Raw genomic sequence first — 57,671 nt, 5'->3', positions numbered from 1 at the left:
TTATTCCTCCTCATTTGACATCATCATTTCCAGACTGATGTCCGTTCCGGGTGGGACCACCAGAACATCCCGGTTCGTCTGGCGTTCAATCATTTCTTTGATCAGGTCTGAGGTTCCCTCGATTTCGACATAATCAAGGTCAAACGTCTCGGCCATGTTGCGTGCATAGATGCGGTCTTTATCGATATCCGGCGCCGAAGGCATGATGATGTGGCAGATGCGATCATAGTGACCAAGCATCTTTTTCATCACAGCCTTCGCTTTTTCCTCGCCACGGCGCGCCTTGAGCCTCAGATAGTCGTCGAACAGGGACCCGGTGCCGTCTCCGATCCAGCCCCGACTGAGGAAATAGGCTCCCGGTTCAGTCATGGCGCGCCTGCGCTGATCTTCTTTGGAGCCAAGGAAAATTCCGATGCAGTCATCCGTCTTGAACAGGATGAGATGGGATTTCTCCGCACGAAGCCCCACGGTGGCCTGAGAGCAGAGCCCGTAACCGAGATAAATGGGGTCATATATACCGTCTGCTCGACTAACCGCTTCCTGAAGGGCGCTCCCAAGCTTTCTGGGATAGGTGTGCAGGCTGATCTCGTAGACCTCGACATCTGCATCCGGAGGCAGAAATTCCCGTATCTCTGCTTCCATGACCCGACATGTAATAGCTTTGGCGACCATGGCGCTCCTCTAGAGTTTGCTGCGAAGGATAAAAGCCCGCTGGAAACGAGGATCGGATGCAAGTTCCAGATAGAGGACCGATCTGGCGAGATCGTGAGCCTCGCTCCGGGCCTTGTTGCAGACAGAGAGCCGCCGGATACCAGCTGCCGCCGCGTTGCCAACCTGCAAGATCCGGTCACGTGGCAAATCCGGAAACAGCCCAATCTGCACCGCCTCGTCAATATCGATATAGCGTCCGAAGGCACCCGCGATGACGAGGCACTGAATATCCTCGTCCGCAAGGTCTCTGTGGCTCAGGAGACAATCAAGACCGGCCCTGATTGCTGCCTTTGCCACCTGCACATTGCGGACATCATCCTGGGTGAAGAGAACCGGAAGCGCCTTTTGGGTCGGATCACGCCACAGCACCAGTTCGCGTTGCCTGCCCTCGCACTCGACCGGCTTTCTGGGTTGAAGGCGACCGCGATGATTGACCAGTCCGGCCCTCATCAGATTGGCCATGACCGACACAACACCAGAGCCGCAAATGCCCACAGGGTCTTTGTCGCGGATGACCTTGAGAGACACTGTCTGGTCAACGATCTTAACGGCTTCCACCGCGCCGGGCGCAGCACGCATGCCGCAGCTGAGCTTGCCGCCCTCAAAGGCAGGTCCCGAGGCACAGGAAACGCTGGTCAGCTTGCCATCCTTGAAAAGACCAATTTCCGTGTTCGTGCCGATATCAAGCATCGCCCAGCAGGTGGCTCTGGTGGAGAGCATGGTTTCATAGAGAGAGGTGACATGGTCGCCACCCACAAATCCGGCAATGCTCGGGGCGACATAAAGCAGCGCCCCCTTTGCAAAGGTAAGGCCCATGTCCGCCGCGCGCCCATCAAAAGGCGCGGTTATGGCTGGCTCATATGGGGCACTGAGAAGACTGTCGATTGGCCAGTCCATGGCCAGATGCTGCATGGCGGTGTTGCCTGCAAGGGCGACAAGAGCGATGCTTTCGGTCTTGCCGCCTGTCATCTTCTGCGCAAGGCGCGCAATCGCATCCATCACGGCATCTCTGAGAGTGGATTTATTGTCTTCAGTGGCATGGGCCGCGCCCAATCGGCTGATGACATCTGCTCCGAAAGCGCTCTGCGGATTGGTCGCTGCACCTGTCTTGAGCAGGACACCGCTCGTCATGTCGATGAGGGCTGCGGCGATATTGGTCGTTCCAAGGTCGACGGCCATTGCCAGTGGTGGACCGTCAAGGGGTCCCAGAACTTCACTGCCGATTTGCCAGAAGCCGGGTTCGTCTGTGGCACGCGCAATCGGGTCTTCGATCACGATCTGTGCATCGCCACCGTCCTGCCCCAGTGCGATATTGGCCGCATAGCTCTTGGCAGGGACATGAACCGTCAGGGGGCCTTCAATCCTTGTCTGACAAGCGCGGCGCCATCCGGCACCAAGCTCATCGTCGTTGAAGCGCTCAAGATCAGCGGCCGAGGGGGGCGGAACAACGCCTTCGAGTCTGATGATGCAGGATTTGCAGATACCCCGGCCCGCGCAAGCGGATTCAACGCGCACACCGGCACGTCTTGCGACATCCAGAAGAAGTGCACCTTTCTCCGCTTCGCATGTTATGCCAGAAGGTTGAAAAGAGAGCGGAATCATTGGGTTATCCTGAAAGTGGGTCGAAAAGGCGGCTTTGAAACGGACAGGAGCAGGCGCGGAATTGACATCCGCGCCCACCAGGAGTCTTGACTGTGGGGGCGTTTTTTACAGCTCGTCAAAGAGCCTTGTTATAGCCAGACAAGACTTCAAAGAAGGCATCGATATTGGCGATTGGCGTTCCCGGAGGGATGTCGCAGCCGGAAGAAAGCACGAAATTCTTGTAGGGTTTCATGTCTTCGAGCAACTGACGCGTGGCATCAGCCACCATCTCGGGTGTTCCGATGCGGAAGATCGCAGCCGGATCGACATTGCCCGAGAAGAGGACATCGTCTGGCATCTGTACCGCAATATCGGTCATCTTGACGCTGTTCCCAAGGTGCAGCATGGCCGAACCCGTCTCCAGCATGGACGGAATTTGCTTGGTCGCGTTGCCGCAATTGTGCAACAGAACTGCAAATGTGTCGTCCTGGACCAGATCGACCAGTTCCTTGACATAGTCCATGGCAAAACTTTTTGCCGCTTTGGGTGAAATCAGACCGGCAAGAGGCTCGGCTATCACAACACCATCAACGCCGGTTTTCTTGATCGCCTGAAGATAGTCCTTGAGGAACATGTTCGCCTTTTTCAGGGTCGCATGCACCATCTCGGGATCTTTGCGGGTTGCCAGAAGAGTCTTGTTGATGTCGAGCAGACGGCCCGCCAGAGAGAATGGGCCGATCACGCCGCCAAAAACCGGACGATCAGTGATGGCTTTTGCCGTTTCTTCCATGCCAAGGAGATATTCACCAAGCCGTTTTGCATCGACGGCAGGAACAGCCAGGGCCTCTGCGGACTGAATGTCGGTGACCAGTGATCCGATTGCATTGGGAACTTCTTCCTCAGAGAATACGATCTCCGCGCCGAAGGCTTCCGCTTCCACGGACAGGTCCATCATGGTGACCGCTGCCGCTGTCTGATAGCGATCAGCCAGCGTCTTGATAACCCTGGCCTGCGTTTTGCCGCTTGTGACAACCTCCATGAGAGTGGCACCGGTCAGCTCCATGCCTGGATAGGTCATGACTGGAATAGCCGAAACACCCGGAGCATCAATGAGCGAGGTCTTCCATTCGGTAATGTTCATTCTTTTTCTCTTTGAATCGCGATTGAGGATCAAGGATGCCTCGACGAGGTGTGCTGATTCCTTCGCCGAGGCATCCAAAAGCGCCCCTGGGGTTTAGGCGCAGCCGAATTCATGGGTGGCAAGAACCAAAGCTTCCACATTGGCCAAAGGCGTGTTGTAAGGCATGTCGCAACCGGTATTCATGATCAATCCGGTTTTGCCGAGATCCTTGATGAGATCTCTCACATAGGCGCGCACTTCCTCTGGCGTTCCGGCGGCCAGAATGGAGGATGGCACATCACCGAGCACCGGCATGTGATCGCCCAGAATGTCACGAGCCCGTCTCAGGTCCGTTGAACCGTCCGTTGAAAGCACGCAGCCTTTGCCGGGCAATTCGAGGAAACGCTCGACATCACGATCCCAGTTGGAGTCGAAGTGAAGGATGCAGCGTACATCTGCTGCAACCAGTTTCTCTATCAGCTCCACATAATAGGGCCAGACAAACCGATTCCAGATTTTCGGCGATACCATGTTGCTGGCAGCGCGCCAGCCGCCGACCCAGACCCCCTTGATGCCGCAAGCCTGACTTGCGCCGATGGCCAGATTGGTCCAGAAATCCATGCCAAGCTTGAGAACTTCGTCAACCTTGTCCGGCATTTTGTAGCAGTCGCGGAAGAATTTACCCATCGAACGACCACCGCAAACCGTTTCAAACGGAATTTCGGTTACCGCTCCACAAAGTGGCTCGAACCCTCTTGAGCGGTACCGTTCGCCAAGGGTCGGGACATTCTTCTCCATCCATTCGGCATGAATGGCGATAAGCTCAGGATTGTGAATCTTCGGGCGAATGACTTCGACATAGGCATCCCAGCCATTTTCGATGATGAAGTCATAGTCTTCCGGCTTCATGACTTCTTCTTCATGCACCTGCCAAAGCTCATTCTCGGGCAATTCGAACCCCGGAACGTCAACCCTGGCCCACCACTGCTCGGTCAGAAGACATGGAAAACAACCCGCCTGAGACGTGTTGATACCGTCAATCTCGGCAATTGCGTTAAGATCGTCCAGCGTATCGAGCGAAGCATTGAGCGCGTCATCAGGCTTGCTACAGAAATCTGCCAGCGTCAAGCCTTTGGACACCGGAGCATATCCCGGGCCCGAAAAGAGGAAGGGAACCCGATCCACTTTTTCGAAGGCGAGGGCTTTCTCGATGCGGTCCTGGCGTTCTTTCAGAAGCTCTTCATTTGTCTTTGTCATTTTATGCTACCCATTCTTGTGCAAGGCGGACGGCTTTCTGTGCGTCCGGTGAGTAGGCGTCTGCCCCTACGATGCGTCTTACATTCTCATCGACAGGCCCGCCTCCGATCATGACTTTCACGCTCTCTCTCATTCCGTTCTGAGCGAGCAGATCGATCGTTTCCTTCATGGAATCAAAGGCCAGTGTCAAAAGGCCAGACATGCCAATGATGTGAGCGCCGGTTTCCCTGATGCTGTCGATGAAGGATTGGGGAGGGACATCAACGCCAAGATCGACAACCGTGAAGTTGGACGCCTTGAGCATGTTGACGACGATATCCTTGCCGATATTGTGCACGTCGCCCTTGACGGTGCCCATGATGACGGTGCCTTTGGTTTCGCCACCACCGGCCGCGAGCAGAGGAGTGAGAATTTCCGCGATGGCGGTGAAAACTTCGCCAGACATCATGAGGTCGGAAACGAAATATTCTTCTTCCTCGAACAGTTCGCCCACCCGTTCCATGGCTGCCTGGCACACGCCCAGCAGATCACTTGGGGGGACATCTTCGTCAAGGCATTGTTTTACAAGCTCAACCGCTTCATCTTCATCTAGCTCGACAATGGCGTCCTTGAGCTGGTCAAGTTTGTCCATCTTTCTACTCCTTGATTGCCGCCCATTGATAAGGGTCAGGCTTGTCACTCGGTTTTGGGGAAATGGCAGGCCCTGATTGCCGGGCCTGCACACGTGATTCAGCTTTTCTTTCGGTCAGGATAGCCGGCGCCTCGACAAGCTGCTTGCGGACTTTGCGCGGTGCGGTTTCCTTGACCAGAAGTGACATGACAAGGCCGACGGCCAGACCGCAGATCGAGACATAGAACATGTATTGAATGCCGTAAGTGTGCGCGATCATGCCGGCCATGATTGGAACGAGACCGCCACCAATGAACTCGCCGATGCCAACGGTCACGCCGGTAGAAGCACCCATCAACGAGGCGGGCACCGACTCGTTGGCGATTGGGCCGGTTGAAAGCCCGATCAGTCCCTGACTGAAGAAGAAATTCAGGAACAGAATGCAAAACAGGAAGAGGGCATTTGCAGGCGCGTTGATCAGAACAAAAACGGTAATGAGGCAGCAAACCCCACCCAGCAGCGCGGTTGTCTTGCGCCCCAGATAGTCCGAAATTGCAGGCACTGCGAAGGCACCGGCTGCCGCGCCCAGTCCCAGACCTGACAGAGCGAAGCCCATTTCGACCATTTCAAGATGCAAATAGTCGGTCAGGTAGTTTGCGATCAGGGCAGAAATCGTGATTTCGCAGGCGAGCCAACCCAGAACCATGAAAAGGTTGATCCAGACATTGCGATATTTGAAAACGTCGCTGGATTTGTGGTCGCTGGTATCGGACGAGGTTGTGTGTTCAGCTGCCTTTTTCGCCGGAATTTCCCGGATGACCTTGAGCATGAAAAGCGCAATCAGCAGGCCTGGAATGGTGACGATGGCAAAGACCCAGCGCCAGCTAACGCCATTGCTCATCAGCCAAACCACGAAGATCGGCCCGAGAGCCATACCGAACAGAGGCATCATGGCTTGCTGCAAGCCGAAATTTCGACCTTGCCGTTCGGGCTTGGTGGCGAAAATCGTTGCGACGATCGATGAAGGCGTATAGGCGCCTTCGGTCACCCCGATCAATGCGCGGATCAGGACAAGTCCCAGAAGGCCGGTTGCGACACCGCTGAAACCGGCGGCAATCGAAAAGGCAATCAAGGAAGGGATAAGAACTTTTCTCAGGCCGAACTTGTCGACCAGACCACCTGAGAAGAAGGACGAAGCCCCCCATGCAAGGCTCAATGTACCGGTGATGATCCCGATATCACCGTAGCTGAGCCCCAATTCTTTCTGCATGGCAGGAAAGATGGCCATGATCATGAACCGGTCGATACCAACCAGCCCGAAGCCAAGAGACAGAAGCAACACCGCTTTCCACTCATAGCTTACATCCCATTTCTGATTTGAATCAGTCACTTTTTCACTCCCTGAATAAGCGGGTACCTCCGGCACTGTTGCCATTCCTCCGAGGACACGCCCTTGCCGCACTTGACGTTGTTGAAAAGGTTGAGCCGTGCGACAGGAGCTTCCCCGATGAGGAGATGCTAAAGTTGAGTATGAAACACAATTGATCTCCATTCAAAAGTGATTAAACACCAAAAATGATGAGCTATCATCTTTGACAAATTGTCGCAGTCTGGACATCGAGCTGGAAAACGCGAAATGTGAGAGCGTGAAAAAACGAGCGTTCAATAATCAGAAGGAGTTGGAGGGATCTGAAAAACATAAGAAATTCATGATGATACAAGTGTATCGCAATATGAACGCGGGGAATCGGGACGTTTGATTGACGAACGAATCTGATGAAATATCGATATTGACAAGGCGGGGGAAAATTCTAATATTAGAAAAAGTGAAGTGCCAATGGACGATTAGCATTGGCTAAGAGGGAATCCGGGTTCAACCCATCAGGGGTGAGTAGCCGGAACTGCCCCCGCAACTGTACGTGTGAAGTTCGAAGACATTAAAACCACGAGTGCTACTCAGATAAAGCATTGGGAAGGTCGTCTTGGGATGAGGAAGCACCAGTCAGGAAACCTGCTTCACTGGAATAGCTGATCGAGAGCGGGAGGCTCGCATGATTGTGCTTCACACTGTGTTTCGCCTAAATTTGTGGCGCATGCATGATGGTGGTATTTTCAGTGTCTGCAACCCTTTGCATGCGTCATGCAACAAGGGCTTTCGATATCAAGCTGACTATCTGATTGGGAAGGGCGTGGCTCTTGTTGCTCTGCCCCGTAACGTCATACAATTCGAGAGAGGCAATGAAAAAACGCAATTCAGCCCTTGCAAGAGTGCCCACAGTCGAGATTGATAGCAAGATGGAAGCAGGCGAGCCCACAGCTGTTGGCCGGGTCCAGCGTCGTCAGAAAAAGACCCGTATACGATTGCTCAAGGCCGGATATGGTCTGATCACAGAGAAGGGCATCGACGAAACCACCATCATGGAGATAACCGACGCTGCTGACGTCGGGTTCGGCACCTTCTACAATTATTTCTCGTCCAAAGACGATATCGCAATGCAGATTCTCGATTGCGTTGTCCACGCTCTGGGGGTCCGGTCTGATGCGGTGAACGAGGCCAATGATGTTGACGATCCGGTCCTGACCATTGCCAACTCGGTGCGCTTGACTGCTCATGCCATGATGGATGATCCGATGTGGAAATCGTGGCTCAAGAGAACCGATCTGATGGTTCAGCGAATGCGCGATGTCTTCAAACCCTTTGGTATCCGCGATATGCAGCGCGCAGTTGATGCGGGCATGTATCATATTCCGAACGACAATCTGGAATCGGCTTGGAGTCTCCATATCTGGTTGCTGACGGGCAAGATAACGGACATTGCCCATGGCTATTGCTTGCCTGAATCGGAAATGCAGATGTGTGAGTCGATCATGCGCATGATGGGCGTTGACAAGGCGAAGGCGCGCGCTGTTTCGATCGTTCCGCTGCCGGATGCCCCGCCGCTTAGAATCGATTTCTCCTATGTGCATGAAACTGAAAAGGGTGATGAATAATCACCCTGTGGCCGAATTTGCATCGGTCGGTGATGTCGGAGCAAGCCTTGCCGGGGTCTCCAGCATGAGGGTGCTTCCAGGCCCCGGCGGTTGTCGCGACGGCCTGATTACGCAATGCGCGTCATTTCCCGCGCTTGTAGGCGAACGCCTTGGTTGCACCACCCATGTCGGGTAGTAAAGTGCCAACACTGCCGCGAGATATTACTGGATCAGTCCGCTACCGTTGTTGCTGGGAAGGGCTTATGCAAAGAGCGCTTTCGATCAGAGTGCGATTTCGGCTCGGAAACGGTTGCTTCTGAAATGGACGACCTATTCGACGCTTCAAGTCTGGATCGCCCATGGCGGTCCTTTTTTCTTTGAGCCCATTGCATTGGGCTTTCTGCAAATCCTGCTTCTTGCCGTTTGTGGATATCCAATATCTTCAAACGCTCCCAGTCTGGCTATGGTTTTAAAGATCCGGTCTCTTCCTTGATCCTGTTTCCACACATTGGATCTCTTTCGGACGTGCCGGTCGCCGAGCCGGTTTCTTTCCCTCATGTGCTTCGATCGGGGTCTCACGCTTCGGCAAATGCTCACTCAGACGAGATGGTATTTCTTACAAAACCTAGACTGAATTGATAAAAACCTATCCTCATTTGATCTTGAGAGGGCTTTTTATTTCAGCTTGACTAAACAGCATAACCAAAATCGGCTGATGCAACGGCCGCTCCTTCCATAACAAACCGGCGTCTCCCTGGTGTTGTATCCGCTCAGGGAGGCAAGGGTGACACTTGAGGAATGCTGCTTATGTCCGGAAGCTTTCTGGAAGCTTTCTTGAAGCGAGTCTTCGGCTTCATTCTCGTGCTTCTCGTGCTCTCGGTGGTGATCTTTATCCTTGCGCGCGTTGTGCCGGGAGATCCGGCGCGTATTGCGCTTGGTCCCAGCGCCAGCCAGGCCCAGGTCGATGCAATGCGCCAGTCGATGGGGCTTGATGACCCGCTGATTGTCCAGTATCTGAGCTATATGGGAAAAGCCGTGACAGGAGACCTCGGCAAATCGCTGCTCTCTGGCAAACAGGTCTCGGAAGATGTTCTGACATTCCTGCCGGCAACGGTCGAGCTGGTCATCGTCACGGTTCTGTTCATGTTCGGGGTGGCGGTGCCCCTGGGCGTCATGACCGCCAAGCACCGCAATAGCTGGATCGACAATGTCGGGCGCATCGTCTCGCTTGCCGGGGTCACGGTCCCCAGCTTCGTTGTCGCAATCCTGCTTCAGATTTTCGTTGCCAATTTCGTCGACAACTGGCCCATCCTCGGGCGCGTCGATTTCCAGTTGGGTAGCCTTGATGGTCCCACGGGGTTTTTGCTGATTGATTCAATTCTTGCGGGCAGGGGTGACATTTTTCTCAGCGCCTGCCAGCATCTGGTTCTGCCCGCCTTCTCTCTGGCGCTCGCCAGCATCGGGCAGATCACCCGTATCACCCGCTCGACCATGATTGAAAATCAGCGCCGCGACCATGTCCTGACCCTGCGCTCCTTTGGTGTGCCCAGTAATGTGATCGTGTTCCGTTATCTCTTCAAACTGTCATCCATCGCGCCACTGACCATCATGGGGCTCGAATTTGCCTCGCTGATCGGCAATGCCTTCGTGATCGAAATGCTCTTTTCCTGGGGTGGTTTCGCTTCCTATGGCCTCAACGCCATCATGCAGAAAGATATCAATGCGGTCATGGCGGTCGTGCTTATCTCCGGCATCTTTTTCATCGTGGCCAACCTTGTCATCGATATTTTGCTTGCCCTCATCGATCCACGCGTCAGTGCCAAGGAGGCTCGATAATGTCTGTCATCGGATCTGACGAAAAAGTCCTCTCTTCGCGCTACATGCAGTGGTATCGCTTTTCTCGAAACCCGGCGGCTCTGATTGGTGCGGTGATTGTCCTCTCGGTTCTTCTGGCCGCCCTGTTCGCCCCCTACATCGTGCCGCATCCGGATCATGCAGGTGCCGTGGTCGATTTCCGCAGTCGTCATGCAGCACCCGATATGGCTCACTGGTTCGGGGCTGACAAGGTTGGGCGAGATATCTTCTCGCGTACAATCTTCGGCTTCCGCATCTCGCTTCTGCTGGTCTTCGGCGTGCTTGGCATCTCTGTGCCGCTGGGTGCGACCCTTGGCATGCTTGCCGGTTATTTCGGTGGCTGGACCGAGCGCATTGTCTCGGGGCTCACCAACGTCATGCTGGCCATTCCGCCATTGGTGATGGCACTGGCGATCGGCAACGTTCTTGAGCCAAACCTTGTCAACGCCATGTTCGCCATCACACTGATCTGGTGGACATGGCACGCCCGGCTTGTCTATCGCGTCAGCAAATCCATCTCTGCCGAGGACTATATTGAAGCGGCCCGCATGGCCGGGGCCAGCAATTTCCATGTGCTGACGCGGGAAATCCTGCCCAACTGCATCGCGGTCATTTCCGTCAAGACAACGCTCGACGCTGCCTTTGTCATTCTGTTCGGTGCCACATTGTCCTTCCTTGGTCTGGGCGTAAAGCCCCCCATTCCGGATCTTGGCTCGATGGTCGCGGACGGGCGTCAGTTCCTGCCGGAAAAATGGTGGGAGGTGCTCGCTCCGGGCTTTGCGATCTTCTATGCCACGCTCGGTTTCAACCTGCTTGGCGATGGCCTGCGCGACATGTTCGATGTGGAGGCCTGACCGATGACACATCCCTTATTGCAAATCTTCGATCTGAACGTGTCTTTCTCAAGCTACGGTCGCAGCACCCACGTTCTCAAGGATGTCTCGCTCAAGATCGAAAAGGGCGAGCGAGTGGCTCTAATCGGAGAAACCGGGTCGGGCAAGTCCGTCACCTCCAAGAGCATTCTTGGAACCCTGCCGGACAATGCCAGAATTGACAGTGGCAGCATTCGGTTCGACGGGCAGGAACTGTTCGCCATGAATGACAAGGAAAGAGAGGCGCTCAAGGGCACCGCCTTTTCCATCATCATGCAGGATCCTCTCAGCTCCTTCAATCCGGTGTTCAGGATCGGCAGGCATCTTGATGACGTGATGTATTTTGCCGACAAGCGAAGTGGCGTCAAATCCTCCGCCAAACAGCGCATGGCCCGCATTTCAGATGTCCTCAGACAAGTTCAGCTCGAGAATCCGGAGCGGATTTGCGCCGCTTATCCGTTCCAGCTTTCCGGTGGCATGCGCCAAAGGGTATTGATTGCCCTGGCGCTGTTGCATCGGCCAACCCTGCTGATCGCGGATGAGCCGGGCACGGCGCTTGATGTGACGACACAAAGCGAGATTCTCAAGCTCATCAATCAACTGGTTGATGAGGAGGGGCTTTCCCTCTTGATGATCACCCATAATCTGGGTGTCGTCAGACAGACCGCCGACCGTGTCTATGTCATGCGTCACGGCGAGATCGTGGAACACGGGCCGTTCAGGGAGATATTCGAAAACCCCCGGAAGGATTATACCAAGGGACTGATCGAAGCGATCCCGCCTCTTTACGGTGACGGCGTTGTTGATCAGCCGGTCGCCGAAACGAGGCCGATCATCAAGCTCGAGAAGGTCTCAAAGAGTTTCGAGGTGAAATCCGGATTCTTCGGCAAAAAAGCCGGGTATCCTGCGGTCAAGGAAACAACCCTGAATATTGCCGAGGGTGAAATCTTCGGGCTTGCGGGAGAAAGCGGATCTGGCAAGACAACGCTTGCCCGCACGATCATGGGGCTTCTGGGGCCGACCACGGGCCGGATCACGGTTGCCACCCATCAACATGGGGAAGGCGAGAAAGTCACTCCGCTGAGGGAATTGACACAGATCGTCTACCAGAATCCGGGTACCTCGCTCAATCCGAAAAGAACGGTTTCAGAGACATTGTCTGTTCCGCTCCATTTCGTGAAACTGCCCAAGAGCGAGCATCGGACGCGCATGGTTTCCCTGCTTGATCAGGTCAATCTGCCAGAAAGCTACCTCTCCAAATATCCTCATGAATTGTCGGGCGGGCAGAAGCAACGCGTTGCCATTGCCCGCGCCCTTGCTGCCAATCCGCGCATTCTGGTGCTGGATGAGCCAACATCGGCGCTTGATGTTTCGGTCCAGAAGGATGTCGTGGCTCTGCTGCAACGGCTTCGCGAAGAACTGGGCCTGACCTATCTGTTCATCTCGCACGATTTGTCCCTGATGCGCAATTTCTGCTCGCATATCGCGATCATGCTCAAGGGAGAAATTGTCGAGCAAGGCACCCCTGCGGAAGTGTTTTCCAATCCGCAACACCCCTATACCCGCGCACTGATCGCCGCCATTCCGGTGATGAGCGACGCCGAGGAAGAACAAAAACCTAAAGTCAGCGAAGAAGAGCGCCAACAATTTCTTGTTCAGGCCAGGAGCTGATGAAACTGAATGGAGCACGACGTGTATCGTTTGGGCATTGATGTAGGCGGCACGAATACCGATGCCGTAATCATGGAAGAGAACAAGGTTCTTTCCGGTATCAAGGCGGCCACCACCGAAGATGTGACTTCCGGTGTGATCGAGGCCATGGAAGGGGCAATTGCCAAGGCGGGAATTGACCGCGAGAAAATTGCCAATGTGATGATCGGGACCACCCATTTCACGAATGCGGTCATTGAGCGCAAGCATATCAACCATGTTGCGGCGATCCGCCTGGGCCTGCCGGCAACCGAATGCCTGCCACCCATGGTCGACTGGCCAACAGATTTGCGCGATGCTGTCGGGCACAACAGCTATCTCGTCCGAGGCGGCTATGAGTTTGATGGCCGTCCGATTGCCCCGCTGGACGAAGACGAACTGGTTCGCATCGCCTCGGACATCAAGACCAAAGGTGTCAAGGCTGTTGCGATCACCTCGGTCTTTTCCCCGATCAACCAGGAAATGGAGCTGAAAGCGCGCGATATCATCGCGGAACAATGCGGTGATATTCCCGTGGTTCTTTCCAGTGATATCGGCCGTATCGGCATTCTGGAGCGCGAGAGCGCGGCCATCATGAATGCCAGCCTTCTGGAGCTTAGCGCCAGAACGGTCAAGGCCTTCGGTGATGCCCTCAAGCAGGCTGGCATCACCTGTCCGTTTTATATCACCCAGAATGACGGCACCCTGATGAGCGCCGATATGGTCAGCAAATTCCCTGTTCTGACCTTTGCCTCTGGCCCGACCAACTCGATGCGCGGTGCTGCATTCCTGACCGGCTGCAAGGAAGCCATCGTGGTCGATATCGGCGGGACAACAACCGATGTCGGTGCGCTGCATCTGGGCTTTCCGCGTCAGGCAGCCACCATCGTCGATGTGGGCGGTGTGCGCACCAACTTCCGCATGCCCGATGTTTTCTCCATCGGTCTTGGCGGCGGCTCGCTGATCAAGCAGGCACGGGATGGCAAGGTCACCGTCGGTCCCCAGTCAGTCGGCTATCGCATAACCAGGGAAGCCAAGGTCTTTGGCGGTGAAACCTTGACCACGACGGATATCGCGGTTTCGCTTGGCAAGGCGGACATCGGTGACGCGGCCAAAGTGACCGGTGTTGACGCCGATCTCGCCAAGGCTGCTGACGAAGAAATCTATCTCATGCTCGAACGGGCCGTGGAGCGTAGCCGTATTTCGCCAGAGCCTATTCCGGTGATTGCTGTGGGGGGCGGATCGATCCTGATGCCCGATGCGCTTGGCGAGTTGGACGTCATTCGTCCTGAGAATTTCGCTGTCGCCAACGCCGTCGGGGCGGCTATCGCCCAGATTTCCGGTGAAGTGGACCGGGTCTTCTCTCTCGAAGGTGGTCTGACCCGAGAAGCCTGTCTTGCACAAGCCGAGGAAGAAGCCACTCAGAATGCCATCAAGGCCGGAGCCAAGGCCGATACCATCGAGGTGATCGAGCGCGAAGATGTGCCGCTCGCTTATCTGCCGGGCAACGCTACCCGCATCCATGTCAAGGTCGTGGGCGAAATGGGAGGTTCCCATGGCGAATGAAGCCCGTCAATATGATGAGAACGGCTTCTGGTTGCTCACCGAAGAAGATCTCGACGCGCTTGAAGTTGGCGCAGCAATCTATGGAACGGGCGGCGGCGGAAACGCCTATCTTGGCAAGTTGCGTGCGCGGGAAGTCCTGCGCGCCGGCTATCCTTTGAAGATTCAGGCGCTGGACACGCTCAAGGATGATGACCGCGTGATCTCGATTGGCGGGATCGGGGCGCCTGTTGTCGCCTATGAGCGCATCCGGGAAGGCCGTGAAGGCGTGCGCACAATCCGTGCGCTTGAAGAGCGCCTCGGTGTCACCATGGACGCGGTTGCCTGCGAGGAAATAGGCGGGTCGAACTCCATGGAACCGCTTATCGACGCCGCCTTGATCGGGTTGCCCGTGGTGGATGGTGATGGCATGGGCCGTGCCTTTCCCGAAATGCAAATGACCACATGGGCCATCTATGGCCATCGCTCGACGCCGAGTGCAATGTGCGACCCCCACGGCAATATCGTCATTTTCGAACATGCGATCAGCGAGCTCTGGCATGAAAGAATGGCGCGGGCCTGTGTGGTTGCACAAGGTGGAGCCTCAACCCTGGCATCGGCTCCGATGTCCGGTGCATTCGTGAAAAAGGTCGCCATTCCAAACAGCTACACAAGGGCGATTGCGCTAGGGCATGCGGTTTTGGATGCGCAAAGAAACCATGACGATCCGATTGCGAAAATTCTGCAAATGGAAGGGGGCAAGCGCCTCTTCACCGGCAAGATCAACGATCTCAAACGTCACCTGATGGGCGGTTTTGTGCGCGGTGAAGCCCTTCTGTCCGGCCTGGACAGTCATCGGGGTGAAGAGGCTTCCATCCTCATTCAGAACGAAAATCTCATTTTCAAACGCAATGGTGAAATCGAGGCCGTGGTGCCCGATCTCATTATTGTCCTCGACATAGATACTGGCACGGCCATTTCAACCGAAATGCTCCGTTACGGACAACGCGTCGCAATTCTGGCGCTTCCGTGCCATCCGTTGCTGCGCACGCCCGAAGCGCTCGAGGTGATCGGCCCCAAAGCCTTTGGCTTTGACGATGTCACTTATCGTCCGCTCGCACATACTCAAGGAGAGGCACAATGACAGAGCGCATCATAACCGCACAGGACATGGACACGATTGCGCTTGGTGGTGCCTTTCTTGGAACCGGCGGCGGCGGTGATCCCTATATCGGCAAACTGATGGCCAAGGCGGCCATCGAGAAATATGGCCCCGTGAAGGTCATCTCGGCGGACAGCGTTGCCGACGATGCCCTGTGCACGCCGGTCTTCATGATGGGCGCTCCGACCGTCATGCTGGAAAAGCTGCCGCAGGGAGAGGAAGCCATCGCAGCCCTGCGCAGCCTTGAAGCCTATATGGGCCGCAGTGTCGATGCCGTCATGTGCGTCGAGGCTGGGGGCTTGAACTCGACCATTCCGTTTGCCGTTGCAGCTGCAACGGGGTTGCCTCTGATTGATGGCGACGGTATGGGCCGCGCCTTCCCGGAACTGCAAATGGTCTGCTTCACCATCGCAGGTGTACAGGCCACGCCAATGGTTTTGGCCGATGACAAGGCGAATTCGGTTGTTCTGAATGCGATCTCGAACCGCTGGACCGAACGGCTGGCCCGCGCCTCGACCATCGAAATGGGCGGTGCGGCACTGGGTGCGGGCTATCCCATGACCGGCGAGCAGATGAAACGCGGAACCTTGCACGACACGCTCGGCCTCATTCAGCAGATCGGCCGGACGATTGAAAGCGAACGCGTAGCCAATCGCAACCCCAGCCCGGTTCTGGTCGAGCAGTTTGGCGGTCGCAAGCTTTTCACCGGTCGCGTGATGGATATCGAACGGGCAACCGTTGGCGGCTTTGCGCGTGGCAAGGCCGTCATCAAGGGGCTCGACAAGGATGCTGGCAGCAGCTTCACGGTGGAGTTCCAGAACGAGTTTCTCGTTGCCAAGACGGGCGAGGGCAAAGTGCTGGCCACAACACCGGACCTGATATGCGCTCTTGATGCCGATGGTGGCCTGCCTGTGACGACAGAGCAGATCCGTTATGGCCTCGCCATCGATTTTCTCGGGCTGCCCTGCAATCCGAAATGGAGAACACCTGCCGGTCTCGAACTCGTCGGGCCGGGCTACTTTGGCTACGACCACGACTATGTGCCGGTCGAAGCAATTTCCTGAATATAAAAAAAGCCAAACAAACCAAGTCACCAATGGAGAATTTCTAATGAAAAAGTCAATCCTTGCCGCAGGTCTTGCGGTTTTGGCGCTGTCCTCCGCAATGACCTCGTCTGCCGTTGCCGAAGACAAAGTTTCGATTGTTGCCAATGCGACGCAGATTTTCGGTACCATCGATCCTGCGAAAATCAACGACTATACCGAATATATGGCTGCGGTGAACTATTATGATGGCCTCACCACCGTGACGCCGGAAGGCACCATCGCGCCTCAGCTTGCCGAAAGCTGGACCGTCTCTGACGACAACAAGACCTATACCTTCAAGCTCAAGGCTGGCGCGACCTTCCAGGATGGCTCGCCGGTTGAGGCAAAAGACGTCGTCTATTCGTTGAAACGCCTGCTGGCGCTCAACAATGGTCCGGCCTATCTCTTCAAGGATCTGGTCTCCCCCGAAGGCATCACCGCAGTGGATGCGGCAACCGTGGAAGTCAAGCTCAACAAGGTCTATAGCCCGTTTTTGACCATTACCCCGCTTGTTCTCGTCGTCAACGAGGATCTGGTTGAGGACGAAGACAAAAGCGAATGGGCCGAGGATTATCTTGGTCAGAAACCGGCAGGTGCAGGCCCATACGCCATGAAAAGCTGGTCGCGCGGATCCGAAATGATCATGGAACGCTATGAAGGCTATCATGGCGGCTGGACCAAAGGCACGCCGATTGACGAGGTTCGCTTTGTCATCACCAGCGATGAGGCAACCGTCAAGGCGCTCGCTCAGAAAGGCGAGCTGGGCATGTCTGCCTACGGGCACAGCAACGAGACATTTGACGCCATTTCCAAGATGAAAGGCTATAAAATCGTCAGCACGCCGACCGCAACGGGCTTCAATATCAAGCTGAACAGCCAGAAAGCTCCGACCGATGACATCCATGTGCGCAAGGCCATCGCATTGGCAACCGACTATGCCACCATTCGCGACGTCATTTTCCCGAGCACGGAAATGAAAGGACCTCTGGCTCCGGTCTTCTCTGAAGCTTACCTCGATACGCTGGAATCGCAGAAATATGACCTTGAGGCAGCAAAGGCGGAATTGGCAAAATCCAAATATGCCGGACAGCCGATCAAGATCAATCTGTCCTATGTTGCAGGTCTTGGCTTTGAAGAGGAAATCGCACTGCTGCTTCAATCGACGCTGCCAACCATCGGTATCGAAGTTGAACTTCAGCCCGAACCCTGGAACCGGATCACCGAATTGGCATCAAGCGTGGAAACCACACCGAACGCCACACAGGTCATTTACGGCCCGACCTACCCGTCTCCGGACAGCGTTTTCTATGTTCAGTTCCACTCCGCTGCCAAGGGCACATGGGCATCCATGGAATGGCTGCTGGATGATGATCTGGACGCTCTGATCTCGAAAGCGCGTGAAAGCACCGACGTTGCCGAGCAGAATACGCTCTACAAGGAAATTCAGCAGAATCTGGTTGACCGTCAGAGCGACGTCTATATCGGCATTCAGGAAAAACGCATGGCAACAAGCGTTTGCTTGCAAGGTTACAAGCTCATCCCGATGCAGAGTTGGGACTATGACTTCTCCACCTTCTGGTGGGATTGCAGCGCCAAATAGGCTCAAAAAAACCAGCAACAAAAAGAAAGATGGCCCATTTGGCCATCTTTCCCCTTACCATCGCGTTCAAACCTGCGTTACACATGGATATCTCACACAGGATCAGTACAGGCTCGGGTTTGGAACTGTCTGCAATGATTTCACGAAGCCGCCTCATCACTCAGATTTTAAACGCAAAACAGAGGCTTTGCGTTGTGTCCGCCTTTGCCGGCACCGGCAAGTCCGTTCTGCTCAGCCAGATTGCCGATCAGCTTGATGTTCCGATCCTTCATTGCGCGTTCAATGATATCTGGAGCCGGAAAAGCGATCTGCTGCTTTGGGATTTGCCACATGACCCGGATCTTTCACTCGATATTGACCCCATCCTTCAGTGGCTTGAAGGCGATAAGGCACGGCGGGCCATCATTGCTACCCGACCCGGGTCACGGCTGCGCGGGATCAACCGGGCGCTGCTCTATGACAAGGCCATGCGCTTGAGCGCAGATCAGCTCTTTTTCGATGAAACCGACTTGAGACGTGTCTACCCGCCCAATGAGGCCAAAGACATCTTCATCCAAACGGCCGGATGGCCCTGCTTCATCGGGAAGAAGAACGGCCAGCTACCGGGCATGGCCAGTCTGATCGATTTTTTCCGGAACCATTTGCTCAAGGATTTGAGTGACAAGGCTGTCGCCTTGCTCAATGCGGCCATTTTGCAGGATGGCCCCCTTCCGAGCCCGGACGACGACCCGGAACTGGAAGATCTCGTTCAGCAGATTGCACCTCTGGTCACGCTTCAGAACGGGCAGATTACCCTTTCTGTCAGCGCGAGCACCATGAAGGTGCCTCTTGTCAAGGCAACGGCAAAGAGACGCGCCAAACTGAGCGGCAACACCGCCATCGAATGGGCGGAAATTGAACGCAGAACCGGTCGACCAGACACCGCGATTCTGACTTTGCAGCAGGCAGGATTGCATGACGTCGCCTATGACTGGTTTGTCCAGGCCAACAGTTTCATGCTTGTCCAATATGTCGGGCTTGATCGATTCGCTGCCGTTCTGAATGGCTTTCCGCAAGACAATGAGCGCATTCAGGACAAGGAATTGCTGGTTGCCGCCAAGGCCATGCATGCCCTCAAGACCGGCAACATAGAACGCGCCCAGCTTGTTCTCGAGCGCGGTCTTGGTCCGGTCGCAAACAATCTTTCAAGGGTATTTTCTCCCAACTCGCAATTCAGCCTGATCTTTCGGGTTTTTCGCCTGACGATGGTGATCTATGAGGAAACGATCATTTCCGAAAAGACGATGAGCCATGTCTTTGAGTTGCTCGCCGAACTTCCCCTCGATAGCCACCTTTATCGTGGCGCTTTCTTCAACTCGATATTGGAATACTACCTGCGCAACAGGCGTCTTCTCGATGCGCAAAGCGCCGCCAGTCAGGCGCTCTATCACTATCAGCTCGCCAGGATTCCAATTCTGTGTTTCTACATTTTCTTCTTTCAGACGGTTCTGGCGCTCACCGGAGGAAATCTGAGATCGGCACGACAATATGTAAAACAAACGCAGGATCAGTTTTCCAAAGTGCCGTTCGAGAGCCCATCCGACTCTCGGATATTCGATATTCTGAAGGCCTGTGTCGATTACGAGGATGGCCGAATCGAGCCGCTGGCGAAGTTTCTTTCAGACGATTTCGACTATTTCATTGCAGGTGAAATCTGGCCCAGTCTGGCTGATTTTGCGCTGAAATATGGCAGCGAGGCGTTATGCTCGCATTATTCGGTTTCGGCTGCGCGAAACTATCTGGATCGGTGGCGCGCCGACCATTCGGCAAGCCGCAGATTTTACACGATCCTCGAAGTCCTTGAAGCAACAATTTTGCAAAATGGAAACCGTTGGGAAGAAGCCGCAGAGCGTCTGATGGCTTTGCAGTCACGTGTCAACAAGACCTGGGTAGAGGCGGCGGAGCCGGATTTGACGCGCCTGTCAGATGGTGATGAAATCGCCTTGACGATCGCATGGATGCGCCAACTGGTCCATGAAGTGCCAACCCGAAAGATGTTGCTGGATCAGCTGGCGGCTCTCAATGCAAACCAGCGCGTGACCTATCGTCAGAAAATCTCCATCATCATTTGGCAGGCAAGCGTTGCCAAACGTCAGCGGGACATGACCAAGGCAAGAACGGCACTGGTGCGGGCCTTTGAAGAAGTGGGGCGACTGGGATGCATCGCTGTTCTCATCGAGGAGAAGGTCTTTCTGGATGATCTGCTGGCTGACAAGCGTCTGGTTGAGTTTGTGCAATCCTCCCCGGTTGCCAATGCCGTATTCCGGCACCTGAAGGAAATCAGCCTGCCGGGCACACAATCCCTCAATCTTTCCAACCTGACCCGCAGGGAAAGCAATATCCTGCTGATGATCGCCGAAGGGCGATCCAACAAGGCTGTTGCCCGCAATCTGGGGATCAGTGAAGCGACGGTAAAATTCCACCTCTCCAATCTATACAGAAAACTTGGTTGCTCGCGCCGCAAGGAAGCGATTGCCACAGCGCATTCCCTTGGCTGGATCAGCTAGCTGTCAAATCAAAATGTCTTCAAATACGAAAAGCAATCAATAGCAAAAAGAACTCTCCAGAAAGCAATGCACATGAACCAGTCTCCCGAACACACCCCGCTTTTTGAAAATTTCCTTTATGATCATGAGCGCTTCGCAAAGCATAGTTTTATCGGGGGCAGCAAGACCCGCGATCACAAGGCCGCCCTGATCAGAATTCTGACCCATGCCCTTGAATGCGGTACTGTTTTACCAGATGTGCGCCTTGGCTATGGCAAGGAAAAACTGGCGTCTCTGGCGTCAAAACTGCAAGTCTATATTGCCGATTTTGGCTATGATGAAGAGGTGCATTGGGCCATCAATGTCATCGAGGCCTATATTGCCTTTCACAAGCAGAAGAGCCATCCGGTTCCCGATATCGAGGCACTTCTCGATAGCCTCAAAGCAAATCTTCCCGAGACGGTGGAAGGCTCTATCGGAGGCGGTGAGGATACCACCGCCAGCGCCGTTCAGGACGCGGTCGATTTCGACTTTCGCAAATTCCTGCTCAACCGGCATAGTGTCCGCCAGTATCAGCCACGTGCTCTTGATGAGGCGACGATCCGTCGTATTGCGGCGAATGCCCAGCAATGCCCGAGTGTTTGCAACCGCCAGATCAACAAGCTTTATGCCTTTACCGACAGGACCGTGATCAAGGAACTGCTCACCTATCATCGCGGCAATGAAGGCTTCGAGCAGGATATCCATACGCTTTTCATCGTGACATCCAACTTGGAGCAGCTGAACATGATCGGCGAGCGGTATCAGGGATGGATCGATGGTGGCATTTTCGCAATGACCCTTGCCTTGTCCATCCATGCCGAAGGGCTCGGCGCCTGTTTCCTGAACTGGAGTGTCGAGAAGGAGCGCGATATGGCCTTGCGCGCAAAGGTGGGCATACCGGATAACGAGCTGGTGATCACCTTCATGTCGGCGGGATACTTGAAAGAAGAATTTCGCGTGCCAAAATCACCGAGAAAACCGCTCGAAACCATATTGTCGATCAATCCGGCAATCCGGTAGACAGGCTGGTGCCGGTCGCGATGACCGGGCTCTGCCAGAAGGTCATCGCTAGGATTGGCTGTGACTGATCGTACCGAGAAGCTGGAGAAATCTCTGCTGGGGCAGGCTTGGATGCCAGCCCTTGCGCTGTGCATAGCCAATAGAGCGGGCGCTGTGAGAGAGCGGGTAATCAATCCTGGCAAGCTGGCGACTGTTTAGCTCATATTGTGCCTGCAATTTGGAAACAGTGCCCAGCCTGTCGCTTTTTTGCAGCATTCCGCGCAAGACGCTGAAAGAACCGGTTTCAATTGGACATTGCAAATTGGCTGGCCTGTCCAGCGACTTGTAGAACTGGTCGAAATATAGGCGCGACGGCGAGCCCTTCCGCGGCATGATCCAGGGATAAGCCGCCAGATCCAGCTTGTTGACCTGCTGAAGACGTGTGAGGGGATGCCCCTCTCTTGCAAGTATGATCAGGGAATCGTCAAATAATGGAACCTGCTCGAAATCTTCGGCCCGCTCGTCCCTTCGCAACGCCCCGATGATATAGTCGATCTCGCCGCGCCTCATCTGGTTGGACATGCTCGAATAGATGCCATCGACAACCACGACCGTCACATGGGGAAACTCCTGTGAAAAGGCAAGAACAGCCTCTGGCAGAATGGAAGATTGCACAAGCGGCAGAGCTCCCACGGTGAAGCTCTCTTCATAGTGGCCCTTCCAGCCATTAAGGTCATGGAAGGCTTGCCTGAATTCGCGCAATGCCAATTTGGTCAATGTGTAGAAGCGCTCGCCTTCGCTATTGCGCCGAACATTGCCGGGCCGTGTCTCTGCTAGGTCGATTCCAAGAAGTGCCTCAAGAGATCGAAAGGCCCGTTGCACCGTGGCAAGGCTGAGGTCCAGAGATTGGGATGCCCCTTTGAAACTTCCCTCTTCCACCGCCGCATGAAAGCAATCCAGCTGGCTTGATGAGATCTGGCGATAAAGATTGGGATTGGCTTTTACCTTCTGTTCGGCACATTGCCAGACAGCCAGTTTCAGATGTGACATTCCACTTGCAACACGTCTGAAAAGGACTTCGCCCGCTTCGGTTGGAACCATACCTTTCTTGCGAAGAAAAAGGCCCACTCCAAGCTCATTTTCCAGCTTGCCAAGGCTTTGCGTTAGGGCCGGTTGGGAAAGGTGTATTTGTATGCTTGCTTTGGTGACACTGCCAAATTGGCAAACGCCTTCAAAGGCATGAAGCGATCTGAGTGATGGCATGATATGCTACTATATTATAATATGGCTCATGCAGTATGCTATAAAAACCAATATATTTTCAATAGGTTAATTTAAATAGTTAGGTCAATAAGCCTGACATAGTAACTATTGATTTCATAAAATGAATAATCTCTGATTTCCCGACCCTTCTTTGAATTGGCATTTGATGCCCGTGCGAACGATACTTTGTCCAACCAAACAGGTTTGCCAATGGCATTTTGGAGGAAAACATGACTGACAAGAAAACGGCTCTGGTGATCAGTGCGCACTCGGCCGATTTCGTATGGCGTTGCGGTGGAGCCATCGCTCTTCATGCTCAGAAAGGTTATGACGTTCATGTCGTATGCCTGTCCTACGGAGAGCGAGGAGAAAGTGCCAAGCTTTGGAAGCTTGATGGCATGACCTTGGAGACGGTCAAAACGGAGCGTCGCAAGGAAGCGGAAAGCGCTGCCAAGGCTCTGGATGTCGCAAATATCGAGTTTTTTGACTTGGGAGACTATCCGCTTGAGCTTGACCGGGATGCGAAATACCGTCTCGTGGACGTCATTCGCAAGGTTCAACCGAGCTTCATGATGAGCCATTCCCGCTTTGACCCCTACAATACGGATCACATGTATGCCACTCAGGTGGCGCTTGAGGCCCGCATGATCGCTCAGGCCTGGGGGCACAATCCCGGCGAGAAGATTCTGGGGGCTCCCCAGCTCTATCTGTTCGAGCCACACCAGACCGAGCGTATGGGATGGAAGCCGGATGTTTTCCTTGATATTTCCCCTGTCTGGGAGAAGAAGAAAGCCGCCATCGAATGCATGCGTGGGCAGGAACATCTCTGGCACTACTACACCAATGTTGCAGAAAATCGCGGCAATCATTTCCGTCGCAATTCCGGTGGCATGGCAGGTGGTCGCGCAGCAACCCATGCTGAAGGGTTCGAATCTGTTTTCCCTCGCACGGTGGATGAATTGTAATGGCTGTTGTTGTTCAGAAATTTGACCGCACTCCCCTGCAACAGGTGGATCAACTGGCCCAATTCGGGGTCGCAACCGTGCATGAAGCGCAAGGGCGCACCGGCCTTCTCAAAAGCTACATGCGTCCGATCTATCCGGGTGCCCGCATTGCCGGCAATGCCGTGACCATTTCGATCCCGCCCGCTGACAACTGGATGATTCATGTGGTCGTCGAACAATGCCGGGAAGGGGACATACTGGTTGTCTCTCCCACATCGCTGTGCGACGCGGGGTATTTTGGTGAACTGTTTGCCACCGCTCTCAAATTGCGTGGTGTCCGCGGGCTTGTGATTGAAGCCGGTGTCCGCGATCTGCGCGAACTGAAAGAAATGGATTTCCCCGTCTGGTCGCGGTTTGTCTCTGCACAAGGCACCGTCAAGGAAACCCTTGGCGACATCAATGTCCCCATTGTTTGCGCAGGTCAGATGATCCGACCGGGCGATGTCATCATTGCCGATGACGATGGTGTCTGCGTGGTGCCGCAGAAAACGGTCGGTAGCGTCATCGAAGCCTCCAAGGCTCGTGAAGAGAAAGAAGCGCGCAACCGGGCGAAATTCCAGAAGGGTGAAGTTGGTCTCGATGTCTATAACATGCGCGAAAAACTTGCCGCCAAGGGGCTGAAATATGTCTAGCGGCACCCGATGCATGTGGATGCGTGGCGGAACCTCAAAGGGGGGATTCTTCCTCGCCGAGGATTTGCCACAGGAGATCGAAGCGCGCGACGCCATGCTGTTGCGGGTTATGGGGTCTCCTGATCTGCGCCAGATTGACGGGATGGGAGGGGCCGATCCGCTGACGTCAAAAGTTGCCGTGATCCGTCCATCCCGGCGGGAAGGGATCGATGTCGACTATCTGTTTCTCCAGGTCTTCGTCGACCGTCCCGTTGTCTCGGATAGCCAGAATTGCGGAAACATGCTGGCGGGCGTCGGTCCTTTTGCGATTGAACGTGGTCTGGTCGAGGCGCGTGACGGCGAGACCAGTGTTTCGGTCTATATGCAGAATACCGGTCAGGTCGCAGAACTCCGGGTCCAGACGCCGAACAGGACCGTGACCTATGAGGGAGAGGCGCAGATTGACGGAGTGCCCGGCACTGCCGCGGCGATCCCGCTCACATTTAAGGACACGGAAGGTGCAACTTGTGGCGCGTTGCTGCCGACCGGCAATGCTGTAGATCAGATAGACGGCGTAAAGGTCACCATGATTGATAATGGTATGCCCGTCGTCATCATCGCCGCATCTGAGATGGGCATCACCGGATATGAAGATCGTGCCGAGCTGGACGCAAATGATGCTCTCAAGACAAGGCTGGAGAGCATTCGCCTACAGGCAGGCAAGTTGATGAATCTGGGTGATGTCAGTGACAAGTCCGTTCCGAAAATGAGTTTGGTCGCTTCCGCTGTGAATGGTGGATGCATTTGCACGCGAACCTTCATTCCCCATCGATGCCATGCATCGATCGGCGTTTTGGGGGCCGTGAGCGTGGCAACCGCGTGCGCTCTGGAAGAAGGCCCCGCACGGGAACTGGCGAATTTGCCAGAGGGAGACTGCAAGATACTCAAAATTGAGCATCCCTCCGGCGATACGGCAACAGTGCTTGATTTCGATGATCAGGGACTCGTTGTCAAATCTGCCTTGCTGAGAACGGCAAGAAAGCTTTTTGACGGTACGGTCTATTCCTGATCGCCGTTTTATCTTAACCGCAACTCATGATCTGGGAGGAAAAGACGTGAGGAAAAGATTTCTAATGATTGCCGCGGCAGTGGCGATGTCTGTAACCGGTGCACAAGCCGCAGATCGCGTTTCTATTGGTACCGGAGGCACCGGGGGCGTGTTCTATACCGTCGGAGCAGGCTTGTCCGACATCCTGACCGGGATTGACAACGGAATTTCGGCCAATGCGGAAGTTACCGGTGCATCCATCGAGAATGTCCGCCGCGTCTCCATGGGTCAGATGACCATTGGATTCTCGTCTGCATCCACGCTTTACGCAGGATACCATGCTGAAGATCCGTTTGAAGAAAAACAGAATGTGATGGCAATCGCAGCCCTTTATCCTGCCGTATTGCAGGTGGCTGCCACGTCCAAATCCGGTGCAAAGAGCATTTCGGATTTGAAGGATCTGCGCATTTCCGTTGGCCCTCCGGGCTCCAACTCGTCCGTGCTGGCCGAACGCATGCTGACCGCACATGATGCCTTCGACATCGGCAAGGTTCAGTTCCTCTCCTACGGTGAGGCAACCAACGCAATCAAAAACGGCAACCTTGATGCTTCCATCATTCTTGCCGGTGTGCCTGCCTCTGCGTTTATTGAGCTTGCAACGACAACCGACTCCAAAATAATCCCGGTTGATCAGGAAAGTGCCGAAGCCCTGATCAAGGACTATCCATATTACGGTCTGGGTGAAATCCCGGCCGGTGTCTATATGGGTAATGATGAAGCAGTCCCCGCAATTGTCGACCCCGTTATCCTGTTCACCAGCAAGGATGCGGATGAAGACCTGGTTTATCGCATTACCAAAACCATGATGGACAATCTCGATCGTTTGGGCGAAGTCCATCCGGCAGCCAAGTTGATCACCCTCGAAAAAGCGCCTAAAACTCCCATTCCTCTGCATCCGGGAGCCGAGCGTTACTATAACGAAAAATAAGTATCAACTTTGAGCGGATAGAGGCGGTGTATGCGCCGCCTCCCTTCCTTCACAAACGAGGACGATCCGGTGTTAGACGCCTATCTATCACGTTTTTTGCCAGACGAAGACCTATATGCGCTTGAACGTATTCTGGTCGGATTGGCAATAACTCTCACCGCTGTAGCCGGGGCCGCACTGGTGATCCATTCCGCCTATTTCAGCTCCCTGACAGCGCTTCTGCTGCGCAGTATGTTTTTCTCGCTGCTGGCGGGCACCGGCATGTTGCTGCTCGGTATAAAACGCAAGCGGTTCCCTGTTCGGCTGATCTTCTACGCGCTTGCAGCCATTGCGCTTATACCCGGGCCTTACCTCTATCAGAATTATATTTCCATCATCCGCATGGGTGCGATTGCCAAGCCGGTTGATGTCTATCTGTTTGTCGCCACGGTCATGGTTGCCCTTGTTCTCGCCCGATATTATCTCGGCTGGACGATGGTCTTGCTGGCTGGCATCGCTCTTGGATATGCGGTGTTCGGTTATCTGATACCCGGAGAATATGGACATGCCGGATATGGGCTCGATCGCCTGACATCCAACCTGTTCCTTCGCACCGAAGGGCTGTTCAGCATGCCCATGGGGGTTGCTGCGGAATATATTCTGCTCTTTTCGCTTCTGGGCGGTCTTCTGCTCAGATCAGGGCTTGGCAAGGTCTTCGTCGATATTGCCCATGCCCTGACGGGAGGCGTGCAAGGTGGACCGGGTTTGACAGCCGTTGTCTCTTCCACCATGTTCAGCTCTATCAACGGCTCTGCGGTTGCCGGGGTCGTGACCACCGGCACCTTTACCATCCCTTTGATGAAACGCACCGGCTATCGCCCCAAAGTTGCCGCAGCCATCGAGGCAGCTGCCTCGTCAGCCGGTCAGATCATGCCGCCGGTGATGGGCGCAGCTGCCTTCCTGATGGCCGAGATGACACAGATTCCTTACGCTACGATTGCCGCGGCCGCGGCCATTCCTGCCTTGATGTATGTGTTTGCGCTGTTGGTCTCCGTGCGTCTTGAAGCGGGCAAATTCAATCTTGAACGCGCCAATCCGGATGAAATTCCCTCCATCTGGACCGTGCTTGCCAAACAAGGCTATATGCTGCTGCCATTGGTGGCCCTTGTTGGTTTTCTGGTTTATGGCTTCACACCAGCCAAGGCGGCGGTGCTTTGTATCGCCGCGACGATCCTTCTATCCCCCTGGAAGAAAGAAACGCGAATCTCCCTGCTTGATATCCTTGAGGTCTGCGTCATCACGGTACGCAACGTCATGCCGATTATCGCGGCAGTTGCCATCGCCGGGATCCTGATTGGTGTTCTGACACTCACCGGCCTTGCCTTGCAGATTTCCTCGATGATCCTGTCATGGGGTGGCGACAGCATGTTCGCCGTGCTGCTCTTGACCATGGCTGCATCCTTTATTCTGGGCATGGGCATGCCGACCTCTGCGGCCTATCTGCTGTTGGCTATTCTGGTGGCTCCGGCTCTTGAGAAATTCGGTTTGCCAATCCTCGCAGGGCACATGTTCATCTTCTACTATGGCCTGTTGTCTGCAATTACGCCTCCGGTCGCCGTCGCGGCCTATGCAGGGGCATCGATTGCCGGCTCGGAGCCCAATGAAACCGCAGTGGAAGCGATACGGCTTGGCTTTGTCAGCGTCGTGGCACCGTTCATGTTCGTCTACGCACCCGAGCTATTGTTGATCGGAACGCCAGTTCAGATTGTCATCGCCGTGATCGGTGCGTTCGGTGCGGTGTTCGCTCTCGGGACAGCCTTCACCGGGTGGATCGGACGGCATCTTGTGGTCATCGAGCGACTGGGACTTGTTCTTGCCTCGATCCTGCTGATCGGTCCGTTTGGCGATGCGCAGACAGACCTTGTTTCTCTGGGGGCCAAGCTGCTTGGAGCGGCAATTGCAATCTTCATTATATGGAAAGCGGTAAATTCCAATGACACCCGACTATCTCCCGTTTCATCCCGATCCTAAGAAACCCGACTATGTTCCACCAAGGGGGGCTGTTGATGCTCACTGTCACGTATTCGGTCCGGCCAAGACTTTTCCCTTCGCACCGGAGCGCAAATACACCCCCTGTGATGCCTCCAAAGAGCAGCTGTTTGCACTGAGAGATTTTTTGGGCTTTTCCCGGAACGTCATCGTTCAGGCCAGTTGTCACGGCAAGAATAATGATGCTCTGCTGGACGCCCTGCGCACCGCCGGAGACAAGGCCAGAGGGATTGCTGTCGTCGGGCCGGACATAACGGAAGCCGAATTGCAGGAAATGCATGATGCCGGTGTTCGCGGCGTTCGTTTTAATTTCCTCAAGCGTCTGGTCGACGATACGCCAAAGGACGTCTTTCGCAAGATCGTAGACAAGATCAAGCCATTGGGTTGGCATGTGATTGTTTATTTCGAAGCCGAGGACCTGTTGGAACTCAAGCCATTTCTGACCTCTCTGCCGGTCACTGTTGTGGTCGATCACATGGGGCGTGCGGATGTTTCCAAAGGCATTGGCGACCCGTCTTTCCAGGCGTTTGTCTCCCTCTTGCGAGATCATGAGAATTTTTGGACCAAGGTGAGCTGCCCTGAACGTCTGTCAGTCAAAGGGGTGCCTTATGATGATGTCATTCCCTTTGCCAACTATCTGGTTGAGCAATTCCCTCATCGCGTCCTCTGGGGAACAGACTGGCCACATCCGAACATGAAAAGCCACATGCCCGATGACGGCTTTCTGACGGACATCATTCCCATGATCGCTCCATCGGAAAAACAGCAACAGATGTTGCTGGTAGAGAATCCCGATCGGCTATACTGGGCGGACTAGAGAACCAACCGCTCGATTGCCTCCCTGCCAGAGGGACGAGCCAGGCAAGATGATCGGAATAGCAACTCTTACCCATTTGATGCAGGCCTCGCTGCGAGGACTGCATCCTTTGCGAAATACGCCCTTGTCTCTATAAGCAATTGCACTTCGCGGGAACTTTGGTCAGTTCCCTCCACACCTTGGTTGGTTGGAGCTGGATTCACATCCAGGCTCCTTCACCATCTCGTTGTGTGTGTCCGCGTTTTTAAGGACGGTCGGCTGGTTTGCCAGATTCACATGAAGCTTCCTTGGGTGTTCTGGCGATCAACCGCCAGTCGAAGAGAAGAGCGAATTGTCAATTGCCGGAGAATCATCTCCTGAAACAATGGGAACGGCAGGCTTGATTGCATTGACGAAACTACAACCGAACGCCACTCTCTGCGGCAAACAGATGCAAATGATCTGGATCGAATGCCAACCGGACCTCATCTCCAACAGCAAAAGAACGTCGGCTGCGCTCGACAATCATGGCGTTTTCACCTGAATGGGAAAGCTTCAGCGAGATGTAGGTTTCAGACCCGGTCGGTTCCAGATTTAAAATTCTGGCCGCTATTCCGGTTTCCGACAGCGCCAGATGCTCGGGGCGGATGCCGAGTGTTGCCTTGCCTTGCGTTGAATTCGTTACCGGCACCTTGTCGCCGCCCTTCAAATGGGCAAAGCCATCTTTTAGCTCGACATCCATGAAGTTCATTGCCGGACTGCCAATGAAACCTGCGACAAAGCGGTTGTTTGGGCAGTCATAGAGCTCGAGAGGAGAGCCAATCTGTTCCACACGTCCCGCATTCAGGACGACAATCTTGTCGGCCATGGTCATGGCCTCGATCTGGTCATGTGTGACATACATGATGGTGGCTCCCAGTCTCTGGTGCAGAGCCTTGATCTCGGCGCGCATGTGAACTCTGAGCTTGGCGTCAAGGTTTGACAATGGTTCGTCAAACAGAAACACTTTCGGGTCCCGCACGATCGCCCGTCCCATGGCAACCCGCTGGCGTTGTCCGCCAGAGAGTTGACCGGGTTTGCGATCCAGATAGCGATCAAGATCCAGAATGGCCGCAGCCTTTTCGACTGCGGTGCGGATTTCTGCCTTTGAACGGCCTGCCAGCTCGAGCGCGAAGCCCATATTCTGAGCGACAGTCATCTGCGGATAAAGCGCATAATTCTGGAACACCATGGCGATGTCGCGATCCTTGGGTTCCACCTTGTTTACCACCTTGCCGTCGATTGCGATCTCTCCGGACGTGATGGTTTCCAATCCCGCGACCATTCTTAAAAGAGTGGATTTACCGCAACCGGAAGGTCCGACAAGCACAATGAATTCGCCGTCGGAAACCGAGACATTAACATCATGCATCACTTCAACGGCACCGTAGCTTTTGCAAACCTGGTTAATTGAAACATCAGCCATGAATCAGCCCTTTCTGCGAACGCGAATGACCAGCCCCTCGCGGGATGGCAGTTTGACACCGAAAGCGGCATCCGGTTTGCCCCCATGTGTGACATTGGCATGGCGAACCGGACGCATGATGACTGGCGCGATGATTTCTGCGGGCGTTTCGGTCATTTCCCATGGATCAATAATGGAAACATCATAGTCGCCATCATCCTTTGGAAGTCCGGTGGTCCACTGGTTGGGTTGATGTTCCCCCAGATAGATAAATATCGTGCCGGATTCGATATCTCTTGCACCGGAAACACGGTGCCATGGCCATTGGGCCTCTGGGCCAAGAGGTTCAAGACCTCCCTTGACATCGCGTGCGAGGATTTCGCGCATGAACTTTATGCGCTTCCAGCTTTCGCCTCTGAGCTCGCCACCCTTGGCCCACCAGAGCAACTCTTGGGGATCCTCGTAGGTCTCTCCATGGCCCGCATAGCCACCTCTCAGAGCAGTGATCCAAAAGCGGTGCACCAGTTCTCGAGCTGAAATATTGCCCCAGCACAGAAAAATGTTGCCCTCATATTCCAATTCGTCATTGACCACAGGCTTGCCATAGGCTTCGCGCCATTCTTGCGTTTTCTTGACATCGGGATGCTGGATGCAGACATGGGTAACCCATGGCTTGCGGTGATCAAAATTCATGGCCGCATCACCATTATGGATGGAGCGCAAATGGCCTGCCTGGTCCTGTTCTTCCAGAATATGAAAGAACTCATCCCACAAGGAAACGGGTTTCACATCCAGCAGGAAATCATACTCATTGGCCAGCGACCACCAGACATTTCGATAGGCTCCCAACCGGGCGGCGAGATAGGCGACATAGCGTCGGTCGGCTTCAGCACCCATTTGGCAATAGCCCCATCGATCATAGGGGTGGAAAAGAATGAGATCTGCTTCTATTCCCATGTCTCCAAGACGTTCAATCTGTCGTTCCAGATGCTGGAACGCCTTGAAATTGGGATGCTCAAAGCGAAATCCTCCGTCTCCATCAGGCTCGAACACGGGCATTATCGGTTCATTTTGATTGTAGGGATATTCTTTGGGGAATACCGCCATACGCAATTTGTTGAAACCGGTCTTTGCCAGAGTCTGAAGGGTTTCTTCCTGCATGGAGAGGGGTTGGTGCTGCCAAACATAGCAGGTTGTTCCGAAAGGCGCATAGGGTGTTCCGTCATCATAGGCAAAATGGAAACGGTTCCGGACCCGAACCGGACCATGGACACCTTCCCGCGCAGGAATGGCCTTAAGGCTTCCCGTTATTCCATCGAGCTGATCCGAGTTTGCCGTTGTACAATAGCTCCACACGCCTTCACTGGGGGGCATGAAACGGATGCGATAAGTCGAGTTTCCGTCATAGAAGCCCGGCACGAATATTTCACGATTGCCCTGACGAAAAATGGCAGACAGCTCAATGCTGACATGAGGATTGCCTTTGTCCGGCCCGGTTAAGGACAATTCGAAACGGTCATAGACAGGTACGGTGTTGGATGTAGACATGGGATTATTCCTTAACCGCGCCGGCGGTCAGGCCTGACACGAAGTAACGTTGGAAGATGAGATAGACAATGGCCGCGGGCAGCACGGTCATGATGATGGCTGCGTTGAGCTGGCCGTAATCCGCCTGAAACTGGCTTTGAAATGCCATGAGCCCCAAAGGCAGCGTCCAGCGATCCGGATTCTGCAAAATGACCAGGGCCATCGCGAACTCATTCCATGTTGCGACAAAGTCGAGAATGAGCAGTGCGGAGAGAACGGGAACGGAGATCGGAAGGAAAATGCGACGGAAGGTGACGAAGTGCGATGCTCCATCTATCCGCGCTGCCTCGGACAGTTCCTTCGGAACCGCTTTGAAGAAGCCATAAAGAATGAACACCTGATAGGGCACACCAAAGGCGAGATAGGGGAGGAAAATGCCAAGATAGCTATTGATCAGCCCAAAGCTGTTCACCTGCTTGAAGATGGGAGCCAGCATCACCTGAAACGGGATCATCGTGCCGAAGACCACCAACGCCAGCAAGAAGCGTCCCGCAACCAGTTTTATTCTGGCCAGAGCATAGGCGGCCATGGCCGAAAGCAAGAGGCCCAACGGTACCTTGATGAAGGTGATGAATACCGAGTTGTAAACCGTCATTGAGAAATTCCCTCTGGCCCATGCCTTGGCATAGTTGGACCATTGGGGATCCACCGGTACAGAAAACGGACTTCCGCCCATAACACCGGCGTTGGATTTTAGCGAAGTAAACAAAATGAAGACAAAGGGGGCAAGCCACAGGATGCAAAGCAGGATAAGGGCAATCCAAAGAACGACAAGCAATGGATCCACGCGGGATGATCCAACGGGCCGGAAGAAATTCTCAAACATATCAGTCCTCTGTCTTTCTCATCTGCCAGATCAGATAGGGGATCACAATGATCAGGGTGAGCAGCAACAGGATCACGGAAATGGCGCTGCCTCTGCCGAAAGAGCCCAGTTGCATTGCTTGTGTGTAGGCCCACATGGCCAGCATTTGCGTCGACTGGGCCGGGCCACCCCCGGTCATGCCGTAAACGATATCAAAGGCTTTCAGTGAGTTGATGGTCGAGAGCACCAGCACGATAGTGATCGTTGACCGCAACGCGGGGAATGTTACATGACGGAAGGTCTTGTAGCGTCCCGCGCCGTCAATGCGAGCCGCCTCGATCAACGTCTTGGAAACATTTTGCAAGCCCGCCAGGAACAGGACCATGGCAAAGCCCACTGTTTGCCACACATAGGCGATGAAGATGGACCATAGGGCAACATCTTTGTTCCCCAGCCAATCCTTGATCCATCCGGCCAAGCCTGCCGATGTGAGCATGACATTGAATAACCCGAAGAAGGGGTCATACATCCAGCGCCAGATGGTTGCGACGGCAATCGGCGCAATGATGACAGGCAGATAGATCGCTATGCGCAGCAAGCTTCGCGTTGGCAGATTCTGATTGAGTGCAAGAGCAAGCCCAAAAGCGAGAATGTTGGGAACGGTGACGGCGAACAGGGTCCACAGCACCGTATTTGTAACGGCACGCCAGAAGACGGTGTCCTTGGTCATGACATATCGATAGTTTTCCCAGCCAACCCAGACTTTCTCGTCCACCAGTCCGTTCCATTGGGAGAAGGACAGACTGAACACATCAATCATGGGATAGAAGGCAAACAAGAGATAAACTGCAACTGCTGGAGCAAGCAGCAGATATCCTTCGCTGTTCGGCCTGAGCCGCAGCACTGGACGAGCCATAACGGGTTCTCCTGAGAAATTGTGGCGAGGATGTCCTCGCCACCGTGGCGGAGGTCTATCCGCGATTGTCTATGAAGGCCTGCATTGCCTTGGCGGCCTCATCGGCGCTCAAGTGACCTGAAGCAGTTTCGTTGATGATCCGGAAATACTCCGTCGTCACATCCAGAGGGAAGGCCTGGTCGCCATTAACAAATACACTGCCAAATTCACCAAAGATTTCGCCCCATTTGGTATCCAGTGCATTCTGCTCCTGATAGGTGACATGCTTGTTCACCGAACTTGAGCTAAACCCGCCATAATATGCCTGCTGGACCTCGTCGGAGCTGAAATAGTCGAGGAACTTGGCGGCTGTGTCAGGCACTTTGGACTTGCTTGAGATGTAGAGATTTTCGGCAAATCCATAAAGACGCCCGGTTTCTGTCGGGAAAGCGAAAAGACCGAAGTCGTCGACCCTGTCCATTTCTTCGATCTGGTCCACCAGCCAGTCGCCTTCCAGCATCATGGCGGCCCGATTGGCGCTGAACAGATTGTATGACTGGGACTGATCAATGCCCATGAATGGCGACAGGATGTAGTTTTGCGACCAGTCTATCAATTCGGCAAAAGAAGCTGTGGCACAGGCTTCATTTTCCCAGCTCGCACTCATGCTTTTCAAGGCGTCATGTTTGTCTTTGCCACATTGTGCTTCAAGGATGACGTCCATCAGGCGCATCAAGTGCCAGTTGACCGTGCCGCCGAAGGTGATGGCCGGGATACCGGCATCCTTGAGTTTGGCTGCGGTCTCCTTGAGCTGCTCGTAATTTCCTGGCAATTCGTCAATACCGGCCTTTTCGAATAGAGCCTTGTTGTAATAAAGACCTTCGCCATGGAATGTGAAGGGAACGCCGTGTCTTCCACCGGCATACAGTTTGGTAAAGCCCAGCGATGAACTGATGAAGCGATCATCCCAGCCATATTTTGCGTAATAGTCGTCAAGCGGTAATGACAGGCCCGCATTCACGAATTCGCCACCAAGCCCGAGGCCTGCCCACATGAAAAAAATGTCTGGGCCTTCCGTTGATGCGGCTGCCACCCTCAAGGCTGCCTTGTGCTCATCGGTTCCCCGCATTTCGTGCTTGACCGACACGCCGGGATGGGTCTGTTCGAAACCTTGAATGATTTCCTTCCAGGCTGTACGAGCGACCTCTGAGTCATGAACCAATGTCCAGACACGCAAATCTTCAGCATATGATGCTGTGCTCATGAGACCGAGCACAAACGCTGAACAAATTAATCTCTTAAGGCGCATAATTCTCCTCCATCGTTATGACCTGTGCTATTGAGGCTACGCTCAATTTGCGCAATCTGTCAATATTTATTCCAAAATTGGAAAAAATAATTTTCGAGCTTGAAATTGTCGAAAATTTCAACCATGTTCCCATCATGGCAAATGTCTCAGATACAATAACCACCGACGAACCTGGCGAACTGTTGCGCCTTATGCTCACAAGGCAAGCGGCAGAGTCTGCGACCTCGATAGTGGCACACCATCTTGTTTGCAGGGGTGCACAAACGAGCAATGAAATCATTACGGCGACGCGGCTTTCCCGTGCCAGTGTTTCTCTGGCACTGATCGAATTGCGTTCAAAAGGCATTGTTATTGAGACAAATGCCGATGCGCAGAAGAATGGAGCGCGGGGTAGAGGGCGGCCGCAAATGCAACAATCCATTGCACCCAATGTTGGCTTCGCTGCCGGGGTCTTGCTTGGATTGCGCGAAATCCGAATACTCTTCTCAGACACCGCTCACAACAAGCTTGCTGATATCTCTTTTCCCATCAAAATCGACTATCTGCCAAGCGATGCCTTGGAACTGATTGACGAACGCCTGCAAGAGCTTGCCGAAGACCACGGAACAACAGTTCCAGACCTGTTGGGCATCGGCTTGGCCGTTGCTGCGCCTGTGTCGCCGGAAGGGCGTATCGCAACCGGTTCTATCGTGCCGGGCTGGAATGGCATTGATCTGACAACCCTTTTTGCGTCCCATTTTGAGTGCCCCGTTTATGCGGACAATGAGTCCAACTGTGCGGCACAAAGCAAGATGCTTTGGGGGGCAGCGCGCGGCATTGATGATTTTGTTTATGTCACCTTCGACTACGGCATAGGCGGAGCCATTGTCTTTGACGGCCGGGTTCGGCGCGGTATTGATGGCTACGCTGCCGAGATTGGTCATATCCCGGTGGATCATCCCGGAAAGCTTTGCCGATGTGGGAAATATGGATGCCTGGAAACACTCGCCACGGTCGATGTCGTGCTCTCCAATTTGAGCGAGAAGAAGAGTCGGGAAATAAGCCTTGATGAACTGAACGAATTGGTCGCTCAGGAAGACTCTGAAGCCCTCGACGTCATTGGAGAGGCCGGTCAGAGGTGCGGGCAGGCTCTGGCGATGATCTCTTCAATTCTGTCACCCGGCCACTATCTGCTCGATGGTATCATGACCGGATTGGGCACACCATTTCTTGATCCGCTGCGTTCGACCTTCCTGGCTCACAGCCGGGGGCATCTGCCCGAGATCATTGATGCGACGGATGCCTTTGACGATACTGTCAGAGGCGCCGTCGGTCTTGTATTCAGCCAGCAAGGCAGACTGATCATGCCATGAGCCCCGGTTAAGGGCTGAATCTCATGCGGCCTTTGAAGTTGAATTCGCTTGAGACGCATGCATTGCTCTGGGCCGAGAGTCCAGGCGATGAGTGAGGCTACCCTTCATGGTAATTGTATGAGCCCCCGGTCTTCAGTTTACCGGTGCCTATTTGGCAATCAGGACCTCGATACCGCGGCGCTCGAATTCCTTTGCATCCTGATCGGAGATTCCATCATCGGTGATGAAGGAATGAATGAGTTCCAGCGCTCCAAGGCGGGTGAAGGAAGATTTGTTGACCTTGGTTGAGTCAGCGACGAGATAGACATGGGACGCGGCTCGGATCATGGCCTTTTTCAGTTCAAGATCCGCAAAGCTTGGATAGGTGAGGCCGGTCTCGGCCCCGACGCCAGCTGTGGCAAGAAACAGCTTTCCTGCGTAGATATTCTTGAAATATTCGACCGCATGATCGCCACTGATGGAAAGGGTCGGAGACTTGAACTGCCCGCCGGGCAGATGCACGGCAAAGCCGGACGCCTGGCCGAGAATGATGGCGATGTTGAGCGCGTTTGTAATCACTGTCATGCCGACCCGGTCAGTGATGCGGGTGGCAACCTCAGTGGTTGTCGTTCCTGCATCCATGATGATCGTTTCGTGATTGCCGACAAGAGAGGCGGCATAGCCGCCAATCAGGCGCTTTTTGTCCATATTCTCCATATGCTGGAGAACCATCGTGCCAACGGGTGCCGAGGACTGTCGTCTCAGATGCGCGCCGCCGTGTTCGCGGATAATGCTGCCTTCCGCTTCCAGTCTTTCCAGATCCTGACGGATGGTGGCTTCGGAAACCTCAAAGGCCGCGGAAAGGTCCCGGACGCGGGCGCTTCCTTCCTCACGCAGCCACTCGAGAATTTTACGCCGTCGGGGCTCTGCCAAAAGGCCGGTTATCCCGTCATTGGTCGCTGTGATTTTCTCGACTGGCTTGTTCATATTTTTCAGGATCTCATGTGGCGAATCAGGCTTTTCCTAGCACTCCGGTGTATTAAAGGCAATCGATCTCGCCCGAAAAGCTCTGTCGGTCGACAGGATCCGACAGAGCCAGACTCAAGGGCTATTCGTTCAGGGCTGCCTGTTGCTGGAGCACAACGCGTGCCTGTAGTTTCTGCTGTGCCTGATCGACAACCACAGCGGCGATGATCACGAGCCCCTTGATGACGGTCTGCCAGAAGGCGGATACACCCATCATCACAAGGCCATCGGAAAGAATTCCGATAACGAAGGCACCAACAATCGTTCCTGCGATCTTGCCGCGACCGCCGGACATTGAGGTTCCTCCGAGCACTGCCGCAGCGATGGCGTTCAGCTCGAACATGTTGCCTGTGGCCGGATGTGAGGCAACAAGCTGTGACGAGATAATGAGACCAACCAGGGCGGCGCAGAAGCCCGAGAACATGTAGACCGCGATCTTGACCAGATGCACATTAACACCAGAGAGTGCGGCACCTTTCTCGTTGCCCCCGACGGCATAGATATAGCGACCGAGCGGAGTACGGCTGGCAACATAGGCCGCGCCGATCCCCACCAGAACCAGCATCCAGATCGAAATCGGAATGCCCAGAAAATCCCCGGCACCAATCAGATAGTAGCTGTCATTGCCATACTCAGCGGAACCGTTGAGATTGGGGAAGGTACGGCCATCGGAAGAGAGGAGTGCTGCGCCGCGTGCCACATAGAGCATGCCCAATGTGGCGATGAAGGGCGCGACATTGAGCTTTGTTATGAGGATGCCGTTGACGAGGCCGATCAGAATGCCGACGCAGATGACCACGAGCATGATTTCGATCGTGTTGAACTGGATGGTCCAGCCAAGACCGATGTCAACGCCGTTCAATACCAGCCAGCCGGCAACCATGCCGCACAGGCCGACTATGGATCCCACGGACAGATCGATCCCGCCGGTGACGATGACGAAGGTCATGCCGATGGCGAGAAATGCATTGAGCGCAACATGCTTGGACATGATGATCATGTTTGCGGTGCTCAGGAAATTGGGAGCCGCAAAAGCAAAGAATACGAAGACAATGATCAGGGCGATGAACGTTCGTGCTTTCAGCAGCAGAAGCAGCAGGGCGCCTGAGGTATTTTGCGGTGTTGTATTGGCAGAAGGGTTTGCTGTGGCGCTACTCATGATAGGGCTTCCTCCATAGCACGATGTTCTTTGACTTTTCCCGGTGTAGATGCGGAGACAAGCTCTTCACTCGTTACGCTTTTTGCGTCGAATTCGGCACTTATCCGCCCGTTTGCCATAACGATGATCCTGTCACTCAGAGCCATCACTTCGTCCAGATCGGAGGTGACGAAGATGATGCCGAGGCCTTCGGCTGTCAGCTCGCGCATGGTTCGGAACATCTCGGCCTTGGCGCCGATATCGATGCCACGTGAGGGCTCATCCATCAGCAGGACCTTTGGATTGGTCATAAGGGCCTTGGAGACAACAACCTTCTGCTGGTTGCCGCCTGACAGGCTGGAGACCGGGTTTTCCAGTGAGGCGATCTTGATCGAGAGCTTGCGGATATAATCAGCCGCCGCTTTGGCTTCATTCAGCAGGCTCATGTGGAAGAACCTGGTGAAGTCTCTCAACGAGGAAAGGGTTATATTCTCACGGATCGACAGGATTTCGATCAAACCATCCTGCTTGCGGTTCTCCGGGATAAGGGCGATGCCTTGATTGATCCGGCCCGCGACGGTGTTGTTGCGCACCTCCTGTCCATCGACGAAAACCTTGCCGCCGGAGGAGGGATGCTGGGCCATGATGCATTCGAAAAATTCGGACCGGCCTGCGCCCATCAATCCGTAAACGCCCAGAATTTCGCCGGTGCGTACGGCCATGGACACATGATCGACCAGAAATCCGCCCCCCATTCTTGGCAGAGTGATGTCTTCGGCGCGGAAGATTTCGTCGCCAAATTCCAGAACTTGCGTTTTGGGGAAATCCTTGGATGCCCCACCGATCATGTTTCTTACGATCCAGCCTACGTCGATGCCTTCCATTGAGCGGGCACCGGTTATCTTGCCGTCCCTCAGTACGGTGATATAGTCGCCAATGCGCACCAGTTCTTCGAGCCGATGCGATATATAGACGATGCCGACCCCCTCGGCCTTGAGGTCGCGGATCACCCGGAAGAGGATGTCGACCTCGGTTGCTGACAGGGCAGAGGTTGGTTCGTCAAGGATCAGGATGCGCGCATTCTGGACCAGCGACTTGGCAATCTCGATGATCTGTTGCTGGCCGATGCGAAGGTCACCGAGAGGGGTGTCCGGGTCGATGTCGTCATGCTCAAGGCGCTTCAGGATCTTGCGGGTCTCCTCGCGCTGGTGAGCACGGTCAATGTCAATGCCACCCCGTGTCTTTTCGCGGCCAATGAAGATATTTTCGGCGACGGTCAGATTGGGGAAGAGATTCAGTTCCTGGAACACGATACCGATGCCTGCCGCTTCGGCCTGGTTCTTGTTGTAGAACCTGACCTTCTCCCCCCCACAGCTCCATGCTGCCGAGGGTGAGCGGTTCGACACCTGCCACAATTTTCATCATGGTGGACTTGCCGGCACCATTCTCGCCGACGAGCACATTGACGGCCCCCATATAGAGGTCGAAGTCGACGCGGTTGAGGGCGATCGTGCCGGGATAGACCTTGATCCCGTCACGAATTTTCAAGCCGATTTCATTGCTGCTCATCGCTCAGTCCTCCACGGCGATCTGCACCGGAACGAGCAGGATCGGATCGCTCTGCTTGGGCAGACTGAAGGCACCGGTGAAGGTGACCTTTTTGCCGATAAGGTCACCCTCTGGCAGAGTGACGGCAGCACTGGCTATGTCATTGAGAGCGCGGGCGAGCTTGGCGAATTCGATCTGGTCGCGGAAATCGGTGAAGACAAAGAAGCTGGCGGCGTCGCGCAGGGCCGTGCCCTTGATTATGGGGGCCGAGCTGGACCGTAAGGTCCGCCTTGCTGGTCCCCGTTCACATCCACTTCCAGCTTGGCCGCGCGTGAGGGCGCGATTGGAAGCAGGGTGACGGTGCCTGTGCCCTTGGCCACGAAATTCCATGGGCTGCCTTCGCTGGCTTTCGGAATGCCAAGACTTTCCCCTGCTCGATCAAGGGTCGCTGGCAATGGCTGGCAGGATCGCGGTGATGTCCTTCGCCTTCTCGTCCATATATGGAAGAAGCTTGGGTTTGTATACCTCTTGAGCCAGAGCGGCCATCCGTTCCGCGTCGCTCATTTGCGCGCTGCTCTGAGCAAGATCGTTGGGATCGGGGTTTTTGACTATTTTGCAGCCTGCGACGATGGGCAGTATCATCAGGAGACAGGCCGCCAGAAGCGGGGTCCGGGTCATGTCGAACCTTCATGTCGTTTGAGGGAAGTGGCGCTGCCGAAGGCAACGCCACAGGAAAACCTGACGCATGTAAGATTATGCGCCGGAGCTATCGCCTGAAGATCATTCAGACAAGGCAAAGGTTTCCAGCTTGGATGCGTTATCACTATTGATCAGGACGCAATCCATCAGCTGTTTTTCTTCCATCCCGGTCGACCCGGTCTTGATATATTTGTCGGCCTGTTCAACAGCCAACTGTGCCTGACGATAGGCAGGCTGTAGCACTGTGGCCTTGATTCCGCCTTCCTTGATGGAATCGCGCACGTCGTTTGGAGCCGTCGAAGCCGACGACAATCACGTCTTCCCGACCGGCAGCCTTGAGCGCAGCCCATGCACCCATGGCCATCGTGTCATTGCCCGAAATCACGCCTTTGATTTCCGGATTGGCCTGAAGCATGGTTTCCATGACGGTATAGGCTTCAGTCTGGGACCAGTTTGCGGACTGCTGGGCGACCATTTTCATGTCGGTATACTGATCAATCACATCATGATAGCCAGAGGAACGAATGCCTGCATTGGTGTCGGATTCGCGGCCCCCCAGGCAAAAACTCGGCATAAATGCCTTTCTCTCCCATAAGCTGGACAAATTCTTCCGCCCCGGCCTGTGCGCCCTGATAGTTGTTGGAAAACGATCTGGCTGACAGCAACGCCCGATGCGGTAATTTCGCGGTCAATCAGGAACGACGGGATCCCTGCATCCTTGGCACGCTGCACCGCAGACACCGTGGCGTCAGCACCGGGCGTTGTCAAGAATGATTGCTTTCGCGCCGCTTGCAATCGCGCTGTCGAACAGTTCGGACTGTTTGTTGGCGTCATCGTCATGCACCATGACGACTGTTTCATAGCCCAACTCTTTTGCCCGAGCTTCGGCGCCTACGGCCTCAGCTTTGAAAAACGGGTTGTCGTGGCTCGGGGTAATGATCGCGATCAGCCCTTCTGCCGAAGCGAAGCCAGGTGTCAGTCCCATAATCCCCAGTGCGAATGCGGAAATGAGCAATCTACGATGTAGATTCATGTGTTCCTCCATTTTAACAAGATCCCAAAAACGGGATGCCTCCTCCTCAACTATAAGAGTGAACCATTCGAATTATGTCAATCACTATCGATTGTTTTCGTATTTTTTGATTTGAAGGGTGCATAATGGTTGTGGAAATGTCGGTTTATGTCTGTTTGGAAAGGATGGCCTATCATCTACTTTCGTCTTATATCGGCAGAATGTCGCGAATTTTGTTGCTTCTTGCCGATATTGGGCGATAGTCTAAGACTGTGCCCGAAATTTGGGCTGCGAGACGACATTTCTGATTATGTCACGTTTTTCGATTGCAAATGAAGATAAACGATAGTAAACGAGAATAAATGAGATTTCTCTGGTGCCTGGGAGAGCTGAATGCGGGGTGCCGTCGAGATTCGGGAATGAGGAGACGATAGCAATGAGTGTGAAGGCGATGCGTAAAGTGACCCTTGGTGTGGTTATCGGGAGTCGGGCATTCTTTAATGGTGCCCCCTGCAAGGCGGCGCGCGATGAGGTGATTGCGCATCTGGACAGGCTCGGGGTTGGAGTGGAGATCCTTCCCTTCGAGGCAACGGTCAATGGCGCGGTTCAGTCGATTGAAGACGCCAAGCTCTATGCCGCTCATTTCTCTGCCAAACGCGATGAAATCGATGGTCTGGTCATTTGTCTGCCGAACTTTGGTGATGAGATCGCTGTTGCCGAGTTGATCAATCGTGCCAAGCTTGATCTTCCCATCCTGTTGCAGGCGAGCAATGACGAGGTCGACAAGGTCGACGTGCACTCGCGTCGCGATGCATTCTGCGGCAAGCTGTCGGTTGCCAACAATTTCTATCAATATGGCGTCCCTTTCACCGAGACGACCTCCCATACCTGTGATGTTGCGTCAGACGAGTTCGGCGCCGATCTTGATCGCTTTGCCCGGCTCTGTCGGACTGTTCGCGGTTTGAAGAATGCTCGTATCGGTGCAATCGGCGCCCGAACCGGCCCCTTCCAGACCATGCGCTTTTCAGAAAAGTTGCTACAGGCCAGTGGGTTGACAGTGGTCACTGTGGATCTGTCCGAGATGATTGCCTCGGCAGGTGCGATTTCTGACAGTGATGCAGATCTGAAAGCCAAGCTTGATGCGATCAAGGCCTATGGCACGATTCCTTCGCATATTACCCAAGACCAGATCCAGCGGCAGGCAAAGTGGTCGCTGGCGGTAAACCGCTGGATTGCCGAAAATGAATGTGATGCCTCTGCGATTCAGTGCTGGCGTTCCTTGCAGGACAATTTCGGATGTGCCACCTGCCTCACAATGTCGATGATGGGTGAGGAACTGATGCCTTCGGCTTGCGAGGTCGACGTCATGGGGGCGATCTCGATGTATGCACTCACCCTCGCATCGGGAACACCATCGGCGATCCTTGACTGGAACAACAACTACGCCAATGAAGCCGACAAATGCGTCTGCACCCACTGCGGTAACTATCCCAAACAGTTCATCGGTGACACGCCCGAGATCGGCGAGCTTGATGTGCTTGGCGAAACCATAGGACGCTCGAAGTGCTTTGGAGCTGTCAAGGGCAAGGTGCAGGCGGGCCCGATGACCTTCTTCCGGGTCTCGTCCGATGATCGTCTCGGAACGCTCAAGGCCTATACCGGTGAGGGCAGCTTTACGGATGATCCTTTCCCGATGGATGGCGGCATTGCGGTCACCAAAGTGGATGAGCTTCGTTCGCTGATGAATTTCGTGACGCAGAACGGTTTTGAACATCACGTTGCGATGGTGCGCGGGCGTCATGCGGACGTCGTGGCCGAAGCCGTTACCCGCTACATGAAATGGCCACTTTACAACCACGGCAAACCTCCCGTCCCCACGCTCACCTGATCGGGTGCAGTCCGGTCTCCGCGCCGCGATGTTTACCGTTTAGTGGAGTGTTGGGTGACCGGGACGTGCCGGGCCTTCGAATTGAATAGGAATAATGGAGATTGAGATGGACACTCGGGATCTGAGAGTCATGGCCAACAAGATCCGTCGTCGCGATCTGAGGGCCGTTTTCGAAGCGGGCGCAGGTCACATCGGCGGCGAAATGTCTGTAATCGATATCTTGACGGCGCTCTATTTTCACGTCTTGCGCGTGGACCCGGACAATCCTCTGGATCCGGAGCGTGACCGCTTCGTCCTCAGCAAGGGCCACACCGCCTGTGCACTTTATGTGGCACTGTCGGAGAAGGGCTTTCTGCCCAAGGAGGAAATCGAGACTTTCCTTAAGCCATATTCACGGCTGAACGGTCATCCCAACCGCACCAAGTTGCCCGGTGTTGAAACCAATACCGGCCCCCTGGGGCACGGATTGCCTGTTGCCGTTGGCATGGCGCTGGCAGCTAGGCTCGACAGTGCGGCCTGGCGCACCTATGTGGTAACCGGCGATGGAGAGATGCAGGAAGGCAGCAACTGGGAGGCCATCGCCTCCGCTGCCCAGTACAAGCTCGACAATCTGACGCTCATCATCGACCACAATCGCCTGCAACAGGGCGCCAGACTTGCAGACACCAACAATCTGGCACCCTTCGCGCCCAAGCTCACAGCCTTTGGTTGGGAGGTGATCGAGATTGACGGCAACAACATGGATGAGGTCGTGGACGCTCTGTCTCCGGAGCGTCGGCCCGTTGGCAAGCCTCTTGCCATCGTCGCCCATACCAACAAGGGCAACGGCATTTCCTTTATGTCTGACAATGTTGCCTGGCATCACAAGGTGCCGAATGCCGAACAATATAAGCAAGCCATGGCCGAACTCGAGGAGGCAGCCCTATGACCACCCAAGTCAAGGAACCCAAGCTGTATGATTGCCGCGATGCCTTTTCCGCAACGCTCGTGGCAATGGCCAAGGAAAACAGCTCCATCGTTGCCGTCTGCAATGACTCTGTAGGCTCTTCAAAACTTGATGGCTTCCGGGATGCATTTCCCGAGAGACTCATCAATGTCGGTATCGCCGAACAGACCATGATCGGTGTTGGGGCCGGACTTGCCAATGGTGGCAAGATCCCCTTCGTCTGCGGTGCAGCCTGCTTTCTGACCGGACGTGCACTGGAACAGATCAAGGCGGACGTGGCCTATTCTGATACCAACGTCAAACTGGTGGGTATCAGCTCGGGCATGGCATATGGCAATCTGGGGCCGACCCATCATTCCACCGAAGATTTTGCCTGGGTAAGGGCGATCCCGAATATCGCTATCGTGGCACCCTGTGACAATGTCGAGACAGCAGCGGCCGTTGCCTTTGCTGCCGAATATGACGGACCGATTTTCTTGCGTCTCAGTCGCACCGGAGTACCGCAATTGCTGCCCGATGATTTCGAGTTTGAGCTTGGCAAGGCCACGACCTTGCGTGATGGCACGGATGTCACCCTGATTGCCAACGGCGTTCTGACCCATCGGGCGATGAATGCCGCAGCTCTCCTCGAAGAGGAAGGAATCAGGGCAAGAGTGCTGAATGTATCTTGCGTCAAGCCAATTGACGAAGCTGCTATTGCCAAGGCCGCCAGGGAAACGGGTGCCATTGTGACCTGTGAAGAGCACACCATCTTTGGCGGTCTTGGTGGTGCCGTTGCGGAGGTGGTAACCGATACACATCCTGTTCCGATGAAGCGGCTGGGTGTGCCGGGCGTGTTCCCTCCGACCGGATCGGCGGAATTCCTGCTTGATGAGTTTGGCATGTCACCAAAGGGCATTGCCGAGGCAGCAAGGGATTTGATCAAGCGCAAGCCATAGAATGCAGGCATCTAGGAGGGGTCGGACGTGATGCGAAGGGGAATATTGGCAATCGATGAAGGAACGACGAACAGCAAAGCTGTCTTCGTTCTGGAAAATGGTGAGATCATCGCTCGGGGATCCTGTCCCGTTGAAACCAGACACCCGCAGTCGGGCTGGGTGGAACAGGCTCCTTTGCAGGTGTGGCAGAGCACGGTCCTTGCGATCAGGGAGTGCCTGGCTGCTGCCGGCGAGGTCGAGATTGCTGCTATCGGCATTTCCAACCAGCGCGAGTCGGTGATGCTATGGGATCGGCACTCGGGCGAGCCTCTCGGCCCCCTTGTCACCTGGCAATGTCGTCGAACGTCAGCGGCCTGTGACGCCCTGAAAGCCAGGGGGCTGGAACCCCAAGTCGTTTCTCGCACGGGGCTACCGCTTGACCCATTGTTTCCGGCTACGAAAATCCGTTGGCTTCTGGAGCATCACGCGGCAGGGCGGAACCCTGAAGATCTGTGCGCCGGGACAGTGGATGCCTGGCTAATCTGGAATTTCACAAAAGGTGCGGTGCATGCCTGCGATGCATCCAACGCCGCGCGAACTCAGCTCTTTGACATCGAGAAACGCTGCTGGGATGAGACACTGTGCGAGATTTTCGATGTGCCCATGGCTATCTTGCCCGAGGTTTGCGACTCTGCCCATGTCTTCGGTCTTAGTGCCGGTGTTGAAGGCCTGCCTGATGGTGTGCCTGTCGCTTCGGCAATCGGCGATTCCCATGGCGCGCTGTTTGGTCATGGCGCCTTTGAAGTGGGGGACGGCAAAGTTACCTTTGGCACCGGTTCCTCCATCATGACGACCCTTGGCGCCTTCGTGGCCCCGCCCAAAGGGATCACCACGACAATCGCCTGGCAGCTGGATGGTGTTGTGACCTATGCGTTCGAAGGCAACATTCTGGTGAGTGCCTCGATCCTGCCCTGGACCGCAGAGCTACTCGCTCAACCAGATGTGACGGCATTGCTTGATCTCGCCCAGAGCGTCGACAGCACCTTGGGTGTGACGCTTGTTCCCGCCCATGTCGGGTTGGGGTCTCCCCACTGGGATGCAAAAGCGCGTGGTTTGATCAGTGGCTTGTCCTTCAATACCGGCAAAGCGCATGTCGCTCGCGCTGCCGCTGAAAGCATGGCCTTTCAGGTGGCGGATATCTTCGAAATCATCGAGGAGAATGCAGCACAAGGGATTGGACATTTGTTTGTCGATGGCGGCCCGAGCAAGAATCCCTTCCTCATGCAGATGGTGTCCGACTTCATCGACCACCCCATCACCCTGGGCGAAAGTGCGGAGGCTTCAGCGCTGGGAGCGGCCTATCTCGCAGGCCTTGCTACAGGGGTCTGGCCAGACCTTGAAACCGTACGCTCACTGGAAGAGAAGGGCAGGAAGATTTCCCCGGATATGGATGCAATGACACGTGAGACAAGTCTCAAAGGGTGGAACGTGGCCGTCGCCCGGGCGCGTCTGTCGGCCTCCGATTGCGTCTGATCATGACCTTCGCGCAATTTGGGTGAGAGTCCTTGACTGGATTTGACTTCATGCCCCATCAGCGTAAAGGCTGATGGGCTGCATATCCGTTTGCAGTGCGCTCTCCTGAAGAAGAATGGAGCCCTTGGGTGGTGCAATCGCATTTCCGTGCTTTGAACTCGCACCCGACCTGCGTCAATGATGAACACAAGGTCGCATCATAACAGACCCTACCAAGGCAACAAAATATAAGGAGATACAAGATTTCTGCCAGTTTGAAGGCAGATGGCGGAGAGACAGGCTGCCTGCATATAGCTTCATAACCGCCCAAATAATCCGGTAATGCCTTGTTTTAATTGTTAATAGTTATCCATTGCCGTCTATTGTCGCCCAGTGATATACTGCCACATACAGGCATTTCTGGGGGAACAGTTGGGGGAACAAGGAATTGGCAAGCAACAAATTGACAGCAGTCTTTGTTCGCAACATCAAAGACCCCGGTAAATATCATGACGGCTCCGGCACCGGCCTATTTCTCTTTGTTAAAGTCGGTGGCTCAAAATCCTGGGTTCAACGCGTCAATATTGCAGGTAAGAGACGTGAAATTGGCTTAGGGGCATTCCCCCTTGTTTCGCTTGCTGAAGCGCGAGAACTGGCACTGGAGAACAAACGCGCCATTCGACTAGGCGCAAACCCTCTTGCAGACAAACGGCAACGCAACGCCTCTATGACCTTCTCCGACGCGGTTGGCAAATACCTAGTGCACAAACAAAAGGAATTCAAAAACCTAAAGCACAAGAAGCAATGGCGCTCCACACTGGAAACCTATGCCGTGCCCGTTATCGGTCAGATGGATGTGAAAGCCATTGGCTTACCTGATATCCTGCGAGTGCTTCAGCCCCATTGGGAAACCAAAACAGAAACCATGTCCCGTCTTAGGGGCCGCATTGAAAGCGTATTGAGCTGGGCAACGGTTGCCGGATATCGAGAAGGAGACAACCCCGCCCGTTGGAAAGGCAATCTCTCTGAAATGCTTCCCAAGCCTTCCAAGGTAGCGAAGGGAGACAATCAACCCGCCGTAGCGCTATCAGACCTGCCTTTATGGTGGCGAAATCTTCTAACTCGTGAAGGCATGGCCGCAAAGGCGCTCCAATTCCTTTGTCTAACCCTTGCCCGCTCTGGAGAGGTAAGAGGGGCAACATGGGAAGAAATGGACCTGAAAGCCACCGACGGCCCTGTATGGACCATTCCCAAGGAACGCATGAAGATGGACCGGGAACACCGCGTGCCACTCCCGCAAGCCGCTGTGGAGCTTCTGGAAGCCCTACCACGCATGGAAGGCTCGCCCTATGTCTTTTTCGCTCCAAGAGGCGGCAAGTTGTCCGATATGAGCATTTCAGCAGTCATGCGCAGGATGAATGAGGTGGAAACCAAGGCAGGGCGTGAAGGCTGGCTGGACCCACGTTCCAAGCGCCCCGCTGTTCCTCACGGCCTACGGTCCAGTTTTAGGGATTGGGCAGCCAACATCGGCATAGATAGAGACCTTGCTGAAATCGCCTTGGCTCATAAGGTCGGCAGCGAAGTCGAACGAGCATATCGGCGCAGTGACATGTTGCAAAGGCGGCAAGTCGTTTTGGAAGATTGGGCGAAATTCCTCGGTGGCACAGATGATGGATCAAAGGTAGTGCCTATTCGTGAGGTTAGGAGATGAATGAGTGGGGTATTCCGGATTGGAAGGATGAAAACGCTTATCCAAAGCATCATAACGAATGGTCAATTAAACGCTGGAGGTGGGAATTTTATCGAAGGCGCGATGACTTAAGAGAATACTTTGATAGGTGGGCGCAAGAAACCTACGAGAACCAAAATGGGTACTTCAATCATTGTATCGAAAATGGCGACTGTATTGAACGCCCACCGCCACGAAAGCCACATGAAGCATGCTTTACAGCAAGACGCATAAATTTCCCAGCTGGGCATACTCTGACTGAAGAAGACCGATATCCTTTTGGTTACATACTTGGCATTCCTAATCCTCGCATTGGAGAGCAACCCGATGGCATTTTGCATTGGCGAACTGCGAGCGCGATTAAAGAACACAAATACTCTGAAAGAACAGAGCAAGCCGCCAAAACGGCGAAAGAAGCCATTGGGAAAATAGACGCACTTTCATTCGAGCAGTACTCTATCATCGCTCACCACTTAAGTGGCCATCCAGTTAAAATGGGAGAGCATGAACACGCACTAGTATTTGATTTATCCCTACCTATTCCCCCCCAACTTGAACAAGCGAAAGAGCTCCTAGAGGCCATACAAAAGAGTACGATTGGGAAAAAAGTTCAGCGCCGTAAAAGGCAACATAATTGGCCGAATTACCTCAGAGTCTTGGATGCTCGTGACAACGGAACATCATGGAAAGAAATTGCAAATCTCCTACCTTCCTTCAAAGAGCACACCGTAAAAGCTGCCAAAGACACTCATAAGCAAGCAAATCATTTGAGATATAATTTCTATTTTTAATTCCCAATTTCGGAGTGCTTTCACTTCCGATATTTTCCCTCTTGTAACGCTAACAAACGACAAGAGGTAAAAATCTCCATGAAGTTCCCTAAGAAGAATGGTTGTTCTCCCAAATTATTCAACAGAATTCACGGGGATCCGACGACATTTTGAAATTTCCATATCTGCTGAAATTCCAACTACCTACGCATGTCAAGTGTCGCAAACTTGCATTGCGAAAAAGCCGCCGTATTGCCAAACGAACCAAAGGCCCCGAAGCTTTTCTACGGAAAATCAGGCAAGCACCACTCAAACAGCAAAGGCACCAAGTATGACAGAAATTTTCCTCAAATTAGATGACGTAAAAACCCGAACAGGCATGAGTCGGAGTGCTATTTACGAAGCAATGACATCTGGGTTTTTCCCAAAATCGGTAAAGCTCGGCACCCGAGCAGTTGCATGGGTTGAAAGCGAAATTGCCGAATGGCAGCAAGCCCAAATGGCAAAGCGAGACAACCGCTATGTGTCCGGCAAATAAAGCTACAGTTCCTCTAAAAACGCAAAACCCGAATGCACGCGTACTGTTTGGCGACATCGCGAGCACTCGGGCAAACCGGAACGCCAAAAGGAGATCCGTCATGCGGACATTAGCACGAAGTGGAACGCGACTCCACAATCAATTATCGCTGTTCGAATGGGCTGAAAAATCCCGCCACCGACCAGCAACAATCAAACGCACCTTTCTTGGATTGCGCCTTCAAAAGCAAACCGGATGGAGCGCAAACCGCTGTGAGCAATATGTGTCCTATCGCTGTCCTTCTGCATTGGAGGCCGCGTAATGGGAAAACAACCAATTATGACCATTACCGTTCGCCTATCAGTCGGTGGCGACACAAAAGACCTGACATTCAAAGGCCGCGATGCTTGGGCGCTTAACGAACTTGTCAATGCTGGCGCTAAGGGCTGTACACCAATTAACCAGCCCGCTCCACGATGGAGCGCCTATGTCAAAAAATTGCGGGATGCAGGCATACGCATTGAAACCGTCCATGAAAGCCACAAGGGGCCATTCCCTGGCACGCATGGGCGATATGTCCTCACATCGTCAATCACGATTATCAAGCCTTTTGACCCTCAATGTGAGGCCGCTTGATGGGAAGTAGACGGCACAATAAAAAAGGCCGTTCAAACAGGGAGGGGCAATACTGGCTCCTCCCTTACTCAATGGCCCGTCACCCACAATTTCGCTCCCTGTCTGGCTCTGCACTGAAAGTGCTTGTAGAGCTGCATTGCCGGTTCAATGGCTCCAACAATGGCAACCTGACGCTAAGCCTTAGAGAGATTTGCGACCTGTTAGGCATGGGAAAGGAAACAGCACGGCGTGCATATGAGGAGCTAGAACAAAAGGGTTTCATTCAAAAAACCCAAGCCGGTCATTTTTACGGACGCAGGGCTACCGAATGGGCTGTTACAGACGAAAAGCTAAATGACAACAACGCAACACGAGACTGGCAAAAGAAGCCAATAAACAGCAGCATCAAAAAAAATCCTCGGTTCTGAAATGAGACCATTATTCGCTAACAGGTTCTGAAACGAGACCATTGAGATTTCACATAATGCCTGACGGGTTCTGAAACGGGTCCGTTAGCCTAAGAACGACCCTTCAATGGGTTCTGTGGTGGGCCACTAATACTATAATACCATAGGGGCGCACGTCACAGAGAGAGGGGGAACTAATAGGCAAGTCGCTTTGACAGCAACAAAAGTGCCCGGAAGATTTTATTCCTGTCATTACGCGAAAAATCCAGCCGTCCTGATTTAGTTGCGGCAGGACACGGCAAAGACTGTCAAGCGGATAGCCGGTTAATCTGACATCACAACGCGGAGAGGCCGTCTTTTGAACTGTGGAGGCGAAAACTTTTATACCTTCACCGGTCCAAGCACAAAAGGCTGTAGAGATTTGGCCCGCCCCTATCGCTGGCTTTTACTGAGAAGCCAGTAAAACTGGCATCAGCTTCGTTGGCTAGAATTCTTTCCGGTTCTCAAGATTTTTCTGAAGTCACAACGCGAGAGAATTGTTGCCTATCGAAGTTTCGTGTCATTGGCGCAAAGCTCCAAAAGCTGGATTGCAAGGATTTTCGGACACTGTAAAAAGGGCAAGAATTGAGTTTTGTCGCCCCCTAAAATGATAACAAATGATAACATTTTAAGCGGAGCAGGCGAGCGCGAGAGAAGGGATTTTCAGCTTAAGAAAACTTCAGTTTTGCGACGCCCTAAAAAGGGCAGAATTGCAAACATTTACCAACAGTTTCCGAACGCTAAATTTCAGCCCCCAAATCCATTCGAGTTGGTCCCCGTCAGCAGCCGAGCGTAAAATAGGCCAATTTAGGGCTATTTACTTATCGCGAGTCTCGGTTGACCATAAGCATTACTGAAAGATGGTTAGATAGAAATACACACGAACCGGATACAGTTACCCAAAACGTAGAATTATGGACTCCCCGCCGCGAATCGGCGAAAATAAAAGCCGGTACGTGGTCTAGACGTACCGGCTTAACTAAGACCGCAGCTAGCAAGGCTGCGCCGTGAATTCACCACGTCATCTTGATTGATTTCGTGGGAGGCGTCAATGCCTCGCTGGCTCTTTTAATTAGAAAGGCCAGCATATGGCACATGTAATTCATCCCCTCACAGGGGTTGAACTCAATAGCGTAGACATTGAACGTAAAGCGCTCAATTTCGACGAAGCAGTAACCGCGCACTTGATGCGCATGCAGGGCATAAAGTACAACATCATTGCCCAGCATCTTGGCACGAACACACACCGCTTGGGTGAAGTGTTTCGAGAGGAAAAACATGTTGGAGCTAAATTAAAAGCCTCTAACCTGTTGGCTCTCGCCGCCGAATAAAGGCAAATCTCCCCGCCAGCACTCTGTTGGCGGGTTCTTTATCCCTCTATCCCGAATCTATAACGCTTCACACCCCCTAATCTGGTCGCGGAAGATATATACTATTCACTAAGTAGCATCATCGTACCGATGGAAAACAGAGGTGTAATTTGTCACCACACATTTCAAAGGTTTACATCTTTGGCATTGCCTAACAAGATACACTAGTAAGCAGGAGCTTTTTTCGGTTTTGTATTTCGCGGAGTCAGACAAGTGAGTAGTCTACTTGAATTGTACAAGGTAATTTTCCCCGATGACAGCGCGGACGACCCCTTTCAGGAAATCCCAATTCTACCTGCTGACGTCTTTGCTTTTGCAGCTACTGCTTTGGATAAATCCGGCGCTTATCATCATGTTGCACCTGATATTGAATCACTCATTTCTTCAAACTACAGAAACTTAATAGTAACCGATACAATGAGAGCAGAAGCTGCTCATCTTGGGAAAACATGGCGGGAAAAAGACTTCCCAGCCAAACAATTACTTCCCAAACCGCCACAAAAAATCGACGAGGTATGGCAAGAATTAAGAGCTTACAAAGACACCGAAATATTTGTGACTCTTCACCCAAATCAACCTTCCCCGCTATGGTGGAGCATTTGCCTAAAACTATTGATGATTTCTGATGAAGCAAGTCTAGATATTGGTTTCAATCAGGAAAATCCATTTTCTCGCATTGTTTTGAACGCGTATCTTTTCGAGGATGCAATTCGGAGTAAAACATTTCGCCGCATTCAACATGCACCAAAATCGTTGTCTACCGCCTCGGAGGACATACTCTGCGTACAGCCGAAGTCCAGAACACCCGCAGTGGGATGCACTCTACGCTCTCTCTCTCACCATCTTGCTTTGCTTCCGCCAAGAGGCTCCGTCAAAGCAAGATGGATTGAACCTCCTTCAGCAAACACATTTCGTACTGATGAAACTGAACTTGGGTTGCTGTTAGTTCCCTACCCCTACGAAATAGAAAACGAGTCATTCTCCGCAATTGGAGTTGACAGAAGCGAACACTGGGGATGGTTTGACGCCAACCAAACCTGGCTGCCTAAGGGAACTCAACAAATCTCGGAGTTCATCGAATTCATTATGAGTCTAATCGCAGATTCAAGAGACAAAGGCCTACCAGTAAACGGAGTCATTCTTCCGGAGCTTTCCCTTAATTATGAAATTTTTTTAAAATTGGGAGACAGACTGGCTAAGGATGCCAAAATTGATTTTCTTATTTCTGGAATATCTTCAAACAAAGACGATAGACGGGGCAATTTTGTTGCGATAGCACCATTCTTTCTTTTCAGGCTAGAGCAGGATTATCTGTTAAAGAGCTGGGAACCATTAGCCCTTATTCGCGAGAAACATCACCGTTGGAAGCTTCAGAAAAGTCAAATTCAAGAATATAATCTATCTCTTGATGAGGACAAAAGCTGGTGGGAGAATTTAACTATACTAAGTCGGAGTCTCGATTTCCTCGTATACAAAGGCGACACCACATTAACCACATTGATCTGTGAAGACCTTGCTAGAATGGATCCTTGCCAAGCAGTAATAAGAGCAATAGGCCCCAATTTACTAATCGCCCTATTAATGGACGGACCACAATTGATCCAACGTTGGCCAAGTCGTTATGCTACAGTCTTAACGGAAGACCCTGGTTCTTCCGTTCTAACATTTACATCTATGGGCTTAATTTCTCGCCAAAACGGAATAGGCAAGCATCCTCAAGCATCCAGTATTGCGCTATGGAGCGACGAAAGAAATGCATCAAAACCCATAGAATTGCCAAGAAATGCTGACGGCATCACACTCATTCTTCACAAGCAGGCTAAAAATGAACGCACATTAGATGGACGAGAAGATAACAATAACTCACACGCTTGGATCTATAAAAAACACATTCCTGTAAAATCAGCAGACAAGCCCGATTGGATTTGATGTTATCAAACGACCAATTAGTATCCCACTTTTTGTTTCATATAATCTTCTTTTGCGCGCATTGTAAACTTTTCAAAAATTCGCGTTTCTTTAGATCTATGATTACTGGGAGGCAACTCTACGTTATAGAGAGCGTCGTCAAGCTGTTCTTTTAGTCGCTTTTTCGCATTCCGCGTCATACTTTCATAACGAGACTTCACACTAACTACAGTCATAGTCACAAACTCCCTTAGCCTCGATCGAACTCAATATGTACGGAACTTGCTGCATATGCAGCTTCGGCGACACTAAATTCATACATACCATACTTAGAATCGGAGGGGTTAATTTTCTAGGCAATGTTCAAAAATATTTTCAGCCACCTTGATAGGCAGGGGGAACGAAAGGGGGACTAAAAATCCCACAATTCAAATAATATAATAATTTCAATGAGTTGCAAGATTGAATGGCGGAGAGACAGGGATTCGAACCCTGGAGACGGTTACCCGCCTACACGCGTTCCAGGCGTGCGCCTTCGACCACTCGGCCACCTCTCCGTACCCGAAAGTGTGGGCGCACTATAGCCAAAAAAAAGCGGAACGCAAGCCACTAAAACAAACACTGTTGACAGAAAACACATCTTCCTGATCGCAAAGTGGTGAATAGCGGGACTGGCCCGGCTTTCCTCACCGATCTCTTCTTGGAATAAACATGGAGCGGGCCTAGTCTGTCGCGGAAGAAAATGGCGTTGATGACGCTATCTCTCTGTTGTTGGTAAAGATTTTCAACAAGCCTCAGAATCAGACGGACTGTTTTGTCGATAGCCGATAACATTGTTCGGGCATCTGTGGTAAGTCTGATAGATATTTCGCGCCATTGGATGGAAATGGGCTCCAACCCGTAGTGGAACAGGATTCAGAAAGGGTCGTTTGATGAGAGTCATAAGATATATTGTGTCCTTCATCGGACTTTGGATTTGCGCTTTCGCCCTGATCGCACTGGTTTTGGATGGCGTTCGCTCCATTGCGGCCAACGATATCGTGATGAAGTCTCTCGGTGACACATGGTCCCAGATAAATATGCAGAGCCTTGATGTTTTCCAGACCACCATTCAGCGCAATGTCCACCCATTGATCTGGGATCCTCTCGTTCAGTGGATCCTGATGATGCCTGCCTGGCTTTTTGCCGCATTGGTCGGATTGCTTCTGATCTATCTGGGCCGGAAGCGCCGCCCCAAAATAATCAGAGTATAGGTCCGGATCTGGCTCGCTCGGCGATGGCTTGATGACAAAGATGTGATCTGGCTTCTCCGTGCTTGCATATATAAAGGATCTGGTTGGATGGGGTATCGGAATGCTCCCGCAGGGTCTGTCTGCGTGATCCAATTGCCAAGGCCGTGAGGCTTGTGCCCTCGGTCGTGAGGGAGCACTGATCCGTTTGAAAAGAGAGGGAGCGGCTATGTTTGGATTTCTGAAAACCAATAGAGACCTTCCGTCAAAGGAAAATGCCTTGCCGGGACGGGGCGCGCCAATTCCCACCGCAGACAGGCATTTTGTCTCGGGCCGTTCGATTCATCCGCCCTTCCCGGATGGATGCGAGACATTGCTGCTCGGAATGGGATGTTTCTGGGGAGCCGAACGCATTTTCTGGCAGCAGGACGGAGTTTATGTAACTGCTGTGGGCTATAGCGGAGGAGAGACCCCCAATCCGACATATCAAGAGGTTTGCAGCGGCAGAACGGGTCATGCAGAGGTGGTGATGGTCGTTTTCGATCCGCTCAAACTGCCTCTTGAATCCGTGCTCGGGCTCTTTTGGGAGCGGCATGACCCAACCCAGGGAATGCGGCAGGGGAACGACATCGGCACGCAATATCGTTCGGCCATCTATACCTCATCTGATGACCAGCTGATGGCCGTCCGGGCATCTGCCGAGCTTTATCAAGCCGCTCTCAAGGCGAAAGGCTTCGGGTCGATCACAAGTGAAATCGCCCCTCACAAGCCCTTTTACTATGCCGAGGATTATCATCAGCAATATCTGGGCAAAAATCCGAACGGATATTGCGGACTTGGCGGAACAGGAGTGAGCTGTCCAGGGTCATGAGGCCGCTGCCGGATTGGCCTCATGAACGAGTGACGAAGCTAGCGAACAAGAGGCCGGGCCTTTGGCAAGGCCGTTATGGCTTCGATGTCCGGCTCTATCGGAATAAATTCCGCAGACCCGACATCGGAAGAAGCCGGAACCGCTCCGGGAACGGGAGGGGCGGCCAACACCGCGCTACAGGCATCGGGCAGATCGGCCAATGTGACCGGACGTTTCTTGACCGGCTTTTTGTCCGGATCGGGTTTCTTCGGCGTCCATGGTGCGTCGGACAACCACCAGGCAAGATCCTTGCCACAGCCGTCGCCTTTTGGCGGGGGAGCCTGATTCTTGCATCCCGGATCGCCCGGAGGGCATGTCAGCCGAACGTGGAAATGATAATGATGCCCGTACCATGGGCGCACCTGGCGCAACCAGTCCCGGTCATTGCCGGCCATGTCGCAAAGGGCTTTCTTGATGCCCGGATGCACGAAAATACGGGCAACGCCAGGTGTCGAAGCTGCCCGTTTGATCAGGCGGAAATGGGCCGACGTGAATTTGCTCATGTCGACTGTTCGCGTGCCAGACTTCAGCATCGAAATGGCGGACACCCTTTCTCGCTCCTGCTTTGTAAAGCGTTTTTCAGGCATCGGACGCAGCCAGATATCTGCATCAAGTCCGATTTGATGGGAGGCATGTCCTGAAGACATCGGACCGCCGCGCGGTTGCGCGATGTCACCAACCAGCAGACCGTTCCAGCCATCATATTGCCTGGCATCCGTCGCCAGCTTCTCCAGAAAGGCGATCAGGGTGGGGTGTCCCCAGA

At 53.6% G+C, this 57,671-nt stretch carries 48 protein-coding genes, 1 tRNA gene, 2 pseudogenes and 1 riboswitch; of the genes and pseudogenes, 31 read left to right on the top strand and 20 right to left on the bottom strand.

Annotated elements, in window-relative coordinates; genetic code table 11:
- The 6 genes from ACHZB8_RS00375 to ACHZB8_RS00350 form a co-directional block, all read right to left on the bottom strand.
- Nucleotides 1-672: a DUF1638 domain-containing protein gene (locus ACHZB8_RS00375; protein ID WP_316857914.1), complete on the bottom strand. Its 672-nt coding sequence runs from the start codon at nt 670-672 to the stop codon at nt 1-3.
- Nucleotides 673-681: 9 nt separating this feature from the next.
- Nucleotides 682-2,313 carry an ASKHA domain-containing protein gene (locus ACHZB8_RS00370; RefSeq protein WP_316857913.1) on the bottom strand — a complete coding sequence of 544 codons (1,632 nt, stop codon included), beginning with the start codon at nt 2,311-2,313 and terminating at the stop codon, nt 682-684.
- A gap of 115 nt (nt 2,314-2,428) precedes the next feature.
- The gene (locus ACHZB8_RS00365) at nt 2,429-3,433 is read right to left on the bottom strand and encodes a uroporphyrinogen decarboxylase family protein (protein WP_316857912.1); all 1,005 of its coding nucleotides are present in this window, start codon (nt 3,431-3,433) and stop codon (nt 2,429-2,431) included.
- 93 nt (nt 3,434-3,526) lie between these two features.
- Nucleotides 3,527-4,669, bottom strand: a complete 1,143-nt coding sequence (locus ACHZB8_RS00360) for a uroporphyrinogen decarboxylase family protein (RefSeq protein WP_316857911.1) — start codon at nt 4,667-4,669, stop codon at nt 3,527-3,529.
- Nucleotide 4,670: 1 nt separating this feature from the next.
- Nucleotides 4,671-5,300: a cobalamin-dependent protein gene (locus ACHZB8_RS00355; RefSeq protein WP_316857910.1), complete on the bottom strand. Its 630-nt coding sequence runs from the start codon at nt 5,298-5,300 to the stop codon at nt 4,671-4,673.
- A gap of 4 nt (nt 5,301-5,304) precedes the next feature.
- A complete protein-coding gene (locus ACHZB8_RS00350) occupies nt 5,305-6,669 on the bottom strand; it encodes an MFS transporter (protein ID WP_316857909.1) in 1,365 nt (454 codons plus the stop codon).
- A 422-nt stretch (nt 6,670-7,091) separates the two neighbouring features.
- Nucleotides 7,092-7,313: riboswitch (cobalamin riboswitch) on the top strand.
- Nucleotides 7,314-7,517: 204 nt separating this feature from the next.
- On the opposite strand from ACHZB8_RS00350, the gene ACHZB8_RS00345 reads away from it, so the two are divergent.
- From ACHZB8_RS00345 to ACHZB8_RS00295, 11 genes are all read left to right on the top strand, one after another.
- The gene (locus ACHZB8_RS00345) at nt 7,518-8,270 is read left to right on the top strand and encodes a TetR/AcrR family transcriptional regulator (protein WP_316857908.1); all 753 of its coding nucleotides are present in this window, start codon (nt 7,518-7,520) and stop codon (nt 8,268-8,270) included.
- Nucleotides 8,263-8,445, top strand: a complete 183-nt coding sequence (locus tag ACHZB8_RS00340; protein WP_316857906.1) for a hypothetical protein — start codon at nt 8,263-8,265, stop codon at nt 8,443-8,445. The genes ACHZB8_RS00345 and ACHZB8_RS00340 overlap by 8 nt, the downstream gene beginning before the upstream one ends.
- 611 nt (nt 8,446-9,056) lie before the next feature.
- The gene (locus ACHZB8_RS00335; protein WP_316857904.1) at nt 9,057-10,085 is read left to right on the top strand and encodes an ABC transporter permease; all 1,029 of its coding nucleotides are present in this window, start codon (nt 9,057-9,059) and stop codon (nt 10,083-10,085) included.
- Nucleotides 10,085-10,957: an ABC transporter permease gene (locus tag ACHZB8_RS00330; protein ID WP_316857902.1), complete on the top strand. Its 873-nt coding sequence runs from the start codon at nt 10,085-10,087 to the stop codon at nt 10,955-10,957. Before ACHZB8_RS00335 ends, ACHZB8_RS00330 begins: the two co-directional genes overlap by 1 nt.
- A 3-nt stretch (nt 10,958-10,960) precedes the next feature.
- The gene (locus ACHZB8_RS00325; protein ID WP_316857901.1) at nt 10,961-12,646 is read left to right on the top strand and encodes an ABC transporter ATP-binding protein; all 1,686 of its coding nucleotides are present in this window, start codon (nt 10,961-10,963) and stop codon (nt 12,644-12,646) included.
- 21 nt (nt 12,647-12,667) lie between these two features.
- The gene (locus tag ACHZB8_RS00320; RefSeq protein ID WP_316857979.1) at nt 12,668-14,230 is read left to right on the top strand and encodes a hydantoinase/oxoprolinase family protein; all 1,563 of its coding nucleotides are present in this window, start codon (nt 12,668-12,670) and stop codon (nt 14,228-14,230) included.
- Nucleotides 14,220-15,350, top strand: a complete 1,131-nt coding sequence (locus tag ACHZB8_RS00315) for a DUF917 domain-containing protein (protein ID WP_316857899.1) — start codon at nt 14,220-14,222, stop codon at nt 15,348-15,350. Before ACHZB8_RS00320 ends, ACHZB8_RS00315 begins: the two co-directional genes overlap by 11 nt.
- Nucleotides 15,347-16,432: a DUF917 domain-containing protein gene (locus ACHZB8_RS00310; RefSeq protein WP_316857898.1), complete on the top strand. Its 1,086-nt coding sequence runs from the start codon at nt 15,347-15,349 to the stop codon at nt 16,430-16,432. The genes ACHZB8_RS00315 and ACHZB8_RS00310 overlap by 4 nt, the downstream gene beginning before the upstream one ends.
- A 46-nt stretch (nt 16,433-16,478) precedes the next feature.
- Nucleotides 16,479-18,053 carry an ABC transporter substrate-binding protein gene (locus tag ACHZB8_RS00305; RefSeq protein ID WP_316857897.1) on the top strand — a complete coding sequence of 525 codons (1,575 nt, stop codon included), beginning with the start codon at nt 16,479-16,481 and terminating at the stop codon, nt 18,051-18,053.
- 134 nt (nt 18,054-18,187) lie between these two features.
- The gene (locus tag ACHZB8_RS00300; RefSeq protein ID WP_316857896.1) at nt 18,188-20,599 is read left to right on the top strand and encodes a response regulator transcription factor; all 2,412 of its coding nucleotides are present in this window, start codon (nt 18,188-18,190) and stop codon (nt 20,597-20,599) included.
- A gap of 72 nt (nt 20,600-20,671) precedes the next feature.
- Complete coding sequence (locus ACHZB8_RS00295; RefSeq protein ID WP_316857894.1) at nt 20,672-21,640, top strand: nitroreductase family protein; 969 nt, start codon at nt 20,672-20,674, stop codon at nt 21,638-21,640.
- A 48-nt stretch (nt 21,641-21,688) separates the two neighbouring features.
- Here ACHZB8_RS00295 and ACHZB8_RS00290 read toward each other — a convergent pair whose 3' ends face one another.
- Nucleotides 21,689-22,882: a LysR family transcriptional regulator gene (locus ACHZB8_RS00290; RefSeq protein WP_316857892.1), complete on the bottom strand. Its 1,194-nt coding sequence runs from the start codon at nt 22,880-22,882 to the stop codon at nt 21,689-21,691.
- Between the two features lie 230 nt (nt 22,883-23,112).
- Here ACHZB8_RS00290 and ACHZB8_RS00285 point away from each other — a divergent pair, with 230 nt between their 5' ends.
- Genes ACHZB8_RS00285 through ACHZB8_RS00260 form a run of 6 tightly spaced genes read left to right on the top strand, consistent with a single transcriptional unit; the run spans nt 23,113 to nt 29,378 of the window.
- The gene (locus tag ACHZB8_RS00285; RefSeq protein WP_316857891.1) at nt 23,113-23,847 is read left to right on the top strand and encodes a PIG-L deacetylase family protein; all 735 of its coding nucleotides are present in this window, start codon (nt 23,113-23,115) and stop codon (nt 23,845-23,847) included.
- Nucleotides 23,847-24,518, top strand: coding sequence for a 4-carboxy-4-hydroxy-2-oxoadipate aldolase/oxaloacetate decarboxylase (locus ACHZB8_RS00280; RefSeq protein ID WP_316857889.1), 672 nt, complete (start codon nt 23,847-23,849; stop codon nt 24,516-24,518). The genes ACHZB8_RS00285 and ACHZB8_RS00280 overlap by 1 nt, the downstream gene beginning before the upstream one ends.
- A complete protein-coding gene (locus ACHZB8_RS00275; RefSeq protein ID WP_316857888.1) occupies nt 24,511-25,566 on the top strand; it encodes a 4-oxalomesaconate tautomerase in 1,056 nt (351 codons plus the stop codon). The genes ACHZB8_RS00280 and ACHZB8_RS00275 overlap by 8 nt, the downstream gene beginning before the upstream one ends.
- Before the next feature lie 46 nt (nt 25,567-25,612).
- Nucleotides 25,613-26,533 (top strand): TAXI family TRAP transporter solute-binding subunit, encoded by a 921-nt coding sequence (locus ACHZB8_RS00270; RefSeq protein ID WP_316857886.1) that lies wholly within the window; start codon nt 25,613-25,615, stop codon nt 26,531-26,533.
- Nucleotides 26,534-26,563: 30 nt separating this feature from the next.
- Complete coding sequence (locus tag ACHZB8_RS00265; RefSeq protein ID WP_316857885.1) at nt 26,564-28,543, top strand: TRAP transporter fused permease subunit; 1,980 nt, start codon at nt 26,564-26,566, stop codon at nt 28,541-28,543.
- Nucleotides 28,506-29,378: an amidohydrolase family protein gene (locus ACHZB8_RS00260; RefSeq protein WP_316857883.1), complete on the top strand. Its 873-nt coding sequence runs from the start codon at nt 28,506-28,508 to the stop codon at nt 29,376-29,378. The genes ACHZB8_RS00265 and ACHZB8_RS00260 overlap by 38 nt, the downstream gene beginning before the upstream one ends.
- A 397-nt stretch (nt 29,379-29,775) precedes the next feature.
- Here the strand turns inward: ACHZB8_RS00260 and ACHZB8_RS00255 are convergent, their stop codons facing one another.
- From ACHZB8_RS00255 to ACHZB8_RS00235, 5 genes are read right to left on the bottom strand one after another with little or no spacing between them, the layout of a single operon-like run.
- Nucleotides 29,776-30,822, bottom strand: a complete 1,047-nt coding sequence (locus tag ACHZB8_RS00255) for a sn-glycerol-3-phosphate ABC transporter ATP-binding protein UgpC (RefSeq protein ID WP_316857882.1) — start codon at nt 30,820-30,822, stop codon at nt 29,776-29,778.
- A gap of 3 nt (nt 30,823-30,825) precedes the next feature.
- Nucleotides 30,826-32,349, bottom strand: a complete 1,524-nt coding sequence (locus tag ACHZB8_RS00250; protein ID WP_316857881.1) for a DUF5060 domain-containing protein — start codon at nt 32,347-32,349, stop codon at nt 30,826-30,828.
- 4 nt (nt 32,350-32,353) lie between these two features.
- The gene (locus ACHZB8_RS00245; protein ID WP_316857880.1) at nt 32,354-33,214 is read right to left on the bottom strand and encodes a carbohydrate ABC transporter permease; all 861 of its coding nucleotides are present in this window, start codon (nt 33,212-33,214) and stop codon (nt 32,354-32,356) included.
- Between the two features lies 1 nt (nt 33,215).
- Nucleotides 33,216-34,109 carry a sugar ABC transporter permease gene (locus ACHZB8_RS00240; protein ID WP_316857879.1) on the bottom strand — a complete coding sequence of 298 codons (894 nt, stop codon included), beginning with the start codon at nt 34,107-34,109 and terminating at the stop codon, nt 33,216-33,218.
- A 55-nt stretch (nt 34,110-34,164) separates the two neighbouring features.
- The gene (locus tag ACHZB8_RS00235; RefSeq protein WP_316857877.1) at nt 34,165-35,352 is read right to left on the bottom strand and encodes an extracellular solute-binding protein; all 1,188 of its coding nucleotides are present in this window, start codon (nt 35,350-35,352) and stop codon (nt 34,165-34,167) included.
- Between the two features lie 179 nt (nt 35,353-35,531).
- Between ACHZB8_RS00235 and ACHZB8_RS00230 the strand changes: the two genes are divergently transcribed.
- Nucleotides 35,532-36,749: an ROK family protein gene (locus ACHZB8_RS00230; protein ID WP_316857875.1), complete on the top strand. Its 1,218-nt coding sequence runs from the start codon at nt 35,532-35,534 to the stop codon at nt 36,747-36,749.
- 147 nt (nt 36,750-36,896) lie between these two features.
- Here ACHZB8_RS00230 and ACHZB8_RS00225 read toward each other — a convergent pair whose 3' ends face one another.
- The 6 genes and pseudogenes from ACHZB8_RS00225 to ACHZB8_RS00200 all read right to left on the bottom strand — a co-directional run bounded on the left by ACHZB8_RS00225 (nt 36,897) and on the right by ACHZB8_RS00200 (nt 42,172).
- Nucleotides 36,897-37,715 (bottom strand): DeoR/GlpR family DNA-binding transcription regulator, encoded by an 819-nt coding sequence (locus ACHZB8_RS00225; RefSeq protein ID WP_316857874.1) that lies wholly within the window; start codon nt 37,713-37,715, stop codon nt 36,897-36,899.
- Between the two features lie 121 nt (nt 37,716-37,836).
- Nucleotides 37,837-38,913, bottom strand: coding sequence for an ABC transporter permease (locus ACHZB8_RS00220; RefSeq protein ID WP_316857873.1), 1,077 nt, complete (start codon nt 38,911-38,913; stop codon nt 37,837-37,839).
- Nucleotides 38,910-40,461 (bottom strand): annotated as a pseudogene (locus ACHZB8_RS00215) (sugar ABC transporter ATP-binding protein). Before ACHZB8_RS00215 ends, ACHZB8_RS00220 begins: the two are co-directional and overlap by 4 nt.
- 3 nt (nt 40,462-40,464) lie before the next feature.
- Nucleotides 40,465-40,830, bottom strand: coding sequence for a DUF2291 family protein (locus tag ACHZB8_RS00210; RefSeq protein ID WP_316857872.1), 366 nt, complete (start codon nt 40,828-40,830; stop codon nt 40,465-40,467).
- 48 nt (nt 40,831-40,878) lie between these two features.
- Nucleotides 40,879-41,118, bottom strand: coding sequence for a DUF2291 family protein (locus ACHZB8_RS00205; RefSeq protein WP_316857871.1), 240 nt, complete (start codon nt 41,116-41,118; stop codon nt 40,879-40,881).
- 102 nt (nt 41,119-41,220) lie between these two features.
- A pseudogene (locus ACHZB8_RS00200) lies at nt 41,221-42,172 on the bottom strand (D-ribose ABC transporter substrate-binding protein).
- Between the two features lie 415 nt (nt 42,173-42,587).
- On the opposite strand from ACHZB8_RS00200, the gene ACHZB8_RS00195 reads away from it, so the two are divergent.
- From ACHZB8_RS00195 to ACHZB8_RS00145, 11 genes are all read left to right on the top strand, one after another.
- Nucleotides 42,588-44,039, top strand: a complete 1,452-nt coding sequence (locus tag ACHZB8_RS00195; RefSeq protein WP_316857870.1) for a fucose isomerase — start codon at nt 42,588-42,590, stop codon at nt 44,037-44,039.
- 106 nt (nt 44,040-44,145) lie between these two features.
- Nucleotides 44,146-44,967: a transketolase gene (locus tag ACHZB8_RS00190; protein WP_316857868.1), complete on the top strand. Its 822-nt coding sequence runs from the start codon at nt 44,146-44,148 to the stop codon at nt 44,965-44,967.
- Nucleotides 44,964-45,923, top strand: coding sequence for a transketolase family protein (locus ACHZB8_RS00185; protein WP_316857867.1), 960 nt, complete (start codon nt 44,964-44,966; stop codon nt 45,921-45,923). The genes ACHZB8_RS00190 and ACHZB8_RS00185 overlap by 4 nt, the downstream gene beginning before the upstream one ends.
- Before the next feature lie 30 nt (nt 45,924-45,953).
- Nucleotides 45,954-47,435: an FGGY-family carbohydrate kinase gene (locus ACHZB8_RS00180; RefSeq protein WP_316857978.1), complete on the top strand. Its 1,482-nt coding sequence runs from the start codon at nt 45,954-45,956 to the stop codon at nt 47,433-47,435.
- Nucleotides 47,436-47,862: 427 nt separating this feature from the next.
- Nucleotides 47,863-49,125, top strand: a complete 1,263-nt coding sequence (locus ACHZB8_RS00175; RefSeq protein ID WP_316857865.1) for an integrase arm-type DNA-binding domain-containing protein — start codon at nt 47,863-47,865, stop codon at nt 49,123-49,125.
- On the top strand, nt 49,122-49,934 hold the full coding sequence (locus ACHZB8_RS00170; protein ID WP_316857864.1) for a hypothetical protein: 813 nt from the start codon (nt 49,122-49,124) through the stop codon (nt 49,932-49,934). The genes ACHZB8_RS00175 and ACHZB8_RS00170 overlap by 4 nt, the downstream gene beginning before the upstream one ends.
- 310 nt (nt 49,935-50,244) lie before the next feature.
- Complete coding sequence (locus ACHZB8_RS00165) at nt 50,245-50,451, top strand: AlpA family transcriptional regulator (protein ID WP_316857863.1); 207 nt, start codon at nt 50,245-50,247, stop codon at nt 50,449-50,451.
- Between the two features lie 318 nt (nt 50,452-50,769).
- Nucleotides 50,770-51,066, top strand: a complete 297-nt coding sequence (locus ACHZB8_RS00160) for a hypothetical protein (protein ID WP_394706058.1) — start codon at nt 50,770-50,772, stop codon at nt 51,064-51,066.
- Complete coding sequence (locus ACHZB8_RS00155) at nt 51,066-51,473, top strand: helix-turn-helix domain-containing protein (RefSeq protein WP_316857860.1); 408 nt, start codon at nt 51,066-51,068, stop codon at nt 51,471-51,473. The genes ACHZB8_RS00160 and ACHZB8_RS00155 overlap by 1 nt, the downstream gene beginning before the upstream one ends.
- 1,106 nt (nt 51,474-52,579) lie before the next feature.
- The gene (locus tag ACHZB8_RS00150) at nt 52,580-52,822 is read left to right on the top strand and encodes a hypothetical protein (protein ID WP_316857859.1); all 243 of its coding nucleotides are present in this window, start codon (nt 52,580-52,582) and stop codon (nt 52,820-52,822) included.
- A gap of 252 nt (nt 52,823-53,074) precedes the next feature.
- Nucleotides 53,075-54,790 carry a hypothetical protein gene (locus ACHZB8_RS00145; RefSeq protein ID WP_316857858.1) on the top strand — a complete coding sequence of 572 codons (1,716 nt, stop codon included), beginning with the start codon at nt 53,075-53,077 and terminating at the stop codon, nt 54,788-54,790.
- Between the two features lie 446 nt (nt 54,791-55,236).
- Here ACHZB8_RS00145 and ACHZB8_RS00140 read toward each other — a convergent pair.
- Nucleotides 55,237-55,326, bottom strand: a tRNA-Ser gene (locus tag ACHZB8_RS00140).
- 375 nt (nt 55,327-55,701) lie between these two features.
- On the opposite strand from ACHZB8_RS00140, the gene ACHZB8_RS00135 reads away from it, so the two are divergent.
- Both ACHZB8_RS00135 and msrA read left to right on the top strand, forming a co-directional pair.
- Nucleotides 55,702-56,022, top strand: a complete 321-nt coding sequence (locus tag ACHZB8_RS00135; RefSeq protein ID WP_316857857.1) for a hypothetical protein — start codon at nt 55,702-55,704, stop codon at nt 56,020-56,022.
- Between the two features lie 205 nt (nt 56,023-56,227).
- On the top strand, nt 56,228-56,869 hold the full coding sequence (gene msrA, locus ACHZB8_RS00130; RefSeq protein WP_316857856.1) for a peptide-methionine (S)-S-oxide reductase MsrA: 642 nt from the start codon (nt 56,228-56,230) through the stop codon (nt 56,867-56,869).
- A gap of 38 nt (nt 56,870-56,907) precedes the next feature.
- Here the strand turns inward: msrA and mepA are convergent.
- On the bottom strand, nt 56,908-57,671 hold a 764-nt coding region (gene mepA / locus ACHZB8_RS00125; protein ID WP_316857855.1), incomplete at its 5' end, for a penicillin-insensitive murein endopeptidase.

It is taken from the genome of uncultured Cohaesibacter sp. (genome assembly GCF_963556055.3).
In the GTDB taxonomy this organism is placed as follows: domain Bacteria; phylum Pseudomonadota; class Alphaproteobacteria; order Rhizobiales; family Cohaesibacteraceae; genus Cohaesibacter.
This window is presented reverse-complemented; position numbering and strand designations above follow the sequence as displayed.

Bases quoted from the DNA above. Each gene is read 5' to 3' on its own strand.
- ACHZB8_RS00375 (WP_316857914.1), bottom strand. From the start codon at position 672: ATGGTCGCCAAAGCTATTACATGTCGGGTCATGGAAGCAGAGATACGG.
- ACHZB8_RS00370 (WP_316857913.1), bottom strand. From the start codon at position 2,313: ATGATTCCGCTCTCTTTTCAACCTTCTGGCATAACATGCGAAGCGGAG.
- ACHZB8_RS00365 (WP_316857912.1), bottom strand. From the start codon at position 3,433: ATGAACATTACCGAATGGAAGACCTCGCTCATTGATGCTCCGGGTGTT.
- ACHZB8_RS00360 (WP_316857911.1), bottom strand. From the start codon at position 4,669: ATGACAAAGACAAATGAAGAGCTTCTGAAAGAACGCCAGGACCGCATC.
- ACHZB8_RS00355 (WP_316857910.1), bottom strand. From the start codon at position 5,300: ATGGACAAACTTGACCAGCTCAAGGACGCCATTGTCGAGCTAGATGAA.
- ACHZB8_RS00345 (WP_316857908.1), top strand. From the start codon at position 7,518: ATGAAAAAACGCAATTCAGCCCTTGCAAGAGTGCCCACAGTCGAGATT.
- ACHZB8_RS00340 (WP_316857906.1), top strand. From the start codon at position 8,263: ATGAATAATCACCCTGTGGCCGAATTTGCATCGGTCGGTGATGTCGGA.
- ACHZB8_RS00335 (WP_316857904.1), top strand. From the start codon at position 9,057: ATGTCCGGAAGCTTTCTGGAAGCTTTCTTGAAGCGAGTCTTCGGCTTC.
- ACHZB8_RS00330 (WP_316857902.1), top strand. From the start codon at position 10,085: ATGTCTGTCATCGGATCTGACGAAAAAGTCCTCTCTTCGCGCTACATG.
- ACHZB8_RS00325 (WP_316857901.1), top strand. From the start codon at position 10,961: ATGACACATCCCTTATTGCAAATCTTCGATCTGAACGTGTCTTTCTCA.
- ACHZB8_RS00315 (WP_316857899.1), top strand. From the start codon at position 14,220: ATGGCGAATGAAGCCCGTCAATATGATGAGAACGGCTTCTGGTTGCTC.
- ACHZB8_RS00310 (WP_316857898.1), top strand. From the start codon at position 15,347: ATGACAGAGCGCATCATAACCGCACAGGACATGGACACGATTGCGCTT.
- ACHZB8_RS00305 (WP_316857897.1), top strand. From the start codon at position 16,479: ATGAAAAAGTCAATCCTTGCCGCAGGTCTTGCGGTTTTGGCGCTGTCC.
- ACHZB8_RS00300 (WP_316857896.1), top strand. From the start codon at position 18,188: ATGATTTCACGAAGCCGCCTCATCACTCAGATTTTAAACGCAAAACAG.
- ACHZB8_RS00295 (WP_316857894.1), top strand. From the start codon at position 20,672: ATGAACCAGTCTCCCGAACACACCCCGCTTTTTGAAAATTTCCTTTAT.
- ACHZB8_RS00290 (WP_316857892.1), bottom strand. From the start codon at position 22,882: ATGCCATCACTCAGATCGCTTCATGCCTTTGAAGGCGTTTGCCAATTT.
- ACHZB8_RS00285 (WP_316857891.1), top strand. From the start codon at position 23,113: ATGACTGACAAGAAAACGGCTCTGGTGATCAGTGCGCACTCGGCCGAT.
- ACHZB8_RS00280 (WP_316857889.1), top strand. From the start codon at position 23,847: ATGGCTGTTGTTGTTCAGAAATTTGACCGCACTCCCCTGCAACAGGTG.
- ACHZB8_RS00275 (WP_316857888.1), top strand. From the start codon at position 24,511: ATGTCTAGCGGCACCCGATGCATGTGGATGCGTGGCGGAACCTCAAAG.
- ACHZB8_RS00265 (WP_316857885.1), top strand. From the start codon at position 26,564: ATGCGCCGCCTCCCTTCCTTCACAAACGAGGACGATCCGGTGTTAGAC.
- ACHZB8_RS00260 (WP_316857883.1), top strand. From the start codon at position 28,506: ATGACACCCGACTATCTCCCGTTTCATCCCGATCCTAAGAAACCCGAC.
- ACHZB8_RS00255 (WP_316857882.1), bottom strand. From the start codon at position 30,822: ATGGCTGATGTTTCAATTAACCAGGTTTGCAAAAGCTACGGTGCCGTT.
- ACHZB8_RS00250 (WP_316857881.1), bottom strand. From the start codon at position 32,349: ATGTCTACATCCAACACCGTACCTGTCTATGACCGTTTCGAATTGTCC.
- ACHZB8_RS00245 (WP_316857880.1), bottom strand. From the start codon at position 33,214: ATGTTTGAGAATTTCTTCCGGCCCGTTGGATCATCCCGCGTGGATCCA.
- ACHZB8_RS00240 (WP_316857879.1), bottom strand. From the start codon at position 34,109: ATGGCTCGTCCAGTGCTGCGGCTCAGGCCGAACAGCGAAGGATATCTG.
- ACHZB8_RS00235 (WP_316857877.1), bottom strand. From the start codon at position 35,352: ATGAGCACAGCATCATATGCTGAAGATTTGCGTGTCTGGACATTGGTT.
- ACHZB8_RS00230 (WP_316857875.1), top strand. From the start codon at position 35,532: ATGGCAAATGTCTCAGATACAATAACCACCGACGAACCTGGCGAACTG.
- ACHZB8_RS00225 (WP_316857874.1), bottom strand. From the start codon at position 37,715: ATGAACAAGCCAGTCGAGAAAATCACAGCGACCAATGACGGGATAACC.
- ACHZB8_RS00220 (WP_316857873.1), bottom strand. From the start codon at position 38,913: ATGAGTAGCGCCACAGCAAACCCTTCTGCCAATACAACACCGCAAAAT.
- ACHZB8_RS00210 (WP_316857872.1), bottom strand. From the start codon at position 40,830: ATGGAATTTCGTGGCCAAGGGCACAGGCACCGTCACCCTGCTTCCAAT.
- ACHZB8_RS00205 (WP_316857871.1), bottom strand. From the start codon at position 41,118: ATGACCCGGACCCCGCTTCTGGCGGCCTGTCTCCTGATGATACTGCCC.
- ACHZB8_RS00195 (WP_316857870.1), top strand. From the start codon at position 42,588: ATGAGTGTGAAGGCGATGCGTAAAGTGACCCTTGGTGTGGTTATCGGG.
- ACHZB8_RS00190 (WP_316857868.1), top strand. From the start codon at position 44,146: ATGGACACTCGGGATCTGAGAGTCATGGCCAACAAGATCCGTCGTCGC.
- ACHZB8_RS00185 (WP_316857867.1), top strand. From the start codon at position 44,964: ATGACCACCCAAGTCAAGGAACCCAAGCTGTATGATTGCCGCGATGCC.
- ACHZB8_RS00180 (WP_316857978.1), top strand. From the start codon at position 45,954: ATGCGAAGGGGAATATTGGCAATCGATGAAGGAACGACGAACAGCAAA.
- ACHZB8_RS00170 (WP_316857864.1), top strand. From the start codon at position 49,122: ATGAATGAGTGGGGTATTCCGGATTGGAAGGATGAAAACGCTTATCCA.
- ACHZB8_RS00165 (WP_316857863.1), top strand. From the start codon at position 50,245: ATGACAGAAATTTTCCTCAAATTAGATGACGTAAAAACCCGAACAGGC.
- ACHZB8_RS00160 (WP_394706058.1), top strand. From the start codon at position 50,770: ATGACCATTACCGTTCGCCTATCAGTCGGTGGCGACACAAAAGACCTG.
- ACHZB8_RS00155 (WP_316857860.1), top strand. From the start codon at position 51,066: ATGGGAAGTAGACGGCACAATAAAAAAGGCCGTTCAAACAGGGAGGGG.
- ACHZB8_RS00150 (WP_316857859.1), top strand. From the start codon at position 52,580: ATGGCACATGTAATTCATCCCCTCACAGGGGTTGAACTCAATAGCGTA.
- ACHZB8_RS00135 (WP_316857857.1), top strand. From the start codon at position 55,702: ATGAGAGTCATAAGATATATTGTGTCCTTCATCGGACTTTGGATTTGC.
- msrA (WP_316857856.1), top strand. From the start codon at position 56,228: ATGTTTGGATTTCTGAAAACCAATAGAGACCTTCCGTCAAAGGAAAAT.